The organism is Edaphobacter aggregans DSM 19364 (genome assembly GCF_000745965.1).
Classification (GTDB): domain Bacteria; phylum Acidobacteriota; class Terriglobia; order Terriglobales; family Acidobacteriaceae; genus Edaphobacter; species Edaphobacter aggregans.
Genome location: NZ_KN050789.1, coordinates 57672 through 114751, shown reverse-complemented (window position 1 = coordinate 114751; position 57080 = coordinate 57672). Strand labels below are relative to the sequence as shown.

At 63.6% G+C, this 57080-nt stretch carries 56 protein-coding genes (2 of these 56 cut by a window edge); 39 read left to right on the top strand and 17 right to left on the bottom strand.

Annotation, left to right across the window (positions count from 1 at the left end):
- The 4 genes in view from Q363_RS33545 to Q363_RS33530 are tightly spaced (at most 50 nt apart) and all read left to right on the top strand, a layout consistent with a single transcriptional unit that may run on beyond the window.
- On the top strand, positions 1-313 hold the end of the coding sequence (locus tag Q363_RS33545) for a cytochrome c oxidase subunit I (protein ID WP_084081020.1). Its footprint begins 1490 nt before the window's first position; only the last 313 of its 1803 coding nucleotides appear in the window; its start codon lies beyond the left edge, outside the window; the stop codon is at positions 311-313.
- Between the two features lie 34 nt (positions 314-347).
- Positions 348-1124 (top strand): cytochrome c oxidase subunit 3, encoded by a 777-nt coding sequence (locus tag Q363_RS33540; protein WP_035359246.1) that lies wholly within the window; start codon positions 348-350, stop codon positions 1122-1124.
- Positions 1125-1131: 7 nt separating this feature from the next.
- Positions 1132-1341: a hypothetical protein gene (locus Q363_RS33535; protein WP_035359245.1), complete on the top strand. Its 210-nt coding sequence runs from the start codon at positions 1132-1134 to the stop codon at positions 1339-1341.
- 50 nt (positions 1342-1391) lie between these two features.
- Entirely contained in the window at positions 1392-1661 is a 270-nt protein-coding gene (locus Q363_RS33530; RefSeq protein WP_035359243.1) for a hypothetical protein, read from the top strand.
- Positions 1662-1714: 53 nt separating this feature from the next.
- Here the strand turns inward: Q363_RS33530 and Q363_RS37275 are convergent, their stop codons facing one another.
- Positions 1715-3505: a tRNA nucleotidyltransferase/poly(A) polymerase family protein gene (locus tag Q363_RS37275; protein WP_051979703.1), complete on the bottom strand. Its 1791-nt coding sequence runs from the start codon at positions 3503-3505 to the stop codon at positions 1715-1717.
- Positions 3506-3720: 215 nt separating this feature from the next.
- Here Q363_RS37275 and Q363_RS33520 point away from each other — a divergent pair, with 215 nt between their 5' ends.
- The 8 genes from Q363_RS33520 to Q363_RS33485 all read left to right on the top strand — a co-directional run bounded on the left by Q363_RS33520 (position 3721) and on the right by Q363_RS33485 (position 11248).
- Positions 3721-4296: a DUF6982 domain-containing protein gene (locus Q363_RS33520; protein ID WP_035359241.1), complete on the top strand. Its 576-nt coding sequence runs from the start codon at positions 3721-3723 to the stop codon at positions 4294-4296.
- Positions 4297-4341: 45 nt separating this feature from the next.
- On the top strand, positions 4342-5337 hold the full coding sequence (lpxD, locus tag Q363_RS33515) for a UDP-3-O-(3-hydroxymyristoyl)glucosamine N-acyltransferase (RefSeq protein ID WP_035359239.1): 996 nt from the start codon (positions 4342-4344) through the stop codon (positions 5335-5337).
- Positions 5338-5446: 109 nt separating this feature from the next.
- Positions 5447-6220, top strand: a complete 774-nt coding sequence (locus Q363_RS33510; RefSeq protein WP_342667483.1) for a response regulator — start codon at positions 5447-5449, stop codon at positions 6218-6220.
- A gap of 242 nt (positions 6221-6462) precedes the next feature.
- On the top strand, positions 6463-6810 hold the full coding sequence (locus Q363_RS33505; RefSeq protein ID WP_035359235.1) for a phage tail family protein: 348 nt from the start codon (positions 6463-6465) through the stop codon (positions 6808-6810).
- A 73-nt stretch (positions 6811-6883) separates the two neighbouring features.
- Positions 6884-7888, top strand: a complete 1005-nt coding sequence (locus Q363_RS33500) for an aldo/keto reductase (protein ID WP_211256487.1) — start codon at positions 6884-6886, stop codon at positions 7886-7888.
- A gap of 112 nt (positions 7889-8000) precedes the next feature.
- Positions 8001-8675, top strand: a complete 675-nt coding sequence (tmk, locus tag Q363_RS33495) for a dTMP kinase (RefSeq protein WP_035359232.1) — start codon at positions 8001-8003, stop codon at positions 8673-8675.
- Positions 8676-8681: 6 nt separating this feature from the next.
- Positions 8682-10196 carry a cytochrome P450 gene (locus tag Q363_RS45170; protein WP_051979702.1) on the top strand — a complete coding sequence of 505 codons (1515 nt, stop codon included), beginning with the start codon at positions 8682-8684 and terminating at the stop codon, positions 10194-10196.
- 158 nt (positions 10197-10354) lie between these two features.
- Positions 10355-11248, top strand: coding sequence for an SGNH/GDSL hydrolase family protein (locus tag Q363_RS33485; protein ID WP_035359231.1), 894 nt, complete (start codon positions 10355-10357; stop codon positions 11246-11248).
- A 62-nt stretch (positions 11249-11310) separates the two neighbouring features.
- Here the strand turns inward: Q363_RS33485 and Q363_RS33480 are convergent, their stop codons facing one another.
- A complete protein-coding gene (locus tag Q363_RS33480) occupies positions 11311-11940 on the bottom strand; it encodes a YbhB/YbcL family Raf kinase inhibitor-like protein (protein WP_035359386.1) in 630 nt (209 codons plus the stop codon).
- A 198-nt stretch (positions 11941-12138) separates the two neighbouring features.
- Here Q363_RS33480 and Q363_RS33475 point away from each other — a divergent pair, with 198 nt between their 5' ends.
- Positions 12139-13008, top strand: a complete 870-nt coding sequence (locus Q363_RS33475) for an aldo/keto reductase (RefSeq protein WP_035359228.1) — start codon at positions 12139-12141, stop codon at positions 13006-13008.
- A gap of 11 nt (positions 13009-13019) precedes the next feature.
- On the opposite strand, the gene Q363_RS33470 is transcribed toward Q363_RS33475, so the two are convergent.
- The 6 genes from Q363_RS33470 to Q363_RS33445 form a co-directional block, all read right to left on the bottom strand.
- Positions 13020-14468 carry a serine hydrolase gene (locus tag Q363_RS33470; RefSeq protein WP_084081019.1) on the bottom strand — a complete coding sequence of 483 codons (1449 nt, stop codon included), beginning with the start codon at positions 14466-14468 and terminating at the stop codon, positions 13020-13022.
- 33 nt (positions 14469-14501) lie between these two features.
- Positions 14502-15860, bottom strand: a complete 1359-nt coding sequence (locus tag Q363_RS33465) for a S41 family peptidase (RefSeq protein WP_157468174.1) — start codon at positions 15858-15860, stop codon at positions 14502-14504.
- Positions 15861-15920: 60 nt separating this feature from the next.
- Positions 15921-16124 (bottom strand): hypothetical protein, encoded by a 204-nt coding sequence (locus Q363_RS33460; RefSeq protein WP_035359227.1) that lies wholly within the window; start codon positions 16122-16124, stop codon positions 15921-15923.
- Positions 16125-16207: 83 nt separating this feature from the next.
- The gene (locus Q363_RS33455; protein ID WP_035359225.1) at positions 16208-17143 is read right to left on the bottom strand and encodes a catalase family peroxidase; all 936 of its coding nucleotides are present in this window, start codon (positions 17141-17143) and stop codon (positions 16208-16210) included.
- A 125-nt stretch (positions 17144-17268) separates the two neighbouring features.
- Positions 17269-17652, bottom strand: a complete 384-nt coding sequence (locus Q363_RS33450; protein ID WP_245632649.1) for an RNA-binding S4 domain-containing protein — start codon at positions 17650-17652, stop codon at positions 17269-17271.
- Positions 17653-17703: 51 nt separating this feature from the next.
- Positions 17704-18243: a PEP-CTERM sorting domain-containing protein gene (locus tag Q363_RS33445; protein ID WP_035359222.1), complete on the bottom strand. Its 540-nt coding sequence runs from the start codon at positions 18241-18243 to the stop codon at positions 17704-17706.
- Between the two features lie 419 nt (positions 18244-18662).
- Here Q363_RS33445 and Q363_RS33440 point away from each other — a divergent pair, with 419 nt between their 5' ends.
- The 3 genes from Q363_RS33440 to Q363_RS33430 are packed head-to-tail and all read left to right on the top strand — an operon-like array spanning position 18663 to position 21478.
- Positions 18663-19832, top strand: a complete 1170-nt coding sequence (locus tag Q363_RS33440) for a DNA polymerase III subunit (RefSeq protein WP_035359220.1) — start codon at positions 18663-18665, stop codon at positions 19830-19832.
- Positions 19829-20860 (top strand): L-threonylcarbamoyladenylate synthase, encoded by a 1032-nt coding sequence (locus tag Q363_RS33435; RefSeq protein WP_035359218.1) that lies wholly within the window; start codon positions 19829-19831, stop codon positions 20858-20860. Before Q363_RS33440 ends, Q363_RS33435 begins: the two co-directional genes overlap by 4 nt.
- Positions 20861-20875: 15 nt before the next feature.
- Positions 20876-21478, top strand: a complete 603-nt coding sequence (locus Q363_RS33430) for a class IV adenylate cyclase (protein ID WP_035359216.1) — start codon at positions 20876-20878, stop codon at positions 21476-21478.
- Between the two features lie 27 nt (positions 21479-21505).
- Here Q363_RS33430 and Q363_RS33425 read toward each other — a convergent pair whose 3' ends face one another.
- Positions 21506-21961 carry a DUF4760 domain-containing protein gene (locus Q363_RS33425; RefSeq protein ID WP_157468171.1) on the bottom strand — a complete coding sequence of 152 codons (456 nt, stop codon included), beginning with the start codon at positions 21959-21961 and terminating at the stop codon, positions 21506-21508.
- Positions 21962-22075: 114 nt separating this feature from the next.
- Between Q363_RS33425 and Q363_RS33420 the strand changes: the two genes are divergently transcribed.
- Complete coding sequence (locus tag Q363_RS33420; RefSeq protein WP_157468168.1) at positions 22076-22405, top strand: energy transducer TonB; 330 nt, start codon at positions 22076-22078, stop codon at positions 22403-22405.
- 37 nt (positions 22406-22442) lie between these two features.
- On the opposite strand, the gene Q363_RS45165 is transcribed toward Q363_RS33420, so the two are convergent.
- A complete protein-coding gene (locus Q363_RS45165) occupies positions 22443-22742 on the bottom strand; it encodes a hypothetical protein (protein WP_035359210.1) in 300 nt (99 codons plus the stop codon).
- Here Q363_RS45165 and Q363_RS37270 point away from each other — a divergent pair.
- Entirely contained in the window at positions 22741-24174 is a 1434-nt protein-coding gene (locus tag Q363_RS37270) for a methyl-accepting chemotaxis protein (RefSeq protein ID WP_064742776.1), read from the top strand. The genes Q363_RS45165 and Q363_RS37270 overlap by 2 nt on opposite strands.
- A gap of 96 nt (positions 24175-24270) precedes the next feature.
- Here the strand turns inward: Q363_RS37270 and Q363_RS33405 are convergent, their stop codons facing one another.
- The gene (locus tag Q363_RS33405) at positions 24271-25353 is read right to left on the bottom strand and encodes an energy transducer TonB (protein WP_064742778.1); all 1083 of its coding nucleotides are present in this window, start codon (positions 25351-25353) and stop codon (positions 24271-24273) included.
- Positions 25354-25665: 312 nt separating this feature from the next.
- Between Q363_RS33405 and ileS the strand changes: the two genes are divergently transcribed.
- From ileS to uvrA, 4 genes are all read left to right on the top strand, one after another.
- Entirely contained in the window at positions 25666-28575 is a 2910-nt protein-coding gene (gene ileS / locus Q363_RS33400; RefSeq protein ID WP_051979699.1) for an isoleucine--tRNA ligase, read from the top strand.
- Between the two features lie 9 nt (positions 28576-28584).
- Complete coding sequence (gene lspA / locus Q363_RS33395; protein WP_084081017.1) at positions 28585-29154, top strand: signal peptidase II; 570 nt, start codon at positions 28585-28587, stop codon at positions 29152-29154.
- A 150-nt stretch (positions 29155-29304) separates the two neighbouring features.
- Entirely contained in the window at positions 29305-31128 is a 1824-nt protein-coding gene (locus Q363_RS33390; RefSeq protein WP_035359206.1) for a mechanosensitive ion channel domain-containing protein, read from the top strand.
- 261 nt (positions 31129-31389) lie between these two features.
- On the top strand, positions 31390-34416 hold the full coding sequence (uvrA, locus tag Q363_RS33380) for an excinuclease ABC subunit UvrA (RefSeq protein WP_245632648.1): 3027 nt from the start codon (positions 31390-31392) through the stop codon (positions 34414-34416).
- A 127-nt stretch (positions 34417-34543) separates the two neighbouring features.
- Here the strand turns inward: uvrA and Q363_RS39795 are convergent, their stop codons facing one another.
- The 3 genes from Q363_RS39795 to Q363_RS33370 form a co-directional block, all read right to left on the bottom strand.
- Positions 34544-34747: a hypothetical protein gene (locus tag Q363_RS39795; protein WP_051979698.1), complete on the bottom strand. Its 204-nt coding sequence runs from the start codon at positions 34745-34747 to the stop codon at positions 34544-34546.
- Complete coding sequence (locus Q363_RS33375) at positions 34744-35751, bottom strand: FAD-dependent oxidoreductase (RefSeq protein WP_051979697.1); 1008 nt, start codon at positions 35749-35751, stop codon at positions 34744-34746. The genes Q363_RS39795 and Q363_RS33375 overlap by 4 nt, the downstream gene beginning before the upstream one ends.
- 111 nt (positions 35752-35862) lie before the next feature.
- Positions 35863-36771, bottom strand: coding sequence for a transporter family protein (locus tag Q363_RS33370; protein ID WP_157468165.1), 909 nt, complete (start codon positions 36769-36771; stop codon positions 35863-35865).
- Between the two features lie 486 nt (positions 36772-37257).
- Between Q363_RS33370 and Q363_RS33365 the strand changes: the two genes are divergently transcribed.
- From Q363_RS33365 to aqpZ, 8 genes are all read left to right on the top strand, one after another.
- On the top strand, positions 37258-38613 hold the full coding sequence (locus tag Q363_RS33365; protein ID WP_051979696.1) for a tetratricopeptide repeat protein: 1356 nt from the start codon (positions 37258-37260) through the stop codon (positions 38611-38613).
- Between the two features lie 112 nt (positions 38614-38725).
- Entirely contained in the window at positions 38726-39187 is a 462-nt protein-coding gene (locus tag Q363_RS33360; RefSeq protein ID WP_035359201.1) for a hypothetical protein, read from the top strand.
- Positions 39188-39236: 49 nt separating this feature from the next.
- Positions 39237-39785: a hypothetical protein gene (locus tag Q363_RS33355; RefSeq protein ID WP_035359200.1), complete on the top strand. Its 549-nt coding sequence runs from the start codon at positions 39237-39239 to the stop codon at positions 39783-39785.
- Positions 39786-39835: 50 nt separating this feature from the next.
- The gene (locus tag Q363_RS33350; protein WP_035359199.1) at positions 39836-40954 is read left to right on the top strand and encodes an oxidoreductase; all 1119 of its coding nucleotides are present in this window, start codon (positions 39836-39838) and stop codon (positions 40952-40954) included.
- Positions 40955-41053: 99 nt separating this feature from the next.
- Positions 41054-41221: an FmdB family zinc ribbon protein gene (locus tag Q363_RS33345; RefSeq protein ID WP_035359197.1), complete on the top strand. Its 168-nt coding sequence runs from the start codon at positions 41054-41056 to the stop codon at positions 41219-41221.
- 25 nt (positions 41222-41246) lie between these two features.
- Complete coding sequence (locus Q363_RS33340; protein WP_035359196.1) at positions 41247-41594, top strand: MTH938/NDUFAF3 family protein; 348 nt, start codon at positions 41247-41249, stop codon at positions 41592-41594.
- 94 nt (positions 41595-41688) lie between these two features.
- Entirely contained in the window at positions 41689-42375 is a 687-nt protein-coding gene (locus Q363_RS33335) for a SprT-like domain-containing protein (RefSeq protein WP_035359194.1), read from the top strand.
- Between the two features lie 184 nt (positions 42376-42559).
- Positions 42560-43285 (top strand): aquaporin Z, encoded by a 726-nt coding sequence (gene aqpZ, locus Q363_RS33330; RefSeq protein ID WP_035359192.1) that lies wholly within the window; start codon positions 42560-42562, stop codon positions 43283-43285.
- 80 nt (positions 43286-43365) lie between these two features.
- On the opposite strand, the gene Q363_RS33325 is transcribed toward aqpZ, so the two are convergent.
- A complete protein-coding gene (locus Q363_RS33325; protein WP_035359191.1) occupies positions 43366-44229 on the bottom strand; it encodes a prolipoprotein diacylglyceryl transferase in 864 nt (287 codons plus the stop codon).
- Positions 44230-44322: 93 nt separating this feature from the next.
- On the opposite strand from Q363_RS33325, the gene hpt reads away from it, so the two are divergent.
- From hpt to Q363_RS33285, 8 genes are all read left to right on the top strand, one after another.
- On the top strand, positions 44323-44898 hold the full coding sequence (hpt, locus tag Q363_RS33320) for a hypoxanthine phosphoribosyltransferase (protein ID WP_035359188.1): 576 nt from the start codon (positions 44323-44325) through the stop codon (positions 44896-44898).
- 68 nt (positions 44899-44966) lie between these two features.
- Positions 44967-45803 carry an HAD family acid phosphatase gene (locus Q363_RS37260; RefSeq protein ID WP_051979695.1) on the top strand — a complete coding sequence of 279 codons (837 nt, stop codon included), beginning with the start codon at positions 44967-44969 and terminating at the stop codon, positions 45801-45803.
- 223 nt (positions 45804-46026) lie between these two features.
- Positions 46027-47337: a GGDEF domain-containing protein gene (locus Q363_RS37255; RefSeq protein ID WP_051979694.1), complete on the top strand. Its 1311-nt coding sequence runs from the start codon at positions 46027-46029 to the stop codon at positions 47335-47337.
- 91 nt (positions 47338-47428) lie between these two features.
- The gene (locus tag Q363_RS33305; protein WP_035359186.1) at positions 47429-48667 is read left to right on the top strand and encodes a NupC/NupG family nucleoside CNT transporter; all 1239 of its coding nucleotides are present in this window, start codon (positions 47429-47431) and stop codon (positions 48665-48667) included.
- A gap of 32 nt (positions 48668-48699) precedes the next feature.
- Positions 48700-50097 carry an MBL fold metallo-hydrolase gene (locus Q363_RS33300; RefSeq protein WP_035359185.1) on the top strand — a complete coding sequence of 466 codons (1398 nt, stop codon included), beginning with the start codon at positions 48700-48702 and terminating at the stop codon, positions 50095-50097.
- A gap of 99 nt (positions 50098-50196) precedes the next feature.
- Complete coding sequence (locus tag Q363_RS33295) at positions 50197-51552, top strand: Gfo/Idh/MocA family protein (protein WP_035359183.1); 1356 nt, start codon at positions 50197-50199, stop codon at positions 51550-51552.
- Positions 51553-51709: 157 nt separating this feature from the next.
- Positions 51710-52822 carry a Gfo/Idh/MocA family protein gene (locus Q363_RS33290; RefSeq protein WP_035359180.1) on the top strand — a complete coding sequence of 371 codons (1113 nt, stop codon included), beginning with the start codon at positions 51710-51712 and terminating at the stop codon, positions 52820-52822.
- A 21-nt stretch (positions 52823-52843) separates the two neighbouring features.
- A complete protein-coding gene (locus Q363_RS33285) occupies positions 52844-54178 on the top strand; it encodes an FG-GAP repeat domain-containing protein (RefSeq protein WP_035359178.1) in 1335 nt (444 codons plus the stop codon).
- A gap of 60 nt (positions 54179-54238) precedes the next feature.
- On the opposite strand, the gene Q363_RS33280 is transcribed toward Q363_RS33285, so the two are convergent.
- Positions 54239-55360: a PP2C family protein-serine/threonine phosphatase gene (locus tag Q363_RS33280; protein WP_035359177.1), complete on the bottom strand. Its 1122-nt coding sequence runs from the start codon at positions 55358-55360 to the stop codon at positions 54239-54241.
- Positions 55361-55499: 139 nt separating this feature from the next.
- Positions 55500-56543, bottom strand: coding sequence for a hypothetical protein (locus Q363_RS33275; protein ID WP_051979693.1), 1044 nt, complete (start codon positions 56541-56543; stop codon positions 55500-55502).
- Between the two features lie 89 nt (positions 56544-56632).
- Here Q363_RS33275 and Q363_RS33270 point away from each other — a divergent pair, with 89 nt between their 5' ends.
- Positions 56633-57080: the 5' portion of a MarR family winged helix-turn-helix transcriptional regulator gene (locus Q363_RS33270; RefSeq protein ID WP_064742775.1), read on the top strand. The gene runs 8 nt beyond the window's last position; only the first 448 of its 456 coding nucleotides appear in the window; the start codon lies at positions 56633-56635; its stop codon lies beyond the right edge, outside the window.

Below are 57080 nucleotides of genomic sequence, written 5' to 3'. Positions count from 1 at the left end.
CATGCTCGCTGCCACCGTTCCTCTCAACCGCCACATCACCTACGCGGCGATCTTCCTGGCCTCCGCCCAGCTCCTCTTTCTCGTCAATCTGGCGCGAAGCCTCCGCCGAGGCGCCATCGCTCCGCCGAACCCCTGGCAGGCCACGACCCTCGAATGGCACCCCGCTTTACATCCCGAAGCCGCAGCATCTGCATCTGACGAAACAATCGCCGTCTATCGTCAGCCATGCGAATACCAAAGCTCCCCCTCCGGTGAGGTATCCTTTCTGCCTCAGTGGAGCGAGGACGCTGCCACGAACATCAAACCGGAGTAAGCTGTCTGTAGCGCGTCCGTGAGCGAGGCCGCCCATGCCATCGACTATCACCCCCATCAACACCGAGCGGGAGAAGAAGCGCCGGCCCGACGACCACGACAGTGGCCATGGACGCCGTCCACCAACCGACAAGCGCACCGGCGGCGGAGGCGGCGATAACGACAACTGGAACGACAAGCCCCAGGGTCGCCGCGGTCCGCGCGAAAAGCTAGGCCGCGCCCGCCTCGGACTCTTCTTCGGCCTCGCCGGCGACCTGATGTTCTTCATCGCCATCGTCAGCGCCTTCTTCGTCGCCCAGGGCACACACCACATCGACGCCTACAACCGTTATGTCAGCGAGTGGTTTCCCACCAACATCCCGCCCATCCTCTGGATCAACACCGCCGTCCTCCTTGTCAGCTCCGTCACGATGGAGATCGCGCGCCGCACCATGTTCGTCGAAAACGACGTCATGGACGAGTGGCTCGGCCTGGGCAAGCCGATCACCCGTCGCGCCCTGCCCTGGCTCACCGCCACCACGGCCCTCGGGCTCGTCTTCCTCACCGGGCAGTGGATGGCATGGAAGCAACTCGCCCTGCAGCACGTCTTCTTCCGCTCCAACCCCTCCAGTCACTTCTTCTACCTGATCACCTACACCCACGCCGCCCACCTCTTCCTCGGAATCGCAGCCCTCGCGGCCTCGCTCACCGGCCTCTATGCCTCGCGCCTGCTCGAAACCCGCCAGATTCTGGTCGACTGCACCGCCTGGTACTGGCACGCCATGGGGATGTTCTGGGTCTTCCTCTTCATCCTGCTGGCCTTCTTCCAGTAAGCCTGCGATGAAACGCCTCGCCCCCGCGCTCCTGCTCGCCACAGCCCTCGCGCTCCCCAGCCCGGCCCGCGCTCAGGGCTGTGCTCAGTGCCGAGACAACACCGCCGGAACCCCGCCCTCCACCCAGCGTGCCTACCGCCACGCCATCCTTCTGCTCACCCTCAGCGCCGGAGGACTCTTCGTCACAACCGTCACCCTGCTACGCCGCAACCGCTAGCTCGAAACGTCACCGCTTCGCTGCGGTACACTCATCCTCGAAAACGAGAGATGCCCCTGCCTGAACACAACCCGCATCCGCCCACCGGCCCCAGCCTCAAGCTTCTGTGGTTCCTCACAGCCTCCGTCTTCGTCGCTTCGCTGGTGGCTTCGATCAGCATGGTCGCCCTGACCATGAACTGGCTGCGTCTCAAGGGTCCCGACCTGCCCAACTGGTACAGCCCGGTAACCACGCTCAGCGAGTGGGGACTCACCCTAAGCTCCGTCGGCCTGCTCGTGCTAGCCGTCCTCACTATCCTCCGCAGCTACCGCAACAAATAGCTGAAGGCCCGCAGCGCCTGCGGGCCTTCAGTACCACCTCGTATCCCGACTCTCTACCGTTTCTTCTTGGCCACCTTGGCAGGAGCCTTCTTCGCTGCAACCTTCTTCGGCGGAGCCTTCTTCGCTGGCGCAGCCTTCTTCACCACCGGCTTCTTCGCTGCCACGGCCTTCTTCACCGGAGCAGATTTCTTTGCCGGAGCAGCAGCCTTCTTTGCCACGACCTTCTTCGGGGCAGCCGTCACGACCGCCTTCTTCGCAGGAGCCTTCTTTGCCGGCGGCGCCGCCTTCTTCGCAGGAACAGGAGCTTTCTTGACCGGTGCGGCAGCCTTCACCGGTGCAGCAGCCTTCTTCGCCAGCACCGCAGACTTCACCGGAGCAGCAGCCTTCGCTGGCGCTGCCTTCTTCGCCGCTGCCGCCGATGGAGCAGCCTTCTCGGCCGGCTGCGTCGCTTCGGCCGCACTCGTCTCCTCGCTCTCCCCTTCGGCAGCCGCGGCCTTCTTGCGGGCCTTCGACGGTTTGGCCTCCTTCCGAGCCGCGCGAGCGCGCCGCAGATGCACTGGCGGGGGCGGCGCTGGCGGCGAGTAGGGCTCAAGAAACGCCTTCTGCTGCTCGACCGTGCTCAGCTTGCCGTCCATCAGCTCAAAGAACAGCTTCTCCATCAGCTCGTCGTACTCTGGAAGCTCCGGAGTGATCCGCATCTCCTGCATCAGGGCATACGGAATCCTCTGCCGCGCCTGCGGCCAATCGGTATAGAAACTCTTCAGCTTGTTCTGCACCCCGGCAGACTTCACATGGTGCGCCACCCACAGCACAGCCTCCGGACGTGCCGAGTGCAGCAGCTTCCAGGCCTGCGACGGCGCCGCCGCCTCCTTGCTCGAAAGCTGCGCGGCAAACGCCTTGCCCTCTGCCTCCAGCGCCTCGATCTCGTCCACAAATCCCTGGCGCGCGAAGCTCTTCTTCAGAGCCGTCGCGTCCTTCGGAGCCATCTTCGCCGTCAGCAGCGGGAAGTTCGCCGCCGTCGCGTCGGCGTGGATGCCATGAATCTGCAGCTGGATCTGCGCCTCGCGCAGCTTGTCCAGCTCGGCAACGTTCGCCTTGCTCGAGGACACCAGAGGATTCAGATGCTTCATCCAGCCCTCGGCCTCGAGGCGTTTCAGCACCCGCAGGGGATCCTCCTCGTAGAAGATCTCCTCGGTCTCGTAGCCGTGCTGAGCCGCCGGCATCGCCGAGATGTACCCCTCTTCCTTGCCCGTCTCGTAACGGCTGCGCGTCCGCTCGTCCATCTGCCAGCCCAGCCGGGCCATAAACCGCACCGCCCGGATCATCCGGACCGGGTCCTCGATGAACCCGTAGTTGCTCACCAGCCGGAGCTCCCGGTTCTCGATATCGGCGACCCCGTTCAGCGGATCCATCAGCAGCCCGTACGACCCCTGGTTCAGCGACAGCGCCATCGCATTGGCGGTAAAGTCCCTCCGCCGCAGGTCATCCAGGATGGTCGCCGGCTTGTACACCGGCTTGCCCGGCTTCGGATAACTGGCCGAGAGCGTGCTCCCGATCTCCATCCGGACGCCGCCCGGAAACAGCACAAAAAACGACTGCGTCGCCTCCGACTCACCGGATATCTTGCCGCCAGATTTTTCTATATCTTTCTTTAGCTTAAGAGCATTTCCCTGAACCACTACATCCAGGTCCCGTACCGGGGAGCCGCTCGTCAGATCGCGCACCGCTCCGCCCACCAGGAAGCTGGTAAGCCCTTTTGAGCCAGCTATATCACGTACTTTCTTGAGCGCAGACTGCTGAGCCTCGGAGAGTCGGTGTTCCAGAAGATAGATGTAATCGGCCATACCTGTTGCAATCGCTCCAAGCCGGTCTTAAACGTCCTCCCGCCCGGCTCGCTCAGCATAAGCTGCGGGGAATCAGTCGTTTAGAAACGCATCCCAATGGGACACAAAAGCTGAATGTAACACAGCGTTGGCAAATTGACTACTCTGGACGCAGCTTTTCCTCTTCGCCGCCCTCATGGCGTGCGACAATCCGCCCGAAGGAGCACGGAAGAACCATGTCTTCGGCGCACAAAAAGGTCATCGTCCGCCGCTTCCTGGGAGACACCCTCCCTGGCTACCTGCCCCTCTCCGGCTTCGTCCGCACCCGCGCCTCCGAAAAGGATCGCGTCGTCGACCTGCTCGACCTCTCCGGCCGGGTCGTCTCAATCCCTCTCTCTGAAATCAAGCACATCTGCTACGTCCGCGACTTCAACCTCAACGATCCGGCAAACCCCGAACGCCTCACCCGCCGCACCTTCCTCGCCCGCCCCCGAACCGAAGGCCTCTGGCTCCGCCTCACCTTCCGAGGCCAATCCAGCCCCTCCGCCGAGCCCGAACTCTTCGAAGGTCTCGCTCCCCTCGACATCACCCTCGTCGACGACATCCTCAACGATGCCGGCCTCTTCCTGATCCCGCCCGACATCCGCTCCAACACCCAGCGCATCTACATCCCCCGCGCCGCCATCTCCGAACTGCAGCTCCTCGCCGTTATCACCACCCCCTCCCGCAAGAAGCCCGCCCCCGCCGCCTCAGTTCCCTCCCTCCAGGAAGACCTCTTCCGTACCCTGCCTCCAAACGCAAAGCCCAACTAACAACCTGCAACCAGCAACTTCCTCTGCTCCTATAAAATCTGCTCCATGAAGCTCGCCGATCTAGCCCATCATCTCGGAGCCACCCTCCAGGGCGACCCCGCCGCCGCCATCACGGGAGTCGCCGCCATCGAGACCGCGGGCCCCGGCGAGCTGACCTTCGTCGCCAACCCGAAGTATGCCTCCCTCGCTCGAACCACCCAGGCCGCCGCCGTCCTCGTCGAGCCCGCATTCCCTGAGATCTCCGCCGCCACTCTCCGGATCGAAAACCCCTACCTCGCCTTCGCCCACGCCATCGAGCTTTTTTATCAGCCTCCTGCCTACGCCCCCGGCATCCATCCCACCGCCGTCATCGCCCCCACAGCCAGGCTCGGTGCCGACCCACACATCGGCGCTTACGCTGTGATAGGCGACCACGTCACCCTCGGCGATCACGCCGTCATCCTCCCCCACGTCGTGCTTTATCCCCACGTCCGCGCCGGCGATAACTTCTTCGCCCACGCCCACGCCGTTGTCCGCGAGTACTGCCAACTCGGCGACAACATTGTCCTTCAGAACGGAGCCATCATCGGCGCCGACGGCTTCGGCTTCGCAAAACAAGCCGATGGAAGCTGGTACAAGATTTTGCAATCCGGCCCCGCCATCCTCGAAGATAACGTCGAGGTCCAGGCCAACGCCTGCGTCGACCGCGCCTCCATCGGCGAGACCCGGATCCGCTCCGGCGCCAAGATCGACAACCTCGTCCAGGTTGGCCACGGCTCCACCGTCGGCGAGAACACCCTGCTCTGCGCCCAGGTCGGCCTCGCCGGCTCAACCACGGTCGGAAAAGGGGTTATCCTCGCCGGGCAGGTCGGCGTCGCTGGCCACTGCACAGTCGGCGACGGCGTCATCGCCACCGCCCAGAGTGGAATCCCCGGAGACGTCGAGCCCGGCAAGGTCGTTAGCGGCTACCCCGCGATCGACAACCGCCAGTGGCTCCGCTCTGTGGCCCTCGTCAATCGCCTTCCCGAACTGCTTCGCAGCCTCAAGGCCTCCACAAAGTAAATAATCCATCCCAAACAAAAAATTAGGCTCCCGCCACCGGTGACCTTACACTCGGCGTGTGCATCCAACTGCCTAAACGATGTCCGAGCCAACTGACAGCGGCGGTGGTGTGTCCACTGAGACCCAGAGCGTTCGCGTCCTCCTTCTCGACGACGAACCGGCCAACCTGCATCTCCGCACAGCCATCCTCCGCAAGCACGGCTACCACTGCATCCCCGCCTCCACCATCGAGGAGGCAACCGAGGTCTTCAACAACATCGACATCGCCGTGCTGGACTACCATCTCGGTTCCGGGCAGTTCGGCACCGAGGTCGCGTCCGACCTCCGCCGCCGTCGCCCGCACGTCCCGATCATCATCCTCTCCGCCACGCTCGAGCGGCACTTCGGCGGCGCCGAGGACATGCACCTGCTCAAAGGCTACAGCTCCGTCGACGATCTCCTCGCTGCCCTCAGCGCACTCGAGGCCAAGCGCCGCGGCTCCCCCGTCGTCGTTGACGCACGCGACTTCTTCTACTCCCGCATCTCGCTCGCCCTCGGCACCGACGTGCTCGTCCAGATCTTCGACGATCACGGCGTCTGGCTGCACTGCAACGACGCCGCCGCTGAGTACCTCGGCCAGCCCCGCGACTGGTTCCCCGGACGCTGCGTCTTCGACGAGATGCCAACCCTCATGCGCGACTGGCGCGACGTCCTCCGCACCGTCGCCCTCACCCGCGAGACCTACATCGACCGCACCCGCCGCGGCCTGCTCGCGTTGCCCAAGACCGGCGAGCTCAACATCACATGGAGCGTCCTCGCCTTCCCCATCACCCTCCACGACAACCGCTCCGGAGTCGTCCTCACCGCCCGCATCCTCGAACGCACGTCCCCGCTCTGTGCCTGAAGTGTCACAAGAACTACCGTCATGCCCCAAAGCACCGTCATTCTGAGCCGAAGGCGAAGAACCCCCGCATTTTGTCAGCTTAGCCACTACTCTCCGCATCCCCAAGGAATTGTCATCCTGAGCGAAGCGCGTAGCGCGAAGTCGAAGAGCTTGCCCTGAGCGAAGCCGAATGGGATCTTCGGTTCGCTCTCGGCGCTTCAAAAACGGCTCCTATCCGCACACCTGCTACCCTAAAAACCTGTATGCGTCTGCTCCGCACCCTGGCTCTCCTTCCCACACTCGCCCTCACCGCCTGCCACTCCGCCTTCGTCACCGCCACCATCCAGAACCGCACCCCGCAACCCATCCAGCTCATCGAGGTCGAATACCCCAGCGCCAGCTTCGGAACCCAGTCCCTCGCTCCCGGCGCCGACTTTCACTACCGCTTCAAAGTCCTCGGCGAGGGCAAGCTCAAGCTCATCTACACCGACTCCGCGCATCAGCAGAAGAAGTTCGAAGGTCCCCTGCTCAAAGAAGGAGCCGAAGGCCCGCTGACCATCACCATCGTCCCCAACGACGTTCAGTGGCATAACGGCACGCACATCCGCTAAGCAGATCGCGCCAAACTACTGGCAGATCGCGCCAAACCGAAACAATCCACATATCTGAGCCATCTAACCCTTCATGAGCATGCAAAAGGTTAAGCTTGGTTCACAAGGCGCAGTCGTCTCCCGCATGGGACTCGGCTGCATGGGTATGAGCGAGTTCTATGGTGACCGCAATGACGAGGAGTCCGCGGCAACCATCCTCCGCGCGCTCGACCTCGGCATCAACTTCCTCGACACCGCAGACGCCTACGGCATCGGCGACAACGAAGAGCTCGTCGGCCGCACCATCAAACCGCGCCGCGACGAGGTCTTCCTCGCCACCAAGTTCACTTACATCCGCAAGAAAGACGACCCCACCTACTGGGGGGTCTCCGGCGACCCGGCCTACGTCAAGTCCGCCTGCGATGCCTCACTCAAGCGCCTCGGCATCGACCACATCGACCTCTACTACCAGCACCGCGTCGACCCCAACGTCCCCATCGAGGACACCGTCGGAGCCATGGCCGACCTCGTCAAGGCCGGCAAGGTGAAGTACCTCGGACTCTCCGAGGCTTCCGCCGCCACCATCCGCCGCGCCCACAAGGTCCACCCCATCACCGCGCTGCAGTCCGAGTACTCCCTCTGGGAGCGTCCCATCGAAGCTGAGATTCTCCCCACGCTGCGCGAACTGGGCATCGGCTTCGTCCCCTACTCTCCGCTCGGCCGAGGCTTCCTTACCGGCACCATCACCAGCACGAGCGACCTCGACAGCAGCGACTCTCGCGCGCAGCGCTTTCCGCGCTTTGCCGGCGAGAACTTCGACAAGAACCAGCTCCTCGTCGATCGCGTCCGTGCCATCGCGGTCCGCCGCGGAGCCACGCCCGGCCAGCTCGCGCTCGCCTGGGTCCTCGCCAAAGGCGAAGATCTCATCCCCATCCCCGGCACCAAGCGCCGCAAATATCTGGAGGAGAACGCCGCAGCAGCCGACATCAAACTCTCACCAGCCGAAGTAGCCGAGTTGGAAGCCGCCTTTCCTGAGGCCGAAGTCGCCGGCGCCCGCTACACCGAAGCCAACCTGCAACGCATCGACCGATCGGCATAAGCATCAATCCACGCCGGATGACCATCTTCGCGACGGCTTTATCGTCGCTAAGGTGGGACATTCACGCAAAGCGCGAACCGTTTCATCCGCCGCGGTGCATTATCCTGTCTCCATGCAGCGCGGTTACTTCATCACCTTTGAGGGCCTTGACGGCTCCGGCAAGACCACACAGCTCCGCAGGCTCGCCGCCTGGCTTGAATCCGAAGGCCATACCGTCGTCACCCTCCGCCAGCCCGGAGGCACCACGCTCGGCGATCGCATCCGCTCCATCCTGCTCGACTCGCGCTCCGAGGCAACCCTCGGCCCCATCGCTCCGCTCGCCGAGATGGCCCTGATGTTCGCCGACCGCGCCCAGTCCATCCACGAGATCATCCTTCCCGCGCTCGTCGCCGGTCACATCGTCCTCTGCGATCGCTACACCGACTCCTCCGAGGCGTACCAGGGCGCCGGGCGCCAGCTCGGAAGCGAGCGCATCCTCGCGATGCACCGCGCCGTCTGCAACAACCTCCAACCCGACCTCACCCTCCTGCTGCTCCCCTCGCTCGATGCATCGCTTCACCGCGCTCGCCGCCGCAACCTGCGCACCACCCAGCAGAAGGGCACCGACGAAGGCCGCTTCGAGCGCGAGGACGACGGCTTCTACCGCCGCATCTACCAGGCCTACGAGACGATCGCCGCGCGCGAACCCCAGCGCGTCGCCGCCATCCGCGACGATGCCGGGATCGAAGACATCCAGGCCCGCATCCGACAGATCGTCGCCGCCCGCATCGCTGCCCCCGTCATCTAACGCTCCATGAGCAGCGACTGGAACCTCCCCCCGGGCCTTCCGCACTCGCTGCAGTTCTACGCCGTCAAACCCTGGGTCAAGCTCGGCGAACCCATCCTCCTCTTCGAGCACCTCCACCGCACCTACGGCTCCATGGCCCACTACCGCTTCATGGGCACGCCCATCATCTTCATCAACGAGCCCGACTACATCCGCGAGGTCCTCGTCACCCAGGCCGCCTCCTTCGTCAAGGAGCGCACCGTCCGCCGCATGAAGATCCTCCTCGGCGAAGGCCTCATCACCTCCGACGACCCCATCCACATCCGCCAGCGCCGCATCGTCGCCCCCGCCTTCCATCGCCAGCGCATCGCCGCCTACGCCGACGAGATCGTCTCGAGCGCGCAGCACCACTCCGCGAACTGGAAACCCGGCTCGACCATCGACATCTCCGCCGCCATGATGGCCCTCTCGCTCGAGATCGTCGCCCGCACCCTCTTCGACACCGAGGTCACCGACGACATCCGACGCATCAACGACGAGGTCAACACCATCATGGACCTCTACAACTTCCTCGTCGCCTTCCCCCGCATGGAGAGCTTCCTCCACCTCCCCATCCCCGGCATCATGAAGTTCCGCCGCTCCCGCACCCGCCTCGACGCCGTCGTTCAGCGCCTCATCGCCGAGCGCCGCGCCGAGTTCGCTTCCCAGCGCTCCAACCTCCAGGACCGCGGCGACGTCCTCTCCATGCTCATCCGCTCCCGCGACGAAGACGGCTCCGTGCTCTCCGACGAGCAGGTCCGCGACGAGGTCCTCACCATCTTCCTCGCGGGCTACGAGACCACCGCCAACGCCCTCGCCTGGACCTGGTACCTCCTCTCCCAAAACCCCGAAGCCGAAGCCAAACTCCACGCCGAACTAGACGCCGTCCTCGGCACCCCAGTAGCCGTCACAAATGAAGTTTCATCCCGACCGGAGCGCAGCGAAGTGGAGGGATCTGCGGTTCAAACAGCCACAGAACCGGGTACCCCACGTCTCGCTTCTGAGACGTGGGATTCACCGCCACAAAACTCTACCCAAACCCACCGCCTCCCCACCCTCGCCGACTACCCGCAACTCCGCTACACCGAGCAGGTCTTCGCCGAGTCCATGCGCCTCTACCCACCCGCCTGGGCCATGGGCCGCATGTCCACCCAGCCCGTCACCCTCGGCCCCTGGCGCATCCCGCCCGGCGCGCACTTCTTCATGAGCCAGTACATGATCAGCCGCACCCCCGAGTTCTACCCCGACCCGCTCCGCTTCGACCCCGACCGCTTCACCCCCGAAGCCAAAGCCGAGCGCCCCCGCTTCGCCTACTTCCCCTTCGGCGCCGGCTCGCGCCAGTGCATCGGCGAGTCCTTCGCCTGGATGGAAGGCGTCCTCGCCATCGCCACCATCGCCTCGCGCTGGCGCATGGAGTACCTCGGCTCCGCCGCACCCATCCCGCAGGCCAAGATTACCCTTCGCCCCCGCGACCCCATGCTGATGCGCCTCATCCCGCGATAAGCATCCGGTGAATCCTCGCTTCTCCCATTGACACCCGCCAAAACCGGTTGCTAACGTTCCGTCTCATTCTCGAAAGACACTGCGCCGTCAGCAGCCGAACCTCCAGTCGATCACGCAATCGGGCCCCCGGAATCCAATCCACCCCAGGAGAGTTCCGCATGTCGATCCGAACCGTTTCATGCGTCATCACGATTGTCCTCCTCCTCGCCTCCCAACCCATCGCGGCCAACGCCACCGCAGCAGCCTACGACGCCATCTTTGTATTCGGCGACAGCTACTGCGATGTAGGAAACGTCTTCATCGTTACCGGAGGAGCCAGACCCGCCGCACCCTACTTCAACGGCCGCTTCTCCGACGGCCCCCTCTGGGTCGATCACATCGCCAGCGCGCGCAACCTTCCCATCGCCCCCGCGCTCGCCGGGGGAACCGACTACGCCTTCGGCGGAGCCCATGTCACCGGCCCCGTCCCCACGCCTTTTGGGAACATCCCCAGCGTACCCCAGCAGGTGCTGCTCTACCTCAGCCAGCACGGCGGCAAGGCCGACCCCAACGCTCTCTACATCATCGAAGGCGGAGGCGACGACATCGTCGACGCCGCCGGCGTCGGATCCCCGCAACAGCTAGGCTTCCAGATCGCCCTCGGCATCTCCACCGCAGAGCTGCTCCTCCGCCGCGCCGGCGCGAAAAACTTCCTCATCCCGAACCTCTTCGACATCAGCATCCTTCCTGTCGCCAAACCCAACGCAGCCTTCGCCCATCAGGCCACGCTCGCCGCTAACAAGTCCCTCGACGACCTCCTCTTCGTCGAGCAACTCCTGCAGGGCATCCGGATTCGACGCATCAACGCCTTCACCCTCTTCCAGTCCGTCGTCGCCGACGCAACCCACTTCGGCTTCGTCGACATCACCACACCCTGCTTCGACGGTGTGAATCCTCCCTGCGCCGATCCCGACCACCGGCTCTTCTGGGACGACTTACACCCCACCGTCTTCGGCCACTCCTTCTTCGCCGTCCTCGTTGAGGCCGCACTCTCGCAATCAATTCATAACTGAATGAGTAACAAATACAAACGGGCTCCGGCACAACACCGGAGCCCGTCGCGCAAAGCGTCCCTCTAAACCCTGACGCGAGGATTCAGCGAGTACAACCCTGTAATCTTCTCCTCATCCAGCACGTGCCCCTTGAGCGCCGCCAGCACATTCTCCCCCGTCGGCTCACCCTTCACGTCCAGCGTATCCACATCCAGCGCATACACCGTGAAGACATAGTGGTGCACGATCGCGTCGTTCCACGGAGGGCAAGGCCCGTCGTACCCGTAGTAGTCGCCCTTCATCTGCTCGTCGCCCGCAAACCACCCGGTATAGGTGTTGATGCCATGCCGGAAGCCGCCCGGAGCCTCAGGCCCCTTCTTCCCTCGCGGAGTCACCCCGTCGCTCTGGTTTCCCGGCGCAATCTCCCGCGTCGAGGCCGGAATCCCCCACAGCAACCAGTGATAGAAGTTCACCCGCGGCAGATCCGCCGGAACCCCCCTGCCCTCCTTGTTCACGTCATCGCCCTTGCTCGGCACATCCGGGTCGTGGCACACGATCGCGAACGACCTCGTACCCTCCGGCGCCTCGGTCCACGACAGGTGCGGATTGCGGTTCTTGCTAAGCGCCACATGACTCACCGGATCCATCTCCGCAAAGCAAAACTCACCCGGGATCGGCCCGCCGTCACGAAAACTCTCACTCTTCAATTGCATGTCAAAAATCTCCTCCACGTTCGATGAACGTGCTTCCTCAGTATGAAGCCTTTGCGCCATCGTTCAAGAACCCCCGCATTTCACCCGGAGCGCCACGAAATCACAGGCGCGAGAAGACAACTCTCATACGCCACCCATTGTGCACCACTGGCCCAAATGCATCCGCAGGCGTATCCTAGCTCCCAAGTGAGGTGCCGCATGCTGAGAAGAGACTTTCTTCGCCGCACAGCCAAGGGACTCGGAGCCGCTTGGCTCGCATCCAACTCCCCCGGCGCCACGCTCGCCCTCCAGCCCCTTCCGCAAAAGATCACCGCGCACGACGAGGTCACGCTCGGCAAGACCGGCATCCGCACCTCGCGCCTCGCCATGGGAACCGGAACCGTCGGCTTCGGAGGCTCCTCCAACCAGGTCCGCCTCGGCAACAGCCCCTTCACCCGCCTTCTCCTCGACGGCTACCACTCCAACGGCCTCAACTTCTTCGATACCGCCGACTCCTACGGCTCGCACCCCACCGTCGCCGCCGCCGTCAAGCAGCTACCCCGCGACAAGGTCGTCGTCATGACCAAGACCGACAACCGCGACGCTGAAGGCGTCCGCCGCGACCTCGAGCGCTTCCGCCGCGAGCTAGGCACCGACTACATCGACATCGTCCTCGTCCACTGCGCCATCGCCGGCGACTGGACCACACGCTACCGCGGCGTCATGGACGTGCTGAGCGAAGCGAAACAAAAGGGCGTCATCCGCGCCCACGGCGTCTCCTGCCACTCCATCCAGGCCCTCCGCGCCGCCGCAGCCTCGCCCTGGGTCGAGGTCGACCTCGTCCGCCTCAACCCCATCGGCTCCCACATGGACGCAGACCCCTCCACCGTCATCAAGGTCATCCAGCAGATGCGCGCCGACGGCAAGGGAATCATCGGCATGAAGATCCTCGGCCAGGGCGACCTCCGCGACCGCCCCGCCGAGGCCATACGCTACGCCCTCTCCACCGGAGTCCTCGACGCCATGACCATCGGCGCCGAGTCCCGCAAAGAGCAGGACGACCTCACACAAAAGATCGCCGCCGCGTAGGCTCGCCACGCCTACTTCTTCAGGCCCTTCAGGTCACGTCCACCCTGGTGAAGCACCAGACCCGTCACCTGTCCCTTGTCGTCCTTCACAAACTCGATCTCCGCATTCATCGCCTTCGGAAACACCTTCGTCTCCGACTCCGCGTACACGCGCATCTTATCGTTCGGATTCGATTGTGCATACATCATGTCGCCATCCATCGTAAAGGTAAGGCTGAACCTCGGCAGCAACTCATACGTCCCCACATACTGCGCCAGAACCTTCGGGTCTACTTTCACCTCGCTTCGCACCACCGGCTTGAAGTCCGGCCATCCGTACTCCGCGGCGATGCTCTTCATCAACGCATCCGCAAGCCGCGACCCTCCCTGCGCATTCGTCATCACCACCGCGCCATCACCGTGCCCCTCATACCCTACGAACAGCGCCTCGAACCCCGCGTTCACGCCACCATGTTGGAAGTACTGATCTCCAGGCTTCCCACCAATCTGCAATCCCAATCCCCACCTTCCCATGCCCGGCATCATCATCTCCTTCGTCATCGCCTCGCTCAGTACATGATTCGCGTTGCTCTGCAGCGACCGCTGATTCTCGATGATGTACTTCGCCAGATCGGTCGCCGTCGTCCACAGCCCCGCCGCCGCCATCTCCGGATACGTATGCGCCCCTCCCTTCACCGGCGTTCCATCTGCGTTGTAAGGAACAGCCGCAGGCCCCATCGCTTCCGGCCGCGGCTGCTCGTACGTGCTATGCGTCATCCCTATCGGCGCCAGCACCAGATCGTGCATCACCTTGGGAAACGTCTCTCCCGTCGCATCCACCACCATCGTCTGCATAATCGTGTATCCACCGCCGGAGTAGTTCCACTTCGTCCCCGGCTCCGTCTCAATCCGGATCGCCGCCGTGTTCGCCGGCTTCTCTCCATTCAGCACCTGCACCAACGTAGCGACAGCCTCGCCCTGCGCATAGCCGGGAAAACCGTGCACTGTCGTCCCTCCTGTATGCATCAGCAGCTCCTGCAGCGTCACCGTCTTCCCCTTCGCAGCCTCACTCGACGGCAGCTTCCACTCCTTCAGCTCTGTGTTGACATCTGCATCCAGCGACAGCTTCTTCTGCTCCACCAGCTTCAAAGCAGCCATCGCCGCCACCGGCTTGCTGATCGACCCAGCCTGAAACATCGTATCCGCCGTCACCGCCGGACCACCCACACTCGCCACACCAACCCCCCGCGCCCACTCGATCTTCCCGTCGTGAACCACAGCAATGCTCACACCCGGAACGTGATACTGAGCCATTCGCTCTTTCAGCCCGACGCAGGGCTCTCCCTCAGCCATCACCGCCTCGCGCACGCACGACGTTATCTTGTCGATATGCCGCTGCACCTCAGGCGAAACACTCTGCGCCAATCCAGCACGCGTATTCCACGCGCCCATCAAAACAGCCGCGGCAAGCAGTCTTCTCATCAGCACACCTATCCCGCGAGATCATCGCGCGTTCTATTTGCCCTCACCCTTCGCCCGGATCTTCTCAAGCGCCAGCTTCTGCGCCGTCTCCAGCGCATCCTTGGCGTCGACCTTCACATCCGGCTCCACTCCCATGCCCTCCCAGTTCGTCTTCATCACCGGGTCCAGAGACTTAGCAAACGGAACTCCCACATTGAAGTAGTCCGCCACCGTACGCCCCGACACCGGATGCGCACCTCCGCCCGTCGTCTCGCCCACAATCGTCGCCCGCTTCTGGTTCTTTAGATCGAACGCGAACTCCTCCGCGCCGGAGAACGTCTTCTTCGCCGTCAGCACATATACCGGCTGCTTCGTCAGCCGCTGCCCCGGCAGATACGCCAGTGTCCAGTTCTGTATCGTCTTGTCCTCTTTGCGGTTATAAATGTCGATCAGGTGCGTCGGCTTGTCGAACAGGTAGCTCGCAATCATCGTCACCATCACTGGCTGCCCTCCACCGTTCTCCCGCAGATCAAAGATCAGTGCATCCGTATGCGCAACAAACGCCATCGCAGCCACCACCGTAGGCCCGCAGTACGACGCATCCATAAACCCATCGAACCTGATATAGCCAATGTTGTTCGGCAGAATCTCGACCTTCTTGAACATACAGTTCATGCGATCCATCTGCGAATGAAACCGTGCATCCTCCTCCGGGCTTGGCGGCCCTTCTTTGCGCGGCGGCACCTTGAACGGGCTGAAGTTCACCCCCAGATGCTTGTCGTGACTCACCGCCCGCAGGTCCGTCGTCAGCCGCTCGGCAAACACATCGCCATCCGTAATCGAGTCGTACTCTCCCTTGTCCGCATGCATCTTCATCGCATCCACCATCTGCTTCGCCAGGTCCGCGTCGATGTACGACTCCGTCAGGTTTTCGCCCACGCCATCGATCACCCTCTTCCGCAGAGCAGCATCCAGCGTCACGTTCTCGATTACCACACCGGGCGGCAGCGCGCGCAGCGCCAGGGAATCCACCGTCGGCGGCTGGCCATCCTTCACCAGCAGATTTCCCAACGCTGTCGTTGGCCCGTTCTTCTCCTTCACCCGAAACCGTATGTGCAGCGGCTCGGTACTCTCAATCGACAGCAGGTCAAACCCACCCGTCTGTTGCCGGAAAGCCATCATCCCATCGACGGATTCCTTTGGGTAGATCGTCTTCACATAAGCTTCAACTTTGGCCCGATCCCCACTGTTAAACGCGTCCAGCCACGCCTGCAAAGTCCTGCCTGCCGGAGTGCCAGGCACCGCCGTCTGGCCAAAACCACAGATCGCCAGACACACCACCACTGTGAACAGCTTACTCAACCGGTTGAGGATCATGACCTGATAGACGGGCCTCTCGACATTAAGGCCCACCGTCCCCAAAACATTCTTTACTTTTCACGCTCGGACCCTATCTTCCCCTGAGCCGCGTCATCACCCTCCGATCCCGCTTCGTAGGCCGCTCGCTTCCCACGTCCTCTCATACACCGGGATCGCCTTCCGCGCCATGAGATCCTCGGCCAAGGCGACCTCCGCGACCGCCCCGCCAAGGCCATACGCTACGCCCTCTCCACCGGAGTCCTCGATGCCATGACCATCGGCGCCGAGTCCCGCAAAGAGCAGGACGACCTCACCCAAAAAATCGCCGCCGCCTGATCCACCCCTCTGCTCTCGCGAAAAGGCCGTCCAACAAAGGACGGCCTCTCTCTGCAGCGAACAAACTACTGCGCCGGAGCAGCCCGCCTCCGTCGTCCGCTGATCAGATAAACCGCAGCCCGCAACTCCAGCAGCGGATCGTCCGAGGGCTCAATCCCATCCAAGCGCGGAATCGGATCGAAGATGATGTGCTTCTGTTCACGAGCATCATCGTCCACCCCGCCCGTCAATGCAATCGTGCCGAATTCCACCACCTTGCGCCCCGCCGGCCAGTGGACCGTCGCATCATTCACATTGTCCCCATCCTCAGCCACCTGCACCGTGATCCGGAACTCGATCGGCCCCTTGGCAATCCGCTCCGCCAGCTCCTCGAACAGGTAGTTCGGCCCCTTGCTCGCAACCTCCGCCGGGTCCAGATGCTCCTCGCCCGCCTCAGGAACGATCGTGTACCGTCCAAACCGACTCACCCCGTCCATGTTCGTAAACTTCATCGCCGTCAGGCCAAAGTACTTTTCCTTGGCGAAGCTCGAAGGCATCGGAGTAATCGACTGCACAAACGCCAGCGCCTTCGGATGGCTTCCGACGAACTCCTGCACCTTCGCCGGATCGCTCTGCGTCACCCCGCTCAGGAATTCCAGAAACTCCTCCCCGTTGGTCGCCGGAAATCCATTCGCCGAGTGCGCCACGATGTCTGTGTGCACATGCTCAGCCAGATTGAACCGAATCGCAATACCACGCGGGTCCGCATTCGGCTCGTTGTCCGGAATCAACGGGATTCCAGTTGAGTTCGAGAACCTCACCGTCACTGGCGTCGAGGCCTGAGTCGCATGCTTCGCCCTCGTCAGCGAAGCCGCATCGACCGAAGGAGTAAATACACCCGCCAACAGAATGCCCTTGGCATGGGCTGGCCTGAACCCCGGATGCGGCCCAAAGATCGCCTCGAACTGCTTCAGAATCTCTTCGCTCAGCGCAATCAACTTCTCATCGTTCGGCAACGGCATCGTCAGTCTCCTTTCATCCCACCGAGCCTAACCCATACCACTCCGAAATGGAGCGAACAGCCGTCACCATCGCATGAATTTTCATCCGGCCTCAACCAGGCTCTCCCTCAAACAGCTCGGGAAGACTATCCCCGCCCGCGCAACCGCGTCATCACCCTCCGGTCCCGCTTCGTAGGCCGCCCACTCTCCCACGTCGACTCATACACCGGAATCGCCTTCTTCGCCTCCACCACCGCGGCCCGCGCCGCCTTGCTCTCCTCCGTCTCACGATAGAGCCCCTGGGCCACCGCCGCCGGCCCGCGCACATCGCTCAGACCCAGCACCTCCATCACAAACTCGCCGGAATCGTTCTTCACGCGCAGCATCTCTCCGGCATGCACCTCGCGCGCCGCCTTCGCCGGCTGCCAGGCCAGCTCTCCCCTTCTCCAGTCCACCCGCCCCAGCTCACACGCCTTCGACGCCAGCGCCCGAGTCTTGAAGAACCGCGCCGCCCAAAGCCACTTGTCCATCCGCACCGAATCCATACCTCATTGTCACGTCGATCGCTCGCACCCAGCAAATCACCTCCGCCAGCGCATAACCCCGGACGCGATACCCAACAGACCCGTGGCTAACAGAAGCAGCGACGAAGGCTCCGGCACCACATCCGACCGAACCGTGATCGTGACGCCACCCGGCAGCGTAATCGGTTTCAGCGTCGTCGTATTCGCAAACCTATTCGCCGATGGAACAACATGGCCCATCTCCTCTCCGAGGGCAGCAATGTTCTCCAGCCTCTCAGCGAATGCAAATCCGGGCCTTTCCGACGCGAACGTCAGAATCAGCAGATCATTCGGCGGAAGCTCCGATAGCGCAGCACTCCCCCGAAGCGGCGTCGTGCCCAGCGTTGCGTTCGGCAACATGTAGCTGCATGCGGCATGTTTCAGCGCCACCGAGCAGTTGCGCGCCGTCGAGATGCCTCCCTGTAACGCCGTCACCGACGGAGTGCCCGTCAAGTCATTGATCGCAACGCTCAATGGCACCGTATCAGCCGCAGCCGCGCCCGTGAAGACCAATGCAGTAAGCCCAAGACCTGCAAGATAACCTCTCTGGCATCTCATCGCTCCTCCTTCTATCCCGAGAACAAAGCAACAGGAATACAGCGACGTAATGAATGAGCCCGGACACCTTGCTGTCTTTCTTCCTCCCTTTGATGACAAATCAACCTCCCGCCGCCGCCAGAAATACGTTCGCCGGCCTAAATTCATCTCGGGTTCCTCCCGCTCAAAAAAACTTGTCAATACCCTCCAATCCTCCCTTGCGGCCGTCCAGCTTCCTAACTCTCTCACTCCAAAGCTCTTCCGTCTCACCCCGCACTCACGTCAAAAGTGCCGATCAATTTCGCTCCATCCACTAAAATAAGAAGAGTAGGAACAAGGGCCTCTCTACCCCTGGCAGCCGGCCTCAAGGGGAAGTACCGACCTAAGTTACATGATTCGAAGACTTTGCATAAAATAGTCCAGGGGAGGGGTACACCGAAATGAGCGCGCAGGCACCAGTCGCCGCCCCCTCCAGCTTCAATGACTTCCTCGGGAACACCGCCGCCGTCGAGCACCTCCGCGCCGCCGTCTCCGCCGGACGCCTGCCTCACGCCCTCATCCTCTCCGGCCCCGCCGGAGCCGGAAAATACACCCTCGCCCTCATGCTCACCATGGCCATCGAGTGCGAGCGCCAGCCTCGCGAGCTCCGGTCCCACGATCCCGCCACCGGATCCGGCGGTCAGTCCCTCGCCTCCTACTGCGGAGTCTGCCCGAACTGCACCCACATCGCCCAGGCCTTTCCACTCGACGAAGAGATCGACAAGGCCGTCGCCGCCCGCGAAGAGCTTCGTGAGACCGACAAGAAAGACACCCGCGTCCTCATCCAGCCCCACCCCGACGTCCTCATCCTCCCGCCCGACCCGCCCCAGCTCCTCATCAAGCTCGGCCAGGTCCGCTCCCTCATCCACTCTGCCAACTACCTCCCAGCCGAGGCCCCCAAAAAAGTCTTCATCATCACCGCCGCCAGCTTCATGAAAGAAGCCGCAAACTCTCTCCTCAAGGTCCTCGAGGAGCCGCCCGCCACCGTCCACATCATCCTCCTCGCCGAAAATCCCGGCGAGCTCCTGCCTACCATCCGCTCCCGCTGCGCCCTCGTGCGCCTCGGCGCCCTGCCCGTCGAGGAGATCGAGATGCTCCTCGCCGACCGCCGCCACGACGTGCCGCCCAAACAACGCACCCTCATCGCCCGCCTCGCCCAGGGAGCCGCAGGCAAGGCGATCTCCTTCGACCTCGCCGCCTACACCGCCGCCCGCGCCGACGCCCTCCTCTTCCTGCGCCAGGCCGTCGCCGAGCCCGACCACACCGCCCTCTTCAAGATGACCGAGACCTACCGCGCCGGAGCCGAGGGACAGCAGAAGACCGCCGATCTCCTCCGCACCCTCACCCTCCTCCTCGAAGACCTTCTGCTCCTCCAGTCCGGAACCCCCGAGCTGATCCGGAACACCGACCTCCGCGCCGACCTCGACCGCATTGCACAGTCCGTCTCCTTCCAGTGGATCGAGCTGGCCTCACGCTCGCTCGACCAGGTCTGGAGCGGAATGAGACGCAACCTCCTCCGCTCCCTCTCGCTCGACGCCTTCGCCGGCCAGCTCGCAACCTCTGCAAGATGAGCGCGCGCAAACTCCAGACCGAGCACCTCGACGCAGGCGACCCGAAGGCCATCACCCGCGCCGCAGACATCCTTCGCTCCGGCGGAACCGTCGCCTTCCCCACCGAGACCGTCTACGGCCTCGGAGCCAACGCCCTCGCCCCCGAGGCCGTCGCCCGCATCTTCGCCGCCAAAGACCGGCCCTCCTGGGACCCGCTCATCGTCCACATCAGCGACCGCGCCATGCTCGACCTCGTCGCCGAGATCAGCCCCGAAGCCAGCCCGCGCGTCGAAGCCCTTATCGCCAGTTTCTGGCCCGGCCCCCTCACTCTGCTCCTTCCGCGCACCGCCAGCATCCCCGACACCGTCACCGCATCACGCGCGCTGGTCGGCGTCCGCATGCCCGCGCACCCCGTCGCCGCCGCGCTCATCCGCGAGGCCGGCGTTCCCATCGCCGCCCCCAGCGCTAATCGCTTCGGCCGCACCAGCCCCACCACCGCCGCCCACGTCCTCCACGACCTCGACCGCCGCATCGACGCCATCCTCGACGGCGGCCCCACCAGCGTCGGCGTCGAGTCCACCGTCCTCGACCCCACTCGCACCCCGATGCTCATCTACCGCCCCGGCGCCATTACGGCCGAGATGATCGAGCCCGTCGCCGGCCCCGCCGTCCTCTACCACTTCGCCCCCTCTGCCGAGACGCCACAATCGCTCCCGTCCCCCGGCGTCGGCATCCGCCACTACGCCCCCCGCGCCCGCCTCATCCTCACCGCCAGTCCGGCCGAGCTCACCGCGACCGCAAGCACACTCACCGCAAAGGGCAGGCGCATCGGCGTCATGCTTCCCACTGGCTGGACCGCCCCGCCCGACGCCGCCACCTTCGCCTGGGGCGACTGGCACTCCCCCGAGACACTCGCGCAAAACCTCTTCGCCGGGCTTCGCGCCCTCGACGCCGGCAACGTGACCGCCATCCTCTGCCCTCTGCCCGAGGCCACCGGCGTCGGCCTCGCCATCCGCGACCGTCTGCAGAAAGCAGCGCGCCCGAAGTAGCCGTATACTCAGCCCATGTCGAAGCCCGAGATCGAAACAAAGCTCCCCGTCCCTGACCAACCCGCCTTGGAAGCCCGTCTCCGCGAGCTCGGCTTCCGCATCGACACCCCCCGCACCTTCGAGCACAACACCCTCTACGACACGCCCTCCCGCGACCTCCGCGCCCGCACCGAGATCCTCCGCATCCGCCGCTACGGCGACACCTGGACGCTCACCCACAAACGGCTCGACGACTCCGCCATCACCTCCGACCCCACGCGCTACAAGACCCGCATTGAGACTGAGACCACCGTCGCCGACGGCGAGGCCCTCGGCCACATCTTCGAGCACCTCGGCTACAAGCCCGCCTTCACCTACGAAAAGTACCGCACCGAGTGGTCACACCCCTCCGAGCCCTCCGCCCACGTCGTCCTCGACGAGACCCCCATCGGCACCTACGCCGAGCTCGAAGGATCCCCCGACTGGATCGACCGTACCGTTCCCCAGCTCGGAATCGACCCCCCCACCTGCCTCACCGACAGCTACGGCAAACTCTTCCTCGACTGGAAGCAGCGCACCGGAAGCCCCGCCGACAACCTCACCTTCGCCGAGATCGCCCCCGCCCTGGCCTCCCGTTGAACGATCGATTGAGGAGGGCTGGAGAGATCAGGTTGTGACTGCACCTGTAGGTTGCCGCGCGGCAGCCATCGCGGTGAGGCTCTTTTTCATGGTGGCAAGACGCTCGCGTCCTTGCTCCGATCCTTCGACCAGCCGTTCGATGCTCATCATCCACTCCGGAAGGTTCATCCTTTGTCGAAACTCGGCAAGATAGGGCTGAATCTTTGCATATTGGAAGTACAACTCAGCGCAAGTGTCATAGACCAGCGTGGCCTCGAGCGCTCCGTTGTGGACGAATGCCGACACCATGTCCCAATAACCGTAGACCTGCAGGACGAAGCTGCCGTGCTTTCCACCGGAGGTGACGATGTTAACAAGTTCGTCTGCTGAGGCTGGCAGGAACTCGCCGCCGACATAAGAGCGTGCCTCGCGCATGACCGGCTCGCGGCGCAGATCGTAGAGCTTGAGGATGAGTTCAGCCTGCCGAATGGAGAGTTCACTCATAGCCGTACCATCATATCGTCTGCTTGGCGCGCTGATGGGTCCGTTCGAACCGACGCCTAAAGCTTCCTCCACACCCCGCCGATACAGCCTCTGAATCCCCTTTGGAGGCACACTGTGGCAAGCCTTCGTCGTCAAGCGCTTCACCTTCTCCTTCTCGCTGCGCTCGGTATGGGCGCCGGCCTGGCCCATGCCGCCAGTGCACACCGCGCCGTCATCAGTAAGGTTCCACCGGTCTACCCGGAGCTCGCCCGCCACATGCACGTCAGTGGCACGGTCGTGGTGCACCTCACCGTCGCGCCGGACGGCTCCGTCTCTGACACGAAGGTCGAGTCCGGCCACGCTCTCCTGAGCCCCGCCGCCCAGGACGCCGTCAAGCGTTGGAAGTTCGAGCCCAGTTCCGAGACCTCGGACATGACCGTCGACGTCAACTTCGCCGGCAACTAAGCCGCTCTTTCAAACCGCAACCACAGCAACTCAATCCTCAGCGACGGGAAGACCTATGAAACTTGAATCGAAGCTCGGCCTCGCCACAGGCGCCCTCATCCTCGCGATGCTGCTCAGCGCCTTCACGGCAACCATGCGCATCCAGGAGGCCAATCGTCTGGCCTCCAGCGCAACCACGCAGCATATCCCCCTCAACGCCACCACGCGCGACCTGCGCATGCAGCTTGTCTACAGCATCCACGCGCTTGAGTCTTACATGCTCTTCGGCATCAACCCGGCCTCGGCAGCGTCCTACCGCCGCGCGCCAGGAGTACCTCACCCAGGCCGACCAGTCCATGGCCAACCTCCGCCAGTACGCCGAACAGTTCAACCTCGGCTACGACGCCACGCGCATCCGCGAGATCGACGCAAGCCTTGCCTCGCTGAAGGCCCTCGAAGAGAAGGTCGAGCAGCTCAACGAGTCCAAGACCTCGCAGGGCACCGCGCAGGCGTACGACACCTTTCAGAACCAGATTCTGCCCCTTGAGGAGTCACTCTTCGCTATGACCGGCGACCTCGGCGACTCGCAGATGACCCAGGCCAACCTCGAGATCGCGCAGCTCCAGCACGCGAACACCGCGACGCTCTGGACGCTCTGGATCGCGACCATCCTCGGAGCCATCATCGGCGGAGTCATCTCCTTCCTGCTCTCGCGCCGCATCACCCGCTCCATCGACCTCGTCGCCGAGCGCGCCGACGCCATCGCCGACGGCGACCTCACCGGCAACGAGCTCGACCACCTCTACGGCAGCGACCAGATCGGCACGCTCGCCAAGGCCATGCAGAAGATGCAGTCCAACCTCGCCGCCATCATCGGCACTGTCGTTGACACGGCCGGCTCGCTGACCGGCAGCGCTGCCTCCATGCGCTCCGCCTCCGACCAGATTCACAAGCGCATCGACCAGCAGAGCCAGCAGACCCAACAGGCCGCAACCGCTATGCAGGAGATGTCGGCCTCCATCGCCGAGGTCTCGCGCCACACGCAGTCCGCAGCTGAGACGGCACGCAGCGCAGCGCAGACGGCACGCGAGGGCGGAGACATCGTCAAGCAGGTGCTCGGCTCCATGCACTCCATCGCCATCGCCGTCAGCGAGACCTCCTCGACCGTCGGGCTGTTAGGAGAGGATTCGAAGCGGATCAGCCAGATCGTCACCGTCATCGACGAGATCGCCCGCAAGACCAACCTGCTCGCGCTCAATGCCGCCATCGAGGCCGCCCGCGCAGGCGATCACGGCCGAGGATTCGCCGTCGTCGCCGGCGAGGTCCGCCGACTGGCCGAGTCCACCGCGCAGGCCACCGGCGAGATCGCCACGATGATCCAGGAGATTCAGGACCGCACCCGCGTTGCCATCTCCTCCATGGAGAGCGGAACCGGAACCGTGCAGCAGGGCGTCGTCACCACCAACCAGGCCGGCGAGGCGCTTGAACGCATCATCGGCATGGCCGAGCGCGTCGACAAGATGATCACCCAGATCGCCATCGCCGCCTCGCAGCAGGCCGCCGCGGCCGATCAGTCCTCGGCCAGCCTCGACTCCATCCACTCGCTCAGCCACGAGAACCTGGTCGAGATGGCCACCACCGCCTCCGGCATCGAGTCGCTCCGCTCCACCGCGGTCGCGCTCGAGCAGCAGGTCGATCGCTTCAACCTGCAATCCACCCCAACCGTAAAGCTAACTCGTCCCAACGGTCCGCTCGCGCCCCACGGAAGCCACGCCCGCCAGGCCGCCTGAGCCAACTCAACCCAAATCAACCCAAACCAAAAGGGCCTGCACAAAAGCAGGCCCTTTGCCTTCTACTCCCTACTCCCTATCCCCTACTCCCTGCCTTTAGAAGATCTGGAAGTTCACCTCGATGTTCAGCTCCACCAGTACCGGCTTGCCATTCTCCATCGCAGGCTTGAAGCGATACTGCCGGACGGCCTCGACGGCCTTCTCATCCAGCCCCATGCCCACCCCGCGGACCACACGCACGTGGCTCGGATTCCCGTTCGTGTCGACCCACAGGTTCACCAGAACGTTGCCGGCGAACTTCGCCTTGCGGGCCTCTTCGGAGAACTCAGGCTCCACCGAGTAGAGAACCTGCGGGGCCGAGACGCCTCCGCCGATCCTCCTCGGTCCGCCGCCCATATTGCCGCCCGAGCCCGGCCCGATGCCCGAGCCGCTCCCCGAGCCAAGTCCCGTCCCGGAGCCGTTGCCCATCGAAACGCCGTTCAGCGGCGAGTTCGGCAGGCCGAAGTTTGGCAGGTTGCTCGCCATGTGAACGTCCTTCTGGACCTCCACCGTCGGCTCGATCTTGATCTTCGGCTCCTGTAGCGGAGGAGCCTTCGGAGGAACGATCTGCTGGTCAGCGAACTTCGGCGGCGAGCCCTTCGTCACCGGAGTCGGTCCGCGCTGTCCACCGCCACCGCCCATCTGCGCTGCCTTCATCGGAGCCATCGGAGGAATGTTCACGTCCGTCACCAGCGTCGTCTTCGCCGGAGCCGCAATCGGAATCTTCTTGATCAGCACATAGGCGATCAGCAGGATGATCAGGCCATGAATCAGCACCGCCATCGCGGTCGACTTCGGATCGCGCTTCACCTTCATCCGGTCGACCACCGCAATCGGCTTCGACTCGAGCTCCAGCGGCGGAAGCTTCTCCGGGAAGATGGCGTCCCGGATGTTGCTCATCAGCGAGGCGAAGATTCCCTCTTCCTCGACGATCAGGTCGTTGTCCGCGGGCCGCGACTCAAGCTTCAGCGGAGCCTGCTTTACAGGGTTGAAGACATCGCTCAGATTCGAGAACAGCGACGCCCACATCGACCCTTCGGTCTCTTCGTTCAGCTTCGGACCCGCGGAAGCAGGAGGAAGCGTCGCTGTCTCTTTGTTCGGATCGGTATCCGGTGGTGGTATCAACACAGTGTTCGCCATATGCAGCTTCCGCCTCGGCAGCGGCCCGGTCATTAAACCTTACCGCCGGCTTCCTTGGGAATCGCGCGTCTTCCGTCTCTTCCACCGGTCTCAGGCCGGCTTCCTACTGTTGTACCGCGAAAGGCAGGCATCTGGCTCCAGAAACATTCTACAAAGATTCCCGCCGCCACGCTCGTCTCTGTTGGACGCACGAAAACGTTATAAGGTCTCTTGACAAAGAATTTGCAACTTCCCGACCTTCCCGCGCCACCCCTCCACCCCGGCTACAATAGAACTTTGGCGAACCACCGACAAGCGAAATAGAAGGAACAGATGCCGGAAGTAACCGAGACCAAGCCGCAAACCACCCCCACCGAACCTCAGGCCAAGCCCCTGAAGTCGACCCTGAACCTGCCCCAGACCGCCTTCGCCATGAAGGCCAACCTCCCGGTCAACGAGCCCCTCCGCCTGGCCGCCTGGCAGCAACAGGACATTTACGCGCAGATTCGCACCGCCCGCACCGGCGCCCCCAAGTACATCCTCCACGACGGCCCGCCCTACGCCAACGGAGCCATCCACCTCGGCCACGCCCTCAACAAGTGCATCAAGGACTTCGTCGTCAAGACCAAGACCATGGCCGGCTTCGACGCCCCCTACGTCCCCGGCTGGGACTGCCACGGCCTCCCCATCGAGATTAAGGTCGACGAGCAGCTCGGCCGCAAGAAGCTCGAGATGGACCCCCTCGCCGTCCGCAAGGCCTGCCGCGAGTACGCCCAGAAGTACGTCGACCTGCAGCGCACCCAGTTCGAGCGCATCGGCGTCTTCGGCCGCTGGCAGAACCCCTACCTGACGATGTCGCTCCCCTACGAGGCCTCCATCGTCGAGACTTTCTACAACTTCTTCGAGAAGGGCTTTGTCTACAAGGGCCTCAAGCCTGTCTACTGGTGCATCCACGACAAGACTGCCCTCGCCGAGGCCGAGATCGAGTACGAGATGCACACCTCGCCCTCGATCTACGTCCGCTACAAGCTCACCAGCGACCCAGCGGCCATCGACCCCGCGCTAGCCGGACTCCCCGTCTACACCATCATCTGGACCACCACCCCCTGGACCCTGCCGGCCTCGCTCGCCGTCGCCTTCAACCCTGAGCTCGACTACGTCGCCCTCAAGAACACTGACGGCAACGTCTACATCGTCGCCGAGGCCCTCGCCGAAGCCACCCGTCAGGCCTGCAACCTTCCCGACGCCAGCGTCGTCGCCCGCTTCAAGGGCACGCACCTCGACCGCGTCACCTTCCAGCACCCCTTCCTGAATCAACCTGGAAATGCCCGTGAGATTCTCGGCGTCCTTGCCGACTACGTCACCACCGACCAGGGCACCGGAGCCGTCCACACAGCTCCCTCGCACGGAGCCGACGACTTCGCCACCGGAACCCGCTACGGCCTCTCCCAGCTCTGCGACGTCGACGCCGCCGGCCGCCTCCGCAACGGCCTGCCCGAGTACGACGGCGTCCAGATCTTCAAGGCCAACCCCGCCATCATCGAACTGGTCGCCGCCCGCGGCGCCCTCATGGGCCGCAGCAACATCGAGCACTCCTACCCGCACTGCTGGCGCTGCCACAACCCCGTCATCTTCCGCGCCACCGAGCAGTGGTTCATCTCCATGGAAACCCCGATGGCCGCGCCCGACGGAAGCCAGACCACCTTCCGCCAGCGAACGTTGGATGAAATAGCGAACGTCGTCTGGGACCCCTCCTGGGGGCAGGAGCGCATCTCGAACATGATCGCCACCCGCCCCGACTGGACCATCTCCCGCCAACGCATCTGGGGCGTCCCCATCGCAGTCTTCCTCTGCGAGAAGTGCCACACGCCGCTCAATGATCCCAAGATCAACAAGAGCATCGTCGAGCTCTTCCATCGCGAGGGCGCCGACGCCTGGTACTCCCACGACGTCTCCGCGCTGCTGCCCGCAGGCACCGCCTGCGCCTCCTGCGGCAGCCACGACTTCCGCAAGGAGATGGACATCCTCGACGTCTGGTTCGAGTCCGGAGCCAGCTGGCGCGCCGTCCTCGACGTCGAGCCCGAGCTGCACTGGCCCGCCGACCTCTACACCGAGGGCGGCGACCAGCACCGCGGCTGGTTCCACTCCTCCATCCTCACCTCCGTCGCGGTCCGCGGAAAGGCACCCTACCGCATGGTCGCGACCTCCGGCTGGACCCTCGACGAGCAGGGCCGCGCCTTCTCAAAATCACTCGGCAACGGCGTCGATCCCGTCGACATCGCCAAGCGCCTCGGCGGCGAGATCGTCCGCCTCTGGGTCGCCTCCGTCGACTTCCGCGAAGACGTAGCCGCCAGCGAAAACCTCATGCAGCGCGTCAGCGACAACTACCGCAAGCTGCGCAACACCTTCCGGTTCCTGCTCGGCAACCTGCACGACTTCACCCCCGCCGAGCACGCCGTCGCCTTCGCCCAGATGGAGCCGCTCGACCAGTACATCCTGGCGCGCACCGCTGAACTTGACTGCAAGATCCGCCAGGCCTACGACGACTTCGAGTTCCACCGCGCCTACCACGCCCTCAACGAGTACACCAACTCCGACCTGAGCGCGCTCTACCTCGACGTCCTCAAGGACCGCCTCTACACCTTCGCGCCCAACCACCCCGCGCGCCGCTCCGCCCAGACCGCCCTCTGGCGCATTGCTGAGGCTCTCACCCGCCTCGTCGCCCCCATCCTCAGCTTCACCGCCGACGAGGTCTGGCAATCGCTGCCCGCCGTCCCCAACCGCGAGCCCAGCGTCCACCTCGCCCTCTTCCCTGCCGTCGCCGAGATCGTCCCCGGCAACGTCAAGTCTCTCGAAGAAGACTGGCAGAAGCTCCTCGCCGTGCGCGACGAGGTCCTCATCTCCCTCGAAGCCGCCCGCCAGGCCAAGCTCATCGGCAAGGGCCTCGACGCCCACGTCCACATCGAGGCCACCGACCCCACCCTCTCGCTCCTTGAGCGCTACGACTCCAGCCTCAAGGAGCTCTTCAACGTCTCCCAGGTCACACTCGCCCACATCGAGCACCCTAACGGCGAGACCCGCGTCACCACCTCCGCCGCCGAGGGCGTCAAGTGCGAGCGCTGCTGGAACTACACCACCGACGTAGGCCAGAACGCCCGTTTCCCCACCGTCTGCCTCCGCTGCGCCGAGGCGCTCGACGCCATCGGGTATCCTCCTTACACCGCCTCATCCCCGACGGAGTAGCCACCAAGAATGGCCGAGCGTTACGAGTACCCGCCCACCGAGTTCGACCCCAAGCGCCGCTCCCGCACGCCCGGCCAGCGCCGCTACGTCTACTTCTTCGCCCTGCTCGCGCTCGCGGCCTTCGTCGCCATCGCCGACCACGCCTCGAAGAAGTTCATCGTCAACCATCTCCCCGTGGGCCGCTCCCACACCGTCATCCCCGGCATCCTCAGCATCACTCACGTCCTCAACACCGGCGCCGCCTTCAGCTTCCTCGCCGACACGGCCTCACCCGACATGGTCCGCAAGGGCCTCATCTTCTTCTCGGTCGCCGCCGTCCTCATCGTCGGCGTCATGCTGCTCCGCTCCTGCGATTGTTTCTCGAAGACCTGCATCGCGCTCGCACTCATCCTCGGCGGAGCCGTCGGCAACCTCTACGACCGCATCGTCTACCACTACGTCATCGACTTCATCGACGTCCACGTCGGCCCCTACCACTGGCCCGACTTCAACTTCGCCGACTCCGCCATCGTCATCGGAGCCTGCCTGTTGATCCTCGAAATCTTCCGTCCGCAAAAGGAAGCCGAGACGGGATCGTAGTTGCGTTTGAGCTCATCCCGCTGCCTGGAAAGAGTTCGTGACTGCTGCGCAATTCAAACTTTGAAGGCAGCAGCTTGCATCCACATAAAAGCTCCGCACTCGGCTCCCTAAGATCGAATTGAGTTTGAGTCTCTCCGACGAAAGGTGCGCATGAACCGGACTCGCAAGGTCTCCATCCTGGTTATGTTGATCGTGCTGGCGAGCGCGTCGGCCGGCGTCTTCTTCACTCGCGGAGTGATGGAATACCTTCCGTTTCTGCAGGCGAAGAAGGGCAACTGGACAGGAGACTACGTCGCCCGCGGAGTCGTTGACCAACGCCCGTGGCAGACTGCGGCAACTCTGGCCGCTCTCGCACAGTCCGCAGAGGAGAAGGAGCTTGCTCGAGAGGCCGAGCGCCTCGCCGATCACGAAGTCGATCAGGCATTCTCGCAATCGCTCCGGCAGGCCAGCCTCGAAAAGCCCAAGCTTAGTGGTAGAGCTCTAGAGTTGCAGCAACGGGTGAACCGGCTCCAGGAGACCATCAAAAGCGATCAGGATCGCATTGCATCTCTGAGCGCAGGCACAGCCTCCACCGAGTCATCTTCCAATGCGAGCGACCTTGAGATTGCAAAGGCGCAGCTCGGACTCGATCAAAACGAGCTCGCAGATTCCATCGAAGACCTCTCCCGCGTGACCGGAGATCAGCGCAGCAAGATCCAGCAGGAGTTGACGGCGCGACAGGCCGCGATGAAGAAGTACGAAAGTGATAACGCCTCCAGGGGCGAAGGGCAAAATGCTGTCGCCTCGGCAGAACAATATCGCACTATGGCAGAGGAGATCGCCGCGCTACGGTCGCTCCACAACCGGAGAGAGCTGATCGCCCAGGCCGAACAACTTGCCAAAGCCGATGTCGCCGCGCTGACAGACGATGAGACCAGGCTCCGTTCGGAGGCAGACAAGTTTGCCGCACAGGCCTCCGCAAGAACCACGCCGCTATCCAAATCCGAACGAATCGATCAGCTGCAGCAGATGGCAGTTCGGCAGAACATCCTCAGCATTCTCAATGACCGCCTTGATACGCAGCAACAGCTGGTCGCGCTGTACGGTCGGTGGGGAAGACAGGTTGAGATTCAGTACAGGATCGTTATTCATCTTCTCCTGCAGTCGCTGGCCATCATCGCTGTTATCTGCGTGTTGACGATACTCGTTGGCTGGGCCCTGCAGCAGGGTCTTGAGAGATTCATTCGCGAGCACCGGCAAAAGCAGACGCTCAAGACGGTCGTCAATCTTGGAACCCAAGTGGTCGGCTTTCTGCTCGTTCTGTTAGTGATCTTCGGCGTACCCCAACAGACGCCGACGATCCTCGGTCTGGCCACCGCGGGACTGACCCTCGTCTTCCAGGATTTCATCCTTGCATTCTGCGGCTGGTTCGTCCTCATGGGTCCCAACGGAATCAGGGTAAGGGACTGGGTCGAGATCGACGGTGTCGGAGGAGAGGTCGTCGAACTTGGAATCTTCCGCACCTGGCTGCTCGAAACCGGAAACTGGACCGCGCACGGTCACCCGACCGGCCGCAGAGTGTCGTTTCTCAACGGCTACGCCATTCGCGGAAAGTACTTCAACTTCTCCACCGTCGGGCAGTGGATGTGGGACGAAATTAAGATCAGCATTCCAACCGGAACGGGAATTCACCCGCTGGTCGAAAAGATCTACGAGGCCACCGTGAAGGCCACTGAGAATGACGCGAAGATGGCCGAGGCGGAGTGGAAGAGGGTGACCCACGAAGAAGGATCGCCTCAGTTCAGCGCCATGCCCTCGGTCAATCTGACGCCAGCCGGGGCGGGGATCGACATCGTCATCCGGTACATCACCCGTGCCAGCCTCAGGCTGGAGAAGCGGAACCGTCTCTTCGAAACGTTCGTCGATCTCATGCAGAGCAGTTCGAAAAAACCAGCAGAACTCCCGGCAACCGAACTGATTCAAAAGGAAAGCTGAAAGTCTTCCGGCCGCAACCCGACGAGAAGGCCTCCGCATAACCGATACAACCGCCATTCTTAGCGGAGCGAAGAATCTCAGTAGTTCGCCCGTAGCACCACCAACGCCTTCAGGACAAGATAAACCGGGTGCTGATCAATGATCCTTAGATGAAATACGCGTTCGTTAACAATCGAAATCCCTCTGTGGATTTCAAACTCACCGTTACCACTGATCAAATTCGCATTTCCCCGCCCCATGCCTGAAAATAGAAGTTTGGCCATGAGCAACCCGATGCCCGCCCCAAAGCCCGAGCACAGCCTGAACCAGATCACCATCCGCGGAGCCCGAACCCACAACCTCAAGGGCATCGACGTGGACATCCCGCACAACGCCCTCACCGTCGTCTCCGGCGTCTCGGGCTCGGGCAAATCCTCGCTCGCCTTCGACACCGTCTACGCCGAGGGCCAGCGCCGCTACGTCGAGTCGCTCTCCGCCTACGCCCGCCAGTTCCTCGAGCGCATCGAAAAACCCGACGTCGAGCACATCGACGGCCTAGCCCCTGCCATCGCCATCAAGCAGAAGAACCAGACGCGCAACCCGCGCTCCACCGTCGCCACCGCAACCGAGATCTACGACTACCTCCGCCTCCTCTACGCCCGCTGCGGCACCGTCACCTGCCTGCACTGCGGCGGGGTCGTCAAAACCGACACCGTCGACGAGATCGTCGCCAGCCTCTTCGCGCTGCCAGAAGGAACCCGCGTCTACGCCCTCTTCCCCATCCAACGCGCCGAGATCAGGCTCGAGCCCATGCAGCCCGCCGCCACCGAAAAGGCAACCACCCCCGAACCTGCGAAGGCCAAAAAGACCGTCGCAAAGAAATCCCTTAAGGTCACAAAGCCCGAACCCACCCTCGACCTCACCGACGCTCTCAAAGACCGCCTCACCGAACTCCGTCGCCGCGGCTACAACCGCCTCTTCCAGAACGGCAACATAGTCGAGTTTTCCACCCCCGAGTCCCTCCTCGAGCTCGACTTCTCCCAGCCCATCTTCGTCCTCGTCGACCGCCTCGCCCTCTCACCCGAGATCCGCTCCCGCCTCGTCGACGCCATCGAGACCGGCTACCGCGAGTCCGGCGAGATCCGCTTCCTCACCGTCCCCCGCGAGAGCGAAGGCGATCCCCGCGCCCTGCGCTTCTCTGCCGCCTTCGAGTGCACCACCTGCCACCGCGCCTACCGCGAGCCCGAGCCGCGCCTCTTCTCCTTCAACAACCCCTACGGAGCCTGCCCCCGCTGCCAGGGCTTCGGCAACACCATCGACTTCGACCCCAACCTCATCATCCCCGATAAGTCGAAGACCCTCGCCCAAGGCGCAGTCGCTCCCTGGACCACCACCAAGTACCGCCCGCATCACGGCGAGATGCTCCGCGCCGCAAAATCCGCCGACATCCCCACCGACGTCCCCTGGTACGATCTCACCCCCGAGCAGCAGCGCTTCATCGAAGTAGGAGCCCCCGGCTTCCCCGGCATCCGAGGCTTCTTCGCCGCGCTCGAACACAAGAAGTACAAGCTGCACGTCCGCGTCTTCCTCTCCAAGTACCGCGGCTACGCCAGCTGCCCCGACTGCCGCGGCCAGCGCCTCCGCGCCGAAGCCCGCGCGGTTTTAATCAACGACAAAAATATCTGCGAGGTCTCCGCCCTCACCGTCACCGCCGCCCGCGACTTCTTCGACTCCCTTCGCCTCACCCCATCGCAGGCCGAGATCGCCGGCAAGATCTTCGAAGAGGTCCGTCAGCGCATCCACTTCCTTGACCAGGTGGGCCTTGACTACCTTACCCTCGACCGCCTCTCCTCTACACTCTCCGGCGGCGAATCCCAGCGCATCCAGCTCGCCACCTCGCTAGGCTCCCGCCTCGTCGGCGCACTCTACGTGTTGGACGAGCCCTCCATCGGCCTGCACACCCGCGACACCGCCCGCCTCATCCGCATCATGGAAGAGCTGCGCGACCTCGGTAACACCATCCTCGTCGTCGAGCACGATCCCGATGTCATCCGCTCCGCCGACCACCTCCTCGACCTCGGCCCCGGCGCCGGCGAACTCGGCGGCCAGCTCCTCGCCTCCGGAACCGTCGCCGAAGTCACCGCCAACCCAAACTCCATCACCGGCAAATACCTCTCTGGCCGCGCCAGCATCGCCGTGCCCAAACACCGTCGCGAGCCCGGCCGCGAACATCTCAAGCTCACCGGCGCGCGCATCCACAACCTCCGCGGCGTCGACGTCGACATCCCCCTCAACATGCTCGTCTGCGTCACCGGAGTCTCCGGCTCCGGCAAATCCACCCTCGTCCACCAGGTCCTCTACCGCGCCCTCATCCAGGCGCTCGGGCAGGAGGGCACCGCCGACGGCGTCGACATCACCGGCCTCTACCGCGAGCTCTCCGGCGTCCAGCACCTCAATGAGGTCGTCCTCGTCGACCAGTCCCCCATCGGCCGCACCCCTCGCTCCAACCCCGTCACCTACATCAAGGCCTTCGACGACATCCGCGCCCTCTTCGCCGCGCAGCCCGACGCCAAGCGCCGCGGCCTCACCGCCGGCCACTTCTCCTTCAACGTCCCCGGCGGCCGCTGCGACGTCTGCGAAGGCGACGGCACCGTCACCGTCGAGATGCAGTTCCTCGCCGATGTCGAACTCCCCTGCGAAGAATGTAACGGCACGCGTTACAAACCCTCCATCCTCGAGATCCGCTACAAGGGCAAGAACATCTACGAAGTCCTCAACATGACGGTCAAAGAAGCCCTCGTCTACTTCGCCGGCCACCCCAAAATCGTCGACAAGCTCTACGTCCTCGAAGAGGTCGGCCTCGGCTACGTCCGTCTAGGCCAGTCCGCCACCACGCTCTCCGGCGGCGAAGCCCAGCGCGTCAAGCTCGCCTCGCACCTCGCCACCGCGCGCTCCAACACCTCGCGCAGCTCCAACGACACCGCCGCCAAGATCCGCTCGCGAACCCTCTACATCCTCGACGAGCCCACCACCGGCCTCCACTTCGACGACGTCGCCAAGCTCCTCGCCGCCTTCCGCAAGCTCATCGAAGGCGGTGGCTCGCTCCTCGTCATCGAGCACAACCTCGACGTCATCAAGTCCGCCGACTGGATCATCGACATGGGCCCCGAGGGCGGCTCGCGCGGCGGCCAGGTCGTCGCCACCGGAACGCCCGAAGAGATCGCAGCCAACCCCGCCTCCCACACCGGCCACTGGCTCGCTCCCGTCCTCAAACCCGCGGCAACGGAGCGGGAGCTAACAACGGCCTAGCGGTCTCGCAGAATATCTCGCACCTCTACCATAGCCACACTCGCCGGAGCAGCCCTCGCCCTCGCAGTCGTCTACTCACTCGTAGGCCACCACGAACCAACCCCGGAAGACGAGCCCCTCCAGTGACTCAGGCAGCCCGGTCCACACTCTCGCCGAAGAACCGCGCACGCACTCGATCGTCGATCGGCAGCCCAGGTCCGCTCATGATGTGGTCTGGAATCCTCGTAGGATCCTCGCCGATCAGCGGCATGGCCGCGGCACGTCGCCGGTCCGCCTCCGGTCCCTGCTCCTGAAAGATCTGTCTCAGCCACTCGCAGGACGTGTGGATCACAGAAAAATAGTGCTGGTGCTCGCTCGCATAATCATGACCGGCGCTCTCCCAGTCGCTATTCCCCAGCGCGCCTCGCTGAGCGTCCGCACGTCCCGCAGCGTCAGGGACATGCCCTGCCCATACGCCGGATCGCTCGTTGCAGCCGCATCGCCGATCAGCGCCACGCCGCCGGAGTAAGGATGCTCGATCCAGTCTTCATCGCAGGGAAACGACGCCAGTGGCCCGATGCAGCGAACCGAGCCATCATAGAAGTTGGGAAATAACGTCGTCCGTCGCGAGTACTCAAGAAATCGCGGCAACGTCTGCTCGCCCTGCAAACGTTCCACTCCCTCCCGCGGATAGGCCAGATAAGCGCGATAGCGATCCTTGCCCTCATAAATCACGCCAACCACCGTCGCAGTCTCGGGGTTGAAAAAATAATGGGCCATATCGTGCGGCATAGCCAAACCAGTAACCAACACTCCCGCGAACAAAACAGGATGCGGCTGCCGCGCAACGGCGAATCCGACCCACTTGCGAGCGGCCGAGTTACGCCCATCACATGCGACAACCATCCGCGCCGTGACTACCTCGTCGCCTCCTGCGCTGCGGAACCTCACCTGCGGCGGCTCGCCGGGCTCGATCGCAGTAACAGCGACCTCACGACGAACATCGGCGCCTGCCGCAGCGGCCGCACCGAGCAAAGCCTCCTGCAACTCCGGGTGACTGAACGCCAGCGCAGGCATCGCCTGTGGAGTCGTGGCCACCAGGTCGCGTGGCTGCCCGAGACCCATCTCAATCTGCGGAATCCACCAGCCGCATCTTTGAATCGCGTCCTCAAGGCCAAGCCGCCGCGCCTCCGCGACTCCCCACGGCGCCAGAAATTCTCCGCGGACGCGATCTTTGAAGCGCGCCTCCTGCTCCAGAACCAGAACTCGCGCCCCAGCCTCAGCCATCACCCTGGCCAGAGCGGCCCCACCCAGACCACCACCCACGACGATCACGTCATAACCATGGGCCGGCATAACGTTGCCCTCCCGCTGGCGCGGATGGTACGTCCCCACCGCAGCACCGGTCAATCGGCAGGGTGTTTTTCAACACACAGCAAGCGGGGCACTGCACCGGGTTCTATATTCCTAAGGGCGAGTCTCAAATATCGTTCTCTTGATCAATTTCGGAACGATGGGCGTTACCTGCAGCTGAATATTCCACTTCGGACTGTAGACCTCTGGATGGACTGGGTAGTATTGGACCATAAGGTCGAACTTTACGGGCAAGAGCCCGACCTTGCGCAACTTTCCTACCTGAAGCCCTACGGGAAACGTGACTCTCTCGTCGCGGGGTGCTTCCCAATTTATTAGCATCTGCGGCTGCGTTCCAACGCTCCATCCGTTGGAGAAGAAGTAAACGAAGGAGTAATAGGTCGACATTTGATTGGTCTTTTTGCCATTGCCGCCAATAGGGAACCACTGCTGCGTGAAGACGTAGGTTAAGAAGTGTTGGCCGGCATATCCGATCGCAGCCGTAGGTCCGAATTGCCATTTCTTCTGCCCGATCAGCGTCTCTGTCGCGGTCGGCAAAATAAACGTGGGGCCAGCGGCGAGCAGCCAGTTCCCTACCAATGCATGGCCAGGCGATAAGGCAAATGCAAGAACTGTATCGCCGAAGCCGGTCACACGCTTTTCTTGTCCGGTCGGGGACACGTACGGTGTCGAGTTGTACATTTGCAGTACTGGTCGCGAGATCAGGTTCCAGTTGTCGGTCATACTCACCGGCAGGAGTGGCTGAAACTGCAGGTTGCTCTGGACTGCGTTTCCTTGGTTGGTTGGCAATCCAATCCTGTTCGTATTCTGCTGGAACTGCATCAGCGAGAGACTCGCCAGGGGATTGGCCGCCTGCTTGCTAATTTCGACGGAAGACTGGTTCTCAACCCCCGATTGCTTGTTGACCAATTCCTGAGTTTGCGCATTTCCTGATCTCGACCACGTAATCACCAGCGCAGTGCAAAGAATGGCTCTTATGATGAGCCGATGCTTGTAAACCATGCATTAAGGTCCAAGGGCTGTTGCCGATTACTTTCGGTGCAACCGGATTGCCATACCCTGCGCCAGCAATTTACCCGCCCTGAAATGGCTGATTCAGAAGACACTCCGCAGGTGCAGGCACGCGCATCGATCTAGTGTCCGCTCGCTAGCATGTGTGTCGAACGTCGGACGCGAACACAACGTTGGACATCCCTGTGTGTCAGTGTTTTAACTTCATGCCAAGCGCTGAGACAATCAGCTTCTCCAGGATTTATCCCGAATCGGGAACTCTACATGATGCTCGAGGCTCTCACCTCGAACTCTTTTCCACAGAAATCCCTTGACACCCCTGCTAAACTTAAATCAGGGAAAACACTCGAGACCCGGCCATCCAGCCGGGTCTTAGCATTTAAACTGAACAGAGCATAGCCATACCGAAGTACCCAGCTATGTCTCCTGTTTCGAATACTTTGCAAACTTTAGTACGGGAGGGGGAGACCAACACCGATGTCCAGCAAGAACCAAAATCCGCGAGGCCGGCATCAGCCACTGCTCCGTCAATTGACCATCCTCGCAATATTTATTTTCGCGACCGCGAACACTCCCGCCCAGCAGCTCCCCGCCGGAACTCGCGACGCCGCCTCCGAGCCCCAGCCCGACCCCCTCCGCTCCCAGGCCAGTGAAGCCCTCGTAAAGCAGGACTACGCCACCGCCGCAAAACTCCTCTCCACCCTCGCCGAGAAGAACCCCCGCGACGCGCAGGTCCTCTACAACCTCGCCTCCGCCCAGGACGCGCTCGACCAGACCTCCGAGGCCGAGACCACCTACCGCCGCGCCATCGCCGCCGCACCCAACATGCTCGAGCCGCACCTCGCGCTTGGCCTCCTGCTCGCCCGCACCGGCCGCTCCTCCAGCGCTCACTCCGAGCTCGCCGCCGCGGCCGCGATCCCCACCGGCGACCCCGCTCTCCGCGCCCGCGCCTACCGCGCCCTCGCCCGGCTCGACCAGGCTGGCAACCCCGCCGGAGCCAGCGACGAGCTCCTCAACGCCATCAAGCTCTCCTCCGAGACCCCCGAGGACATCCTCCTCGCCGGCGAGCTCGCCCTGGCCACCGGCGACAGCGCCGCCGCCGAGCAGTCCTTCCGCCGCCTCCTCGCCGCCGACCCCGACAACACCCAGGCCACCGCCGCCCTCGTCCATCTCCTTCTCCAGCAAAAGAAAGCCGCCGCCGCCGAGCCCCTCCTCACCGCCGCGCTCGCCAAGCACCCCGACGACCCCACCCTCAACGCCCAGCTCGCATCCCTCTACGAAGCGCAGAACAAGCCAGCCGAGGCCCTCCCCATCGTCGAAAAGCTCCACGCCGCCAACCCGCGGGACGCCGCCGTAACCCGCCTGCTCGCTCGCCTCTACAGCAGCAACAGCCAGTACGAGAAGGCGCTCCCGCTCTACGCCACCCTCACCGCCGCGTCGCCCAACGATCCCACCCTGCTCGACGACCAGGCCGACGCCCTGATCCGCCTCCGTCGCCCGGCCGAGGCACAGGCCCTGCTCGAGCGCGCCATCGCCAATCCGCAGGCCTTTCCCTCGCCCGACGCCTACGCCATCGCCGCCAGCCATCTCGCCTTCGCGGCCTCCGCTAACCACGACCCTGCCACCACCTTGCGCGCACTCGATATTCGTGCTAGAGTGCTGGCAGTTACGCCAGCTACGCTCTTTCTGGCGGCAACGGCGCACGACAAACTCCACCAGGTCAAACAAGCCTCTGACCTGTACAAACAGTTCCTCGCGGCAGCCAAAGGACAGTTTCCCGACGAGGAGTGGGAGGCCAGACACAGGCTGGTCGCCCTGGAACATATGAAGTAACCGGTTGACCGGAACGATGTATTGAAACGCTTGAGAGTTCACGCTACAAGAACGTAGCAAGCAGTCGACTCCATGAAGTCAATGAAGCCAGACGCTCCCAACGAGGTGCGTTATGAGACTCACCCTTCGGCCCTTCGTCCTCGTCGTCCTCCTCGCTCTCTGCTCCCCTCTCTACCCCGCACCCATCGATAAATCCCTCCTCCTCGACGAGCAGGCTCTCATCCAGCTCGAGCAGCGCGCCCAGCAAGCCAATCCACGTGAGCAGTGCTTCCTCTATACCGAGCTCGTCTCCGCAATGACCGAAATCGCCGGCAAGGAGATGCTCAACGGCGACCCCGACCGCGCCACTGCAATGTTCAAGAAGATCCAACATTACGCCGAACTCATCCAGCTGAACCTTGCACGCGACACCAAGCGCCTGAAGAATGCCGAGATGCTGATGCACCGCACCACCTACCGGCTCAACGAATACCTGCACAGCGCCTCCAGCGAGGATCGTCCGACCCTCCAAGCCACCCTCAAGCAGCTCAACAAGGTCCAGAACGATCTTCTTACCCAGGTCTTCAATCACTAATGGCAAACTGGTCGCCCGCAAGGTTCCTCTCTCGCCTACAATCACCCGCATGCGCCGCCGTCCGCTCCTTCTGTTCGCTCTCGCTCTTCTCGGCCTGACCAGCACCGTCTCTCGCGCCCAGCGCTCTGAACCCACCCTCTCCGAAAAGGAGATCGAGCAGATCCGCGAGTCCGCCTACATCGCCAACGACCGCGTCATGGTCTTCATCAAGCTCCTCGACGTTCGCGTCAAGGCTCTCGACGATCTCTACGCCAAGCCCCGCCGTCCCGGCCGCGAGCAGGACACCCACGATCTGCTCCAGCAGTGCACCGCGCTCGCCGACGAGCTCAACGACAACCTCGACGACTACGGCCAGCGCCACCGTGACATCCGCAAGTCGCTCCCCAAGCTCGTCGACGCCACCGAGCGCTGGGCCACCGCCATCAAGTCTCCACCCGACAACGATGCCTACAACATCGAGCGCAAGCTCGCCCTTGAGACCATCCACGACCTCCGCGACGAGGCTACGCAGATGATCGAGGAACAAAAGGCCTGGTTCGCTGCCCATCCGCCGCCAAAGGACAACAACCCCGCCAACAGCGACAACGCGCCACGCTAACGGCAAGCTCTTTTGACTCGTCACGGTCCTCTCCCTACTCTGGGTAGAGCATGACGACCAGCACCCCGCATCCCATTCGTGTCGGCCTTCTCGGCTACGGCTACGCCGGCAAGACCTTTCACGCACCGCTCATCCGCGCAGTCGAAGGCCTGGAACTCCCCATCGTCGGCTCCAGCCGCCCGGAGCGCGTCCTCGCCGACCTCTCCGGCGTCACCGTCTGCTCGGCCTCCGAGGCTGCGACTCATCCCGACCTCGACCTGATCGTCATCGCGACGCCCAACGAGAGCCACTTCCCTCTCGCCGCCGCTGCGCTCCGCGCGGGCAAGCACGTCGTCGTCGACAAGCCCTTCACCCTAGATCTCGCCGAGGCCCGCGAGCTCGTTCAGATCGCACGCGAGCAGGACCGCCTGCTCTCCGTCTTCCAGAACCGCCGATGGGAGAGCGACATCCTCGCTGCGAAGGACGTCCTCGCCTCCGGAGTCCTCGGCGACGTCGTCCATTTCGAGGCCCACATGGACCGCTTCCGCGCACTGGTCCGTCAGCGTTGGCGCGAAGACCCCGGTCCCGGCGCCGGCCTCTGGTTCGACCTCGGCCCGCACCTCATCGATCTCACGCTGCATCTGTTCGGGCTTCCTGACAGCGTCCTCGCCAGCTTCGCCACGCTGCGCCCCGGCGGCAAGACCGACGACTGGGCCCACGTGCAGCTCATCTACCCCGGCCTGCGCGTCATCCTCCACGCCACGCTTCTCTCCTCAGGAGGCATCGCCCGCACGCTGATGCACGGCACTCACGCCAGCTGGGCCAAACACGGCCCCGACCTCCAGGAGCAGCAGCTCGTCGAGGGAATCATCGCCCCCGGAACGCCCGGCTTCGGCGATGATCACGACCCCGGCATACTCATGGATGGAGAGACTGGCGACCGCACCGCGATCCCCGTCCCACCGGCAGATCAGGTCGGCTACTATCGCGGCGTCCGCGACGCTATCCTCGGCCGCGCCCCGCTGCCCGTCTCGCCCGAGTCCGCCATTGCCGTCATGGCCGTCCTCGAAACCAGCTTCGCCTCTGGTCAAAAGGGCGTCCTCCTTCGCCTCCCGCTGAGAGAAGACGAGCGCATCGCCTTCCAGGCGAAAGAGCCCGGAGTGCGGCAAGCATCGAAGGCAGCCGTGTAGAACAACAAAACCAGAGTCCTTCCCGCCAATGACCCGCCCATCTTGAATATCCTCCAGCGACAGGTCTAGAATTCGCTCGAAAGACCGTGGGAGGTCTGTATGCCCCACTATGACTATCTCTGCAACGGCTGCAAAAAAACCTTCTCCAGCGTCCTGACCATGTCCGAGCATGACACCAGCAAGCCCGCCTGTCCGCACTGCGGCAGTCATGACGTGGAACAGCAATGGTCTACCTTCTCCGCCGTCACCTCGAAGAAGAGCGCCTGAACTCCAGCAACACGAGGAGACGCCTATGCACCTCGACAAATTTTCCTTCGGCACCATCCGGATCGACGGCAGCACGTACACAGAGGACGTGGTGATCGACCGCGGTGAGATCCGCAAACGCAAAAAGGCACCCTCCCGAAAGTTCCGGGATGAGTTCGGACATACACCACTATCCATCGAAGAAAAGATTCCCTGGAAGTGCAAGCGGCTTGTCATCGGCACAGGAGCGTACGGCAACCTGCCGGTAATGGAGGAGGTCAAACGTGAGGCGAAACGCCGCGACGTCGAACTGCTCATCCTGCCCACCGACAAGGCCCTCCGTGCCATCGAAAAAGAGCGCAAAGCCAACGCCATCCTCCACGTTACTTGCTAAGAACTCCGTGCCCGCCAACCCCTGAAATGTCACAGGCGCACGACCAACAAACGTTGAGATTCTCCGCTCGCCGCCATGTTAATCTTGACGTACCGTGCACTCCCCGCTCGTCCCCATCTTTGAGGAGCAGTACCGCGGCATCCGCCCCCGCGCGCCCATCCCTGCCTTCGACATCCGCTTCCGCCGCTTCACCTCGCTGAACACCACCATCCGCCTCCGCGAAGGACGCCTTCACGTCCGCCTTTCCGATCTGCTCGAGCACGCGCCCGAGTCCGTGCACCACGCCATCGCGCACATCCTTCTCGCCAAGCTTTACAGGAAGCCCATCGCGCCCACGCATGCCGACCGCTACCGCCGCCACGTCTCCTCCGAGGCCGTCTCGCGCCAGGCCGAGCACATCCGCCAGACCCGCGGACGCAAGCGCATCCTCACCGCGCAGGGCCACCACTTCGACTTGAACGAGGTCTTCGAGTCGCTCAACGCGCGCTTCTTCCACGGCCTGCTCGGCCGGCCCATCCTTACCTGGAGCGCGCACCACGCCCGCCGCATGCTCGGCCACTACGACGCCGCGCACAACACCATCGTGGTCAGCCGCGTCTTCGATCGCCCCGACACCCCACGCGAGGCGATCGAGTACCTCCTCTACCACGAAATGCTCCACCTCAAGCACCCCGTCCGCGTCAAATCTGGACGCCGCTGCGTGCACTCCCGCGAGTTCCAGGCCGAGGAGCGCCTCTTCCCCCATCTCGAAGAGGCCAAGGCCTATCTCCGCCGCCTCTAAGGCTCGCAATACAAATGAAATAATCGCCTGCCTGTCACCGAGTCGTGGTAGCATCCTCCCGAAAGGGAGCATCTCGCGCTCCCCAACGCAAGGCGATTGGCATCCACTAGCCCCACGGGCCCCGCGTCATCCAGCACAGATAAAACTGAAACGCGTCAAACGCGTCAAATGGAGGATCGTCACTATGCCGCTGTTTAAACGTGCAACTGCCGAGTTCTTCGGAACCTTCTGGCTTGTCTTCGGAGGCTGCGGATCTGCCGTCCTGGCCGCTGCCTTCCCACAACTCGGCATCGGCTTCGTCGGTGTCGCCTTCGCCTTCGGACTCACCGTGCTCACCATGGCCTACGCCATCGGCCATATCTCCGGATGCCACCTCAACCCCGCGGTCTCGATCGGCCTCTTCGTCGGCAAGCGCTTCCCTGCCTCCGAGCTGCTGCCCTACATCATCGCCCAGGTCGTGGGAGCCGTCGTCGCCTCAGGCGTCCTCTACCTCATCGCCAGCGGCAAGCCCGACTTCACCCTCGCGGGCGGCTTCGCCTCCAACGGCTACGGCCTGCACTCGCCCGGCGGTTACTCCCTCGTCGCCTGCTTCGTCGCCGAGGTCGTCCTCACCGCTTTCTTCCTCCTCATCATCCTCGGCTCCACCGACGAGCGCGCCCCCAAGGGCTTCGCCCCCATTGCCATCGGCCTTGGCCTCACGCTCATCCACCTCATCTCTATCCCGGTCACCAACACCTCGGTCAACCCGGCGCGCTCCACGGGCCCCGCGCTCTTCGTCGGCGGATGGGCCGTCGCTCAGCTCTGGCTCTTCTGGATCGCACCCATCCTCGGAGCCATCATCGGCGGCCTCATCTCCAACATGTTCTTCGCTGCGCCGCAGCCGTCGGTCCGCGAAGAGCTCTCCCGCTAACCGCCGACAGACGTCAAACGCACGAAGGCCCGTTCGTCCCCGCGCAATCGCACGCCGGACGAACGGGCCGCATCGGTCTCTTACACCTTGGAATCTTCCGTCAGCTTCGGAGCCCACTGCACGTTCTTCGCCCGCGCCACTACGATCAGCGCCACGCCCGCAACGACAGACCCCAGCGCTGCCACCTGCGCGTTGCTCATTCCCCAATACAGCTTCGGATTGATCCGCACAAACTCCACCAGGAAGCGCCCGATTCCGCTCCAGACCAGGTACTCGCCCGTAATCACGCTCACCGGAAGATGCTTCTCTCCGCGCTTCCAAAGCCACCATGCCAGAACCAGCGAGTAGATCAGCTCATACACCGGAGTCGGCTGCACCATGTCCGGCGTCGGAACCAGCGCGTCAGGACGCATGTGTACACCCCACGGCAGCGTCGTCTTGATCCCGTAGTCGCCGTCGCCCGAGAGCAGGCACCCGATCCGTCCCACGCCGTACCCCACCGCAGCCGCGGGAGCCGCCAGGTCCAGCATGCGCATCGCTCCCACACGCTCGCCCTGCGTCCCCGCCAGCGGCCCCTTGAATCGTGCCGACCGTCCCATCCACATCAGCGTCGCGATGCCGGCCATCATCCCGCCAAACCACGCAAACCCTGCCTGGAACCAGTGCAGAAATCCCATCACCACATCCAGCGGGTGACTCCACCCCGGCGCCGCGATCCTCGCCATCGCCATCTTCAGGGTGATCACATCCTGCAGTTCGTGCCACACCTTCGCGCCCACCACGCCGGCGATCACCACACAGGCCACCACGCTCAGCGCATCGGCGTCCACGCCATTGCGAACAAAACTCTTGTGCAGCACCACGGTTGCCACAACAGCCGCCAGCCACAGCAGCAACCCAAACGTACCCAGGTGCACCGGGCCAATATCGATAAAGGGATACATAGTCCTCGCTTCTTCTTCAGTGTACCGTCCGCCACAGCCCATTATCCGGCGTGCCGCTTGGCCTGCGCCCGATCTTCGCGATACCCTGCCTTTATGCCACCTAGCACCGCGCCCGCACCCACAGCCTTCTTCCCTGCCCCCGAGACCATGGAGGTCCTCCTCACCAGACAACAGATTGCCGACCGCACCCGCGAGATCGGCGCTCAGATCTCGGCCGACTACGAGGGCCAGTCCATCGTCCTCATCGGCGTCCTCAAAGGCGCGGCCATCTTCCTCGCAGATCTCGCCCGCGCCATCCAGGTCGACAACACCTTCGACTTCGTCGCCGTCTCCTCCTACGGCCGCGCCCGCGTCTCCTCCGGAGCCGTCAAGCTCATCAAGGACATCGACAACCCCATCGAGGGCAAGCACGTCATCCTCGTCGAGGACATCCTCGACACTGGCCTTACCCTCAACTACCTCCGCGGCCTCATGCTCCAGCACAAGCCCGCCTCGCTCAAGATCGCCACCTGCCTCGACAAGCCCGACCGCCGCCTCGTCCCCATCGAGGCCGACTACGTCGCCTTCAAGATCCCCAACCGCTTCGTCATCGGCTACGGCATGGACTACGCCGAGCGCTACCGCGGCGTCGAAGACATCCGCCTATTCCCCGAGGACGCACCCCTCTAGAATCGTCGCTACATCTCCCCCGGCCCGCGCAATCCATAGGTATCCTCAGAGCACTCCCGGAGAACCACGTGACCTGCAGACTTCTGATTCTCATCGCGGCCCTATGCCAGATCTCCACTGCAGGTATCGCGCAAGACGGCAAAGCCTACACGATTCCGGTTGTCTGCAAGGCGTCGCAGGACAAGCCCGATCCGCCGCACACACCCGGCTCCCACGACCAGAAGCCCGGCATCACCGCGGCCGAGGCCAATACCATCGTCGAGACCAGCCGGCAGCGCAGAGACTTCCTCTCCGCCCCTGAGCTCGAAAACATCAGCATTCTTCGCTATCAACTCATGGAGTATGCCAACTGCGCCGACTCCGCCCACTGCTACTGGCGCGACCTTCAGTCCCAACTGAACCGCGCGCGCGCTGAGCTCAAGCGCCTCGTCGCCACACGCAAGCCCAACCAAAATCTGGCGATGGTCCTCGACATCGACGAGACCAGCCTGTCCAACTACTGCGAGCTCAAGCGCGAGGGGTTCGACTACATCGCCGACCAGTACAATCGGTACCTCGTCTCCACGGAGGCATCTATCGCCATCCCCGGAACGCTCCAGCTCTACAACGATGCCATCGCCGCTGGCGTCAGCGTCTTCTTCATTACCGGCCGCGCGAATAACCAGTACGAAGCTACGGTCCGCAACCTCCACCTCGCCGGTTATAACAACTGGAACGGCCTGATCCTCCGCAACAACGAGGAACTCACCATGGACACCACCTACTACAAGTCCAGCGAGCGCGCCAAAATCGCCGCCGACCACCGCATCATCCTCAGCGTCGGCGACCAGTGGAGCGACCTTAACGGCACTCCCTCAGCCGAGGTCAGCGTAAAGCTCCCCAATCCCTTCTACTTCCTCCCATAGAGTTCAAGGCTGCTCCTCACAAATCGGGCACAAACTAACTCCAGGCAGCACTTCGGTCATAGTCAGGCCCTTCTTTACCTCGGGAAGACAAAATCTTCGCCACATCGGTCTCACCATGCCCGATAATGGTGGGCAAGCGTCACTCGAATCGGCAGGCTCACCCCGGGGCCCCGTTTTAATGTCGATACTCAAGCCTGCCAGCAGAAGAAAGCACGGATCTTTCATGAACTATGCCTTTCTCCCCGATCTACTGGCCCTGACGATCCTCATCGTCATCCTTCTGTTGCTGCGCCACCGCCACCCCCACGAGAAGGCGGACCTCTGGCTCCTTGGCCTCTTCTTCACCCTCATTGAATCGGTCGCGCATATCTTCTACGCCCCGACCGGCCTGCCCAGCACCATCCTCCACACCATCGTCATCGACTGCTACCTCCTTGCCGGCATCGTCTTCATCTGGGCTTCGGGCGAGTACTCCGATCCCAGCCGCCTGCGTTACCTCGCCCTCAACTCCATCCCGTTGCTCGCCGTCAACACCGTCTACGGCCTGCATCTCTTTCGACCCGGCGCGTTCCTTCCTGCCATCACTCTGGGACTGATCCTCGGCGTAACAACCTCGCTCACCCTGCGAAAGAGCTGGCCGCGCGCCATCATCTCCACCCTCGGCTGGACGGCCATGGCTGTGCTCGTCTCCTTCGGGAAGTACCGCGAGGCCGTCTACTGGAGCCTCGGCGCCGTGTACGCCATCGCCACCATCAACTTCTACCGCCGCCTGCCCCGAGGCACCGGCCGGCTCGCCATCGTTACCGGGTTCTCCATCTGGGCCTTCTTCTTCTTTTTCCATCCCTTCATCGTCCACTACCGCACCTACGCCGACATCGCGTCCCACATCTGGAATATGCAGAAGTCCCTCATCTCCATCGGCATGATCCTCGTCATGCTCGAAGAGCAGGTCTCCTGCAACCGCTGGCTCGCCCATCACGACGAGCTCACCGGCCTGCCCAACCGCCGCTCCTTTGAAGACCGCCTCGCCGCCGCGCTCGATCGCTGCCGCCGCGAAAGCTCCTCCCTCGCTCTCTTCATGCTCGATCTCGACGGCTTCAAGCAGATCAACGACACCTTCGGCCACCACGCCGGCGACCAGCTTCTCCGCCATGTCGCCCACTCCCTCCGCGAGCGCGTCGAGGGGTTCGATACCCTCGCCCGCCTCGGCGGCGACGAATTCACCCTGCTCACCTGCGATCCCGCCCACTCGCAGTCCGTCGAGCAACTCCGCGACACCATCCGCGAAGCCGTTGAGGAGCCCTTCATCCTCGAGGGCCATCCCCTCAACGTCTCAGCGTCCATCGGCATTGCCATTTATCCCGAGGACGCCGGCGACGCCACCCGCCTGCTCCGCATCGCCGACCTCCGCATGTACTCCGTCAAGCAGGCCCGCACCCCGCTGCGCCACATCCGCCTCGACAGCGTCCCAGCCCTCACCGCCAGCGGCCGCTTCCGCCGACCCCACGTCGGCAGCCTCCAGCACGGCGCCTAGCGCAGATCCATACAACTCTCTGGCCCCAGCGTGCCCCACCCGTTACACTCATGCAACACACTCATTCGCCTATCCGTAGGAGAGCCCCTCTTTGTATCGATTTACCGGACTGCTCGGACTCATTGTCTTCCTCGCGCTCGCCTACGCCTTCTCCACCAACCGCAACGCCATCCGCTGGCGCACCGTCGCCTGGGGACTCGGCCTCCAGATCCTCTTCGCCATCCTCGTCATCAAGTGGACCTTCGGCCAGATCATCCTCCACACCGCCTCGAACGCCGTCACCGCTCTGCTGGGCCACGCCGTCGAAGGCTCCTCCATGGTCTTCGGGCCCCTCGGAACTCCTGGCAATCCGCTCGCCGTCTTCGCCTTCGCTGTTCTCCCCACCATCATCTTCATCTCCGCGTTCTTCGCCCTGCTCTACCACATCGGCTTCATGCAGCAGGTCATCCGCATCGTCGCCTGGATCATGCAGCGCACCATGGGAACCTCCGGCGCCGAGTCCACCAACGTCGCCGCCTCCATCTTCATGGGCCAGACCGAAGCCCCCCTCACCATCCGTCCCTTCCTCGCAGGAGCCACCCGCTCCGAACTGATGACCATCATGACCTCCGGAATGGCCCACGTCTCCGGCGGAATCATGGCCGCCTACATCAGCTTCGGCATCAACGCGCAGGACCTCCTCTCCGCCGTCATCATGACCGCCCCCGGAACCATCCTCGTCTCAAAAATGCTCGTCCCCGAGACCGAGGTTCCCGCGACCGCAGGAACCGTCACCATGCCACCCGGTGAAGAGCACAAGAGCGTCAACTTCATCGCCGCCATCGCTCGCGGCACCATCGACGGAGGCCAGCTCGCCTTCAACGTCGCCATCATGCTCATCAGCTTCCTCGCACTCGTCGGCCTGCTCAATGCGATGATGCTCGCAACCTCCAACCTCCTCTGGGCTCACGGGCACATCCCGTTCCCCCACTCCCTCAACTCCGTCCTCGGAGTCATCGGAGCGCCCGCCGCCTGGCTCATCGGCATCCCCTGGCGCGAGGCCCCTGCCATCGGCAACCTCCTCGGAACGCGCGCCGTCCTCAACGAGTTCGTCGCCTACACCCAGCTCGGCCTCCAGAAATCCCAGCTCGCTCCGCGAACCTTCTCCATCGCCACCTTCGCCCTCTGCGGCTTCGCCAACATCGGCTCCATCGGCATGCAGATCGGAGGCATCGGCGCCCTCGTCCCCAACCGCCGCAACGACCTCGCCCAGCTCGGCCTCCGCGCCATGCTCGCCGGAACCATGGCCAATCTCATGTCCGCCTCGATCGTCTCCATGCTCATCCGATAGGCCAACGTTGCCGCCTGTTCTAAGATGGCGGCATGTTCCTCAAGCAGTACTACCTCGGCTGTCTCGCCCACGCCTCCTATCTCATCGCCGACAAGGCCAGCCACACCGCCATCGTCGTCGATCCCCAGCGCGACATCCAGCAGTACCTCGACGACGCCATGCAACTCAGCGTGACGATCCGCCACGTCTTTCTCACTCACTTCCACGCCGACTTCCTCGCCGGCCACCTCGAGCTGCGCGACCGCTGCGGAGCCGACATCCGTCTCGGCGCGCAGGCCAAGGCCGAGTACGCCTTCGTCCCCATGAAGGACGGCGACACCCTCTCGCTCCCCGGCCTCCGTCTCCAGGTCCTCGAGACCCCCGGCCACACCATCGAGTCCATCTCCATTCTCGTCTTCGATCTCGCGCAGTCCGCAGACAAGCCCTACGCCGTCCTCACCGGCGACACCCTCTTCATCGGCGACGTCGGCCGACCCGACCTCCGCGCCTCGCTCGGCTGGACCGCCCAGCAGCTCGGCGGGCACCTCTACGACTCCATCCACAACAAGCTCCTTCCCCTCCCCGACCAGACCCTCGTATACCCCGCACACGGAGCCGGCTCGCTCTGCGGCAAGCATCTCTCCTCCGACACCGTCTCCACCCTCGGCGAGCAGCGCCGCTTCAACTACGCCCTCCAGCCCATGTCGAAGGACGACTTCATCCGCATCGTCACCGCCGATCAGCCCGACGCCCCCGCCTACTTCACCTACGACGCCATCCTCAACACCCGCGAGCGCCCCACGCTCGACCACACGCTCGAACAGGTCCTCAACCCGCTCTCCCTCGACGAAGTCCTCACCCTCGGCAACGCCGGCTCGCAACTCCTCGACGTCCGCGAAGCCGCCGACTACGCCAAGGGCCACCTCGCCGGAAGCATCAACATCGGCCTCGGCGGCCAGTACGCCACCTGGGCCGGAACCACCCTCGATCCCACCCGCCCCATCGTCCTCATCGCCGAGCCCAGCCGCGAGCAGGAAGCCGCCCTACGCCTCGGCCGCATCGGCTTCGACCAGATCAAAGGCTATCTGCGCAGCGGGATGGAGGCCCTCGCCACGCGGCCGGAGCTCGTCCACTCCACTCAGCGCGTCAGCCCGCTCATGCTCGCCGAAGAGCTCGCCTCTCCGCATCCACCCCTCGTCATCGACATCCGCACCCCCGGCGAATGGAGCTCCGGCCACCTCGCCGGCGGCATCAATCTTCCTCTCTCGCAGCTCCAGCAGCGCCTCGATCAGGTGCCTCGCGATCGCCGCATCGCCGTCCACTGCGCCGGAGGCTATCGTTCCTCCATCGCCGCCAGCATCCTCGGCCTTCACGGCATCACCAACGTCATCGAACTCGCCGGCGGAATCGCAGCGTGGGAGGCCGCGAAACTCCCTGTCGTCACCACCTGAGCACCTACCCGGCCTTTACAGAGGCTTCAGAATCCCATACTTTCAGTTCGCGGCCATCTTTTTTTGCCGCGTGCGCTGAAACCTAGGACCCGGAGCCCCATGAGCCTCGATCGCAGAACCTTCCTCAAGACCGCAAGCCTCGCCGCCGCCGCCACCAGCCTTCACGTCCTCGCCGTCGAACCGGATCAGACCCCCACTCCCCGCTCTCCCAACGACAACATCAATCTCGCCCTCATCGGAGCTGGAATCCAGGGCCAGGGCGACACGCGCTTCGCCCTCCAGGTTCCCGGCGTCAAGCTCGTCGCCGTCGCCGATTGCTACGACGGCCGTCTCACCCACTGCAAAGAACTCTGGGGCACCGGCACTGCCAATAACGTAGATCTCTTCACCACCCGCGACTACCGCGAGATCCTCACCCGCCCCGACGTCGACGCCGTCCTCATCGCCACCCCCGATCACTGGCACAAGACCGCCGCCGTCGACGCCATGAAAGCCGGCAAGGACGTCTACCTCGAAAAGCCGATGATCCACGTCTACCCTGACGGCCCCGAGATCATCTCGACCGCCAAATCCACCAACCGCATCCTCCAGGTCGGCAGCCAGCGCGTCAGCTCCATCGCCTACGCTAAAGCAAAAGAACTCCTCGCCTCAGGAGCCATCGGCCAACTTAACATGGTCTCCGCCCGCTGGGACCGCAACTCCTCGCTCGGCGCATGGAACTACACCATCCCCACCGACGCCAGCCCGGAGACCTGCAACTGGCCCGGTTTCCTCGGCTCCGCCCCCAAGATCGCCTGGAACCCCGAGCACTTCTTCCAGTGGCGCAAATGGTCCGCCTACGGCTCCGGTGTTGCCGGCGACCTCTTCGTCCACCTCTTCAGCGGAACGCACTTCATCACCGGCTCCAACGGTCCGACCCGAGCCATGGCCACCGGTGGCCTCCGATACTGGAAGGACGGCCGCGACGCCGACGACGTCCTCCTCGCTCTCTTCGATTACCCGCAGGGCTTCAACCTCAGCCTTCGCGTTAACTTTGTCGACGGAGGCGAAGAAAGCGAAGGCTTTCTCTTCACCGGATCAGAGGGAACCATGGAGATCGCAGGCCAGACCGTCTCCGTCATGCGAGCCCCGCGCGAGAAGGACCCCGGCTACACCATCACCACCTTCTCCCTCGCCGAGCAGGAGGCCTACCTCAAGCAATACCGCCAGAAGTACCCCGACACTCCGCCGACCGGCCCAACCTACCCCGCTATCGAGAAGTTCTCGGCCCCGCACGGCTACACCGACAACGTGGACCACTTCCGAAACTTCTTCAAGTCTGTCCGCAGCCGTCAGCAGCCCGTCGAGGACGCAACCTTCGGCTTCCGCGCCGCCGGGGCCGCCCTCCTCAGCAACCTCAGCGTCGAGAAGGGCCAGATCATGAAATGGAACCCCGACACCATGAAGATCGGGTAAGACACGCAGCAGATGATCAGAGGGTGACATTGCAAACAAATGAAAGTGTCATCCTGAGCGAAGCCTCCCGCAGCCTTATCGCGGGAGGCGTAGTCGAAGGATCTGCCGTCTGCTCTTAGCCGCTACAACCTAACTTGACAACCCGAGTCCAAAACGAATGCGCCTCTCTCTCCTCGCCAGCCTCTGCATCGCCGTCACCGCCATCTCCGCCCCCGCCCAGACCCCACAAAACAAGCCCATCCGCGTAGCCATCGTCGGCCTCGTCCACGGCCACGTAAAAGGCTTCCTCTCCGCCCTCCCCAAACACCCCGAAGCCCAGCTCGTCGCCATCGTCGAGCCCGACGCCGCCCTCGCAAAGAAATACGCCGAGCAATACCATCTCCCCGCCGCGCTCTTCTCCACCAACCTCGAGCAGATGCTCACCACCCAGCACCCTGACGCCGTCCTCGTCTACACCACCATCCAGGACCACCGCCGCGTCATCGAGGCCGCCGCCCGCCACAACATCAGCTCCATGGTCGAAAAGCCTCTCTCCACCACCATGGAGGACGCCCTCGCCATCCGCCAGGCCGCGCACGACCACCACGTCCACGTCCTCGTCAACTACGAGACCACCTGGTACACCTCCAACGCCGCCGCCATCTCCGAAGCCCAGGCCGGCCACCTCGGCGACGTCCGCAAGGTCGTCGTTCACGACGGCCACGAGGGCCCCAAGGAGATTGGCGTCGGCCCCGAGTGGCTCCCCTGGCTCACCGACCCCGTCCAGAACGGCGCCGGAGCCCTCTTCGACTTCGGCTGCTACGGCGCAGACCTCATGACCGTCCTCATGCGCGGCCAGACGCCCCTCTCCGTCACCGCCGTCGCCCAGACCGACAAGCCCGGAACCTACCCGAAGGTCGACGACGACGCCACCGTCATCGTCCGCTACCCCGCAGCCCAGGCCGTCCTCATGCCCTCCTGGAACTGGCCCTTCGCCCGCAAAGACATGGAGGTCTACGGAGCCACCGGCTACATCGTCACCGTCGGCCCTTACGATCTGCGCACCCGCTACAAGGGCGACTCCTCCGAGACCCCGAAGACCGCCCCCAGCCTCGCACCCGACCAGTCCAACTCGCTCGCCTACCTCGCCGCCGTCATCCGCGGCCAGATCAAGCCCGAGCACGACCTCTCTTCCCTCGACACCAACCTCATCGTCATGCAGATCCTCGACGCCGCGCGCACCTCTGCCAAGTCCGGCCGCACCATCGACCTCAAACCACTACCGCAATAACTCACAGGCCTAAACGAACCAATGAAAAATCTCCTCAAGCTCTCCGCCTTCGTCCTCATCGCCGTCACCTCCGCCGCGCACGCGCAGGACCCCGAGCACGCCACCGAGTTCCGCAAGCCCACGCCCGGCCCCGGCCCTGACGGCGCCATGCAGCCGACCTTCCTCGCCCATCGCCTCGGCACCGACCACGCCGAGGGCATCTCGCTGCTCGACATGAACGGCGACGGCTTCCTCGATATCCTCGCGGGTGCCTATTGGTACCAGAACCCCGGCGCCGAGGGCGGCGACTGGAAACGCCACCAGTTCCGCACCGTCGGAACCCACGGCGAGTTCATCTCCGACTGCGGCGAGTGGATCTTCGACGTCAACCACGACGGCCTCCCCGACCTCGTCACCACCGGCAGGATCTCCAATGGCATCTGGTGGTACCAGAACCCCGGCAAGACCTCCAACCCCGACCAGATGTGGGAGAAACACTTCATCGCCGACTCCTACGACACCGAAGGCGGAGCCTACGGCGACATCAACGGCGACGGCAAGCCCGACCTCGCCCTCGCCCACTACATCCACTCCGGCGTCCTCTGGGTCGACTTCTCCGGCCCCGAACCCAAGGTCCACAAGGTCGGCGGCCCCGAGCAGGACGGCCACGGCATCGGCATCGCCGATATCAACGGTGACGGCAAGCCCGACCTCCTCACACCCTTCGGCTGGTTCCAGAACATCGACGCCAACGACGACAAGTGGCAGTTCCATCAAGATTGGCGCCTCGGCGACACCGGCTTCCCCATCCTCGGCTACGACGTCAACCATGACGGCAGGATCGACCTCATCGTCGGCCAGGGTCACAGCTACGGCCTCTACTGGTTCGAGCAGGGCGGAACCTCCACTCACCGCACCTGGACCAAACACACCATCGACGAGTCCTTCTCTCAGTCCCATGCCCTCGCACTCGCCGACCTCGACGGCGACGGCCACCCAGAGCTCATCACGGGGAAGCGCTACCGCGGCCACGACGGAGACGACCCAGGCTCCCACGACCCCATCGTCATCTACGCCTACCGCATAACGCCCCGTGTCGCACCTCACGGCCATTACAACATCGACTTCACTCGCCTCCCCATCTCCGTCAACAGCACCGCCGGCGTCGGAACCCAGGTCCTCACCGCCGACTTCGACAAGGACGGCGACCTCGACATCGCCGTGGCTGGCAAGTCCGGAGTTCACTTCCTCGAAAACCTCCGCATCAACAAGGTCCCCAAGGCCACCCGCGAGTCCCAGCAATGGCAGCTCGACAAAAACTGGCCATTCCCCGGCGAAGGCCAGGAGGTCCCCCAGGAGGACGGCCCCAAGCCCTAACTCAACTCCAAATAACCGGCCCCTCAACGCGGGCTTCACTCCGGTGAAGCCCGCAACACATTAACGAACCTTCGCCACCACCACCGTCAGATCGTCCTCCTGCTCCTTCGCCCCCGCCCACTCCGCAACCGCAACCGCCACACCCTCCACAATCGCGCCCGCGCTCGCATACTCATTCTTCAAAACCAACCCCTTCAGCCGCTCTACCGAGAACTGCTCCTCCGCCACGTTCTCCTGCTCTGAAACCCCATCCGTGTACAGCGTCAACACATCGCCCGGCTCCAGCGCCACCACCGTATTCACATACTCCGCGTCCTCCAGAATCCCCACAATCGGCCCCGAAGCCTCCAGCATCCACGACTCGCCCGTACGCGGCCTTACTAGCAGCGGAGGATTATGCCCTCCACACGCATACTCCAGCCTCCGCTCCGCGTGATTCAGCCGCGCATAAAACATCGTCACGAACGTCGAAGGCTTCGTCACCTGCTTCAGCACACCATCCAGGTCCTTGATGATCTCCGCAGGCCCGCTCAGCTCCCTCGCTCGCAGCCGCAGAGCCACCGCCAGCGAAGGCATCAGCAGCGCCGCCGCCGCGCCCTTTCCCGACACATCCGCAATCACCACGTCCACCACATCGTCCGACACAGGAAAGAAGTCGTAGTAATCGCCTCCCAGCATCCGCGCCGGATGCATCGCCGCCGCAATCTCCAGTCCCGGCAGCGTGATCGGCTTCGGAAGCACCTGTCGCTGCACCTGCGCCGCCAGCGTCAGATCGCGCTCATACTCGTCCCGCTGCCGCTGTACCTCGTCCTCCAGCTCGCTGCGCCGTCTCGCAATCAGCGACACCAGAAATCCCACCACAAGAAATCCCGCAAGACTCAGCAGATTCTCCGCCACATGAAGCGACATCGTCTCCCGCCGCGGCCCCAGCACATCCTGCAACACCGTGCACAACAACGCCAGCCCAATCGTCACCGGCAGCGGGTTCACAAACGCGCTCAACGCCATCGGAAACACATACAGGTATCCCAGCGAGACGTTGGCCTCCACCTTCCAGTCCGTGTACGCCACCGCGCCCATCGCCAGCGCCACCACGACGCTGAACATCCCCATCGTCCGGCTTCTGATCCGCTCCGCCTCGCGGCGGGCCTGCTTCCCATCCTTGCCACCAAAAAACGCCATATCGCCGCTCACTCGCTGCGCAACCTCACCAACGGTTCACGCACCGCTCGCCATCAGCTTTCGCATCTCCAGCCCGGCCCAGGAAACGCCATACTACAAGCACCACCCACTCCCAGCAAAAGAAGAATCCCAGCCCCGCTCAATGAGGCGCACCTTCCTCGCCCGTCTCCACCCCCCCAGCCTTACCCGTGCTCTTCGCCGCCCCACCCAGCGCCTTCACCACGTTCCTGTAGCTCTTCGTCAACGCGTTGCCCGTACTCTTCTGCGCAGAATCCAGCGCTCCGCTGGTCTTGTCATTCGCCAGCACCAGCGCCGTATCGGTGTTGTGCTCACCCACCGCCACTCCGTTCAGCGCCGAGTTCCCCCCATAGATCGCCGCCTGCGCCGGGCGCTTCGACGGATTCGCCCACGCTACATCCGTCTCCGGCAACCGCTCCAGTCGCTCCACCCTCGCCTCGCCAAAGTCGCTCCGCCGCATCTTCTCCGCCAGCGGCCACCCTGCGAAGCTCACCCACATCGCGCCATCCATCGGACGCGACAGCTCCCCTACATTCACCACCTCCGCCGTCTTCATTCGCTCCATATCCACGCATCGATCGCCGCCGCATCCGTGCGAGCAAAGCTCCTCGCTCAAAAACGACGCGTGCTTCCCCGGCGAGACCCACACCGTCGCCCCCTTGTCCTCCGCCTTCAGCGTCGAAGCCCGCGTCATCTGGCTCGCATCGCAAACCGTATCCTCGTGCGCCGCCGCATACCAATACACCGCCCTCCACTTCGGCTGTCCGTCTGCGCCGTCATCTCTGCGAAGAAGAACCGCCACATGCTCCGCGTCCAGCGGATGCCCCATCTGCCCGCAGTCCCGGCGCCACAGCTGATAAAAGTGCAGCTCCACCTCGTCCCCGTGCGACCGCACCGGAAACGCCTGCCCATAGACCGTGCCGTCGTCCTCCACCACCGTCGGCTGCGCCACTCCCTCAGCGAACCGCGCCGGCCGCACCGAGCAATCATCCTTACCCACCATCCACCGCGGCTCAAACTGCCGCAGCAGCTCCGCCTCCAGGGCATCGCTCAACCCGTCACGGTCGCTATCCTGCGCCGTCGCCACCTGAGCCATCGCAACCGTTGGAGCCGCCGCCACCGTCAAAGCCCACCACAACGCCACCACAACAACGCCACGACTCATCCGTCATTCTTACTCCTTGCAACAACTTGCTGTCGAATTTCCCGCAATAAAAAAATTCTGCACCTCAAATTAGATGTGTACACATCTAAATGGGCGTGAACAATGCCGCCGCCATCCCCGCTCTCCCCTGCACCTGCGCCACACTCCGCCGCGCCACCCGAGCCCTCACCCTCCTCTACGACGAGGCCCTCCGCCCCACGGGCCTCCGCTCCACCCAATTCACCATCCTCCAGGCCCTCTCCCTCGCCGGCCCCGTTAACCAGAAGCAACTCGGCCATATCCTCGCCATCGACAGCACCTCCCTCACCCGCGCCCTCGAACCCATACTCCGCCAGGGATGGATCGAACGCCATCGTGGCGAAGATCGCCGCCAGTGGAGCTTCACCCTCTCAGGCCCCGGCAAAGCCCTCTTCCGCCGCGCCCTTCCACGCTGGAACCGCCTCCAAACCCGTCTTCAACACCAGCTCGGCTCCGAGTTATGGAGCCGCATCACCCAAACCGCCAACGACCTCACCTCCAACCTCCTCCAAGGAGAAA

Excerpts from the sequence above, each read along its gene's own strand:
- Q363_RS33540 (WP_035359246.1), top strand. The coding sequence starts at position 348 with ATGCCATCGACTATCACCCCCATCAACACCGAGCGGGAGAAGAAGCGC.
- Q363_RS33535 (WP_035359245.1), top strand. The coding sequence starts at position 1,132 with ATGAAACGCCTCGCCCCCGCGCTCCTGCTCGCCACAGCCCTCGCGCTC.
- Q363_RS33530 (WP_035359243.1), top strand. The coding sequence starts at position 1,392 with ATGCCCCTGCCTGAACACAACCCGCATCCGCCCACCGGCCCCAGCCTC.
- Q363_RS37275 (WP_051979703.1), bottom strand. The coding sequence starts at position 3,505 with ATGGCCGATTACATCTATCTTCTGGAACACCGACTCTCCGAGGCTCAG.
- Q363_RS33520 (WP_035359241.1), top strand. The coding sequence starts at position 3,721 with ATGTCTTCGGCGCACAAAAAGGTCATCGTCCGCCGCTTCCTGGGAGAC.
- lpxD (WP_035359239.1), top strand. The coding sequence starts at position 4,342 with ATGAAGCTCGCCGATCTAGCCCATCATCTCGGAGCCACCCTCCAGGGC.
- Q363_RS33505 (WP_035359235.1), top strand. The coding sequence starts at position 6,463 with ATGCGTCTGCTCCGCACCCTGGCTCTCCTTCCCACACTCGCCCTCACC.
- Q363_RS33500 (WP_211256487.1), top strand. The coding sequence starts at position 6,884 with ATGAGCATGCAAAAGGTTAAGCTTGGTTCACAAGGCGCAGTCGTCTCC.
- tmk (WP_035359232.1), top strand. The coding sequence starts at position 8,001 with ATGCAGCGCGGTTACTTCATCACCTTTGAGGGCCTTGACGGCTCCGGC.
- Q363_RS45170 (WP_051979702.1), top strand. The coding sequence starts at position 8,682 with ATGAGCAGCGACTGGAACCTCCCCCCGGGCCTTCCGCACTCGCTGCAG.
- Q363_RS33485 (WP_035359231.1), top strand. The coding sequence starts at position 10,355 with ATGTCGATCCGAACCGTTTCATGCGTCATCACGATTGTCCTCCTCCTC.
- Q363_RS33480 (WP_035359386.1), bottom strand. The coding sequence starts at position 11,940 with ATGCAATTGAAGAGTGAGAGTTTTCGTGACGGCGGGCCGATCCCGGGT.
- Q363_RS33475 (WP_035359228.1), top strand. The coding sequence starts at position 12,139 with ATGCTGAGAAGAGACTTTCTTCGCCGCACAGCCAAGGGACTCGGAGCC.
- Q363_RS33470 (WP_084081019.1), bottom strand. The coding sequence starts at position 14,468 with ATGAGAAGACTGCTTGCCGCGGCTGTTTTGATGGGCGCGTGGAATACG.
- Q363_RS33455 (WP_035359225.1), bottom strand. The coding sequence starts at position 17,143 with ATGCCGTTGCCGAACGATGAGAAGTTGATTGCGCTGAGCGAAGAGATT.
- Q363_RS33450 (WP_245632649.1), bottom strand. The coding sequence starts at position 17,652 with ATGGACAAGTGGCTTTGGGCGGCGCGGTTCTTCAAGACTCGGGCGCTG.
- Q363_RS33445 (WP_035359222.1), bottom strand. The coding sequence starts at position 18,243 with ATGAGATGCCAGAGAGGTTATCTTGCAGGTCTTGGGCTTACTGCATTG.
- Q363_RS33440 (WP_035359220.1), top strand. The coding sequence starts at position 18,663 with ATGAGCGCGCAGGCACCAGTCGCCGCCCCCTCCAGCTTCAATGACTTC.
- Q363_RS33435 (WP_035359218.1), top strand. The coding sequence starts at position 19,829 with ATGAGCGCGCGCAAACTCCAGACCGAGCACCTCGACGCAGGCGACCCG.
- Q363_RS33430 (WP_035359216.1), top strand. The coding sequence starts at position 20,876 with ATGTCGAAGCCCGAGATCGAAACAAAGCTCCCCGTCCCTGACCAACCC.
- Q363_RS33425 (WP_157468171.1), bottom strand. The coding sequence starts at position 21,961 with ATGAGTGAACTCTCCATTCGGCAGGCTGAACTCATCCTCAAGCTCTAC.
- Q363_RS37270 (WP_064742776.1), top strand. The coding sequence starts at position 22,741 with ATGGCCAACCTCCGCCAGTACGCCGAACAGTTCAACCTCGGCTACGAC.
- Q363_RS45165 (WP_035359210.1), bottom strand. The coding sequence starts at position 22,742 with ATGGACTGGTCGGCCTGGGTGAGGTACTCCTGGCGCGCGGCGGTAGGA.
- Q363_RS33405 (WP_064742778.1), bottom strand. The coding sequence starts at position 25,353 with ATGGCGAACACTGTGTTGATACCACCACCGGATACCGATCCGAACAAA.
- ileS (WP_051979699.1), top strand. The coding sequence starts at position 25,666 with ATGCCGGAAGTAACCGAGACCAAGCCGCAAACCACCCCCACCGAACCT.
- lspA (WP_084081017.1), top strand. The coding sequence starts at position 28,585 with ATGGCCGAGCGTTACGAGTACCCGCCCACCGAGTTCGACCCCAAGCGC.
- Q363_RS33390 (WP_035359206.1), top strand. The coding sequence starts at position 29,305 with ATGAACCGGACTCGCAAGGTCTCCATCCTGGTTATGTTGATCGTGCTG.
- uvrA (WP_245632648.1), top strand. The coding sequence starts at position 31,390 with ATGAGCAACCCGATGCCCGCCCCAAAGCCCGAGCACAGCCTGAACCAG.
- Q363_RS33375 (WP_051979697.1), bottom strand. The coding sequence starts at position 35,751 with ATGCCGGCCCATGGTTATGACGTGATCGTCGTGGGTGGTGGTCTGGGT.
- Q363_RS33370 (WP_157468165.1), bottom strand. The coding sequence starts at position 36,771 with ATGGTTTACAAGCATCGGCTCATCATAAGAGCCATTCTTTGCACTGCG.
- Q363_RS33365 (WP_051979696.1), top strand. The coding sequence starts at position 37,258 with ATGTCCAGCAAGAACCAAAATCCGCGAGGCCGGCATCAGCCACTGCTC.
- Q363_RS33360 (WP_035359201.1), top strand. The coding sequence starts at position 38,726 with ATGAGACTCACCCTTCGGCCCTTCGTCCTCGTCGTCCTCCTCGCTCTC.
- Q363_RS33355 (WP_035359200.1), top strand. The coding sequence starts at position 39,237 with ATGCGCCGCCGTCCGCTCCTTCTGTTCGCTCTCGCTCTTCTCGGCCTG.
- Q363_RS33350 (WP_035359199.1), top strand. The coding sequence starts at position 39,836 with ATGACGACCAGCACCCCGCATCCCATTCGTGTCGGCCTTCTCGGCTAC.
- Q363_RS33345 (WP_035359197.1), top strand. The coding sequence starts at position 41,054 with ATGCCCCACTATGACTATCTCTGCAACGGCTGCAAAAAAACCTTCTCC.
- Q363_RS33340 (WP_035359196.1), top strand. The coding sequence starts at position 41,247 with ATGCACCTCGACAAATTTTCCTTCGGCACCATCCGGATCGACGGCAGC.
- aqpZ (WP_035359192.1), top strand. The coding sequence starts at position 42,560 with ATGCCGCTGTTTAAACGTGCAACTGCCGAGTTCTTCGGAACCTTCTGG.
- Q363_RS33325 (WP_035359191.1), bottom strand. The coding sequence starts at position 44,229 with ATGTATCCCTTTATCGATATTGGCCCGGTGCACCTGGGTACGTTTGGG.
- hpt (WP_035359188.1), top strand. The coding sequence starts at position 44,323 with ATGCCACCTAGCACCGCGCCCGCACCCACAGCCTTCTTCCCTGCCCCC.
- Q363_RS37255 (WP_051979694.1), top strand. The coding sequence starts at position 46,027 with ATGAACTATGCCTTTCTCCCCGATCTACTGGCCCTGACGATCCTCATC.
- Q363_RS33300 (WP_035359185.1), top strand. The coding sequence starts at position 48,700 with ATGTTCCTCAAGCAGTACTACCTCGGCTGTCTCGCCCACGCCTCCTAT.
- Q363_RS33295 (WP_035359183.1), top strand. The coding sequence starts at position 50,197 with ATGAGCCTCGATCGCAGAACCTTCCTCAAGACCGCAAGCCTCGCCGCC.
- Q363_RS33290 (WP_035359180.1), top strand. The coding sequence starts at position 51,710 with ATGCGCCTCTCTCTCCTCGCCAGCCTCTGCATCGCCGTCACCGCCATC.
- Q363_RS33285 (WP_035359178.1), top strand. The coding sequence starts at position 52,844 with ATGAAAAATCTCCTCAAGCTCTCCGCCTTCGTCCTCATCGCCGTCACC.
- Q363_RS33280 (WP_035359177.1), bottom strand. The coding sequence starts at position 55,360 with ATGGCGTTTTTTGGTGGCAAGGATGGGAAGCAGGCCCGCCGCGAGGCG.
- Q363_RS33275 (WP_051979693.1), bottom strand. The coding sequence starts at position 56,543 with ATGAGTCGTGGCGTTGTTGTGGTGGCGTTGTGGTGGGCTTTGACGGTG.